The sequence below is a fragment of the Rahnella sp. PD4 genome, assembly GCF_049199325.1.
Lineage (GTDB): Bacteria > Pseudomonadota > Gammaproteobacteria > Enterobacterales > Enterobacteriaceae > Rahnella > Rahnella perminowiae.
Map to the genome: position 1 here is coordinate 173,015 of NZ_JBLZQF010000008.1, position 45,443 is coordinate 218,457.

A 45,443-nucleotide genomic window follows, 5' to 3' on the forward strand; every position below is an offset into this window, starting at 1 on the left:
GCCTCCCTGACCAAACTGATGACCGCGATGGTTACGCTGGATGCGAATCTGCCACTTGATGAAGTGATCAATATCGATATCAGCAATACGCCGGAAATGCGCGGTGTGTTCTCCCGCGTGAAACTGAACAGTGAAATTACCCGTCGTCAGATGATTCAGCTGGCGCTGATGTCCTCGGAAAACCGTGCTGCAGCCAGCCTCGCAGCGCATTATCCCGGGGGTTATTCTGCATTCATTAATGCCATGAATGCGAAAGCGAAATCGCTGGGCATGACCCATACGCATTACGTTGAACCGACAGGTTTGTCACCACGCAATGTTTCCACGGCGCGTGATTTAACGCGACTGCTGCTGGCTTCCCAGCGCTATCCGCTGATCGGTCAGCTGAGTACCACTGCTGAAAAAACGGCTGTTTTCAGCCATCCGGCGTATGCATTGCCGTTTCGTAATACTAACCATCTGATCATGAATCCGTCATGGAATATCCAGCTGACCAAAACCGGTTATACCGATGAAGCGGGGCATTGTCTGGCGATGCGTACCACCATTAACGGCAAGCCCGTGACGCTGGTCGTGATGGATGCCTTCGGTAAATTTACGGCTTTTGCGGATGCTAACCGTCTGCGCACCTGGATGGAAACCGGCAAAGCAGTGCCTGTTCCGCAGATTGCCAGGAACTACCGTAAGCAGAAAGAGCAGCAAAAAACCCAGCCTTCGGTCGAAGAGGCAGATGATTGAAATACCCGTCATACTTCAAGCCGCAGATACGTTGGCTGCGCTCAGGTGCCCGAATTACTGACTTGATGTCAGCTCATCGGGACTCCCTGACTTGCCGCCTTTCTGCGACTCGAATTATTTAGGCTATTAATGAAACTGAAAAAGTCCGGTCATGTGCCGGACTTTTGGTTTGCAGGAACGGAATGTGATGATCAGAAAATCAGTTTAAACACCCCTGTCAGGGTCAGTAAGCCGACGATAAAGATGATGGCGATGATCCAAAGAATAATTTTCATATTTTTTCCTTAACATAACCTTCAGTCGTCATCGGCTATTCTGCTAAGCCAATGATATTCCTTATCAGTATAGCGTCTGGCGGTATTTTTGCTTTCTGACTGCCGTTTTCAGATCAGCGCCGCGCGTAAACCACATTCCGGGCTGGTGAGTGGTTTGCCGGTTTGGGTCAGTTGCGCTGCACCGGTCATTGAAGCCTGAGCCAGCACCACGCAGGCCGCGCCCTGCCTATATTCCGCATCTGCCGCCACCGCGATGGCCTGTAAATATCCGGCCAGATCGCCCTGTTTAAACTTTTCCCATGCGCCTGCCACCAGACGGGTTTTAAGCCGTGCCTGCGGATGTCTTTCTACCTGCGCGAATAACTGCCGCGTTGGCTCCAGGGTCGTTTCGACCGCGCACAGTGCGACCACATTGCCTGCCGTTTGCATGGCCTGTTCCGCCAGCGCCTGATCGACACGTAAAACCGGCACTGTGGTGCTTTTACTGGCAAGTGTCGCAGCAGGCCCCAGCGTTGAACAGGTCAGTAAAACGCGATCGGTATTTTCACTCAATGCCAGCAGTACATCCGCCGTCTGCTGAAGAATTTCCGCCGTCAGCCCGCCCGCCTTTTCGGCTGCGGCCAGTAAATCGGGCCGCGAAACATGCCGGAACTGATGCTGATCCAACCCCAGCGCCCGCGCTGTATTTTCAAATACCGCAATATTGCTGTCCGCTGTGTGTAAGCAGGTAATGCGCATACCCTTCTCCTGATGAGTGTCTGCCTCTACGTTAATGATTTTTTAGCCGCGCCGCAGATGTTTTTGCCAGTAAATATTCATCCGTTAATGCGGGCAGGAAATGCCGGGTTCCCTCTGGACGGGTGATGATTTTCGTCATCCGCACCCGCCTGTTGTCCCTTTAAGTTTGGCCTGTTAACGGAAAGCATAACTGGCTATTTTAATTGGTATTTATTCAGCCAGGCAATGCAACTCAGCCATATATAGATACATAAGTAATGACGTATTTATCGAGAAGGAAATTGATTTGAGGTGGTTATTTATCCAGTGCACACTTCACGCAGATTAAGGATTTCTAAACAGGGAACGCTCATGTAAGGGACAACAACGATGTATCAGCTCAGCACACGGACGCTATCGCCCGTCAATCCGACGCTCTATTTTCCTGGCGCCCCTGTGTGGCCGGAAGAATACAAAGGAAAATCATTCATGGAAAAGCTCATGCAAAACCAGATCAACAATATTGAAAAACAGGGAATCAAAAATGGTGAGGAAATCGCCGGGCTGAATCTGCGTGTGGGGAAGGTGGAACAGCAGGTCAGCCAGCTGACCGTAGTGGTTACAGAAACGAATCTCCGTGTCGGAAAACTGGAATACCAGATGGTCACGCTCACCGATGTCGTGACCGATATCGGTGAGCGTGTCGGAAAAACCGAACAGAGCATCGCCCGTATCGACGGGCACCTCCTGAGAATTGACGACCATCTGGTGCGGATAGATAAACAGTTTGAACAGGTGGATAAACAGTTTGAGCGAGTGGATAAACAGTTTGAACGAGTGGATGAGCGCTTTGACAAAATAGATCAACGTTTTGTGAAGATTGAAGCTTCAATGAGTGCAATGCAGACAATGTTTTATGAACTCATGATCACACAGACCCGATGGATTATTGGCATGATGCTTGTACTGGTTGGCGTGACGTTTACGGCGGCACGCTATATCCACTAAAGGCGATCTGATGCGGTTAATCACCCATTACACTGTATTGGCCGTGCCAGCAAAACTGGCAATAACGACTATAATATAGACAGGCCGCCACCTTCCTTATGCCCTTGTCTGAACGGCATTGCCGAAGGTTTATCACAGCACGCTGCTGGCGGCTTTCGGCGTACAAGGGGGTGTTTCATGGCTAATCATGTCTGGGGGCTGATATCCAATCCAGGTCCCGAACTGCAACAAATCCAGCGTGAGCGGGAAACCGTTTCACATGTGTATTCACACCATGTTCTGTTAATGGCGCTGATCCCGGTAGTCTGCTCTTTCATCGGAACAACACAACTGGGCTGGAACTTCGGTGACGGCGAGACGCTGCGGGTTTCCCTGTTCACGGCGTCTTATATCGCAGTCGTTTTCTATGTTCTGATGCTTGCTGCCGTTGCCCTTATGGGACGGATTATCTATGGAATGGCGCGTCGTTATGATAGCCGGCCGACACTCAACAGCTGTATCGTCTTCGCCGGCTATGTTGCTACCCCGATGTTCCTCAGCGGGATCGTAGCCCTTTACCCGATGGTCTGGTTATGTCTGTTTGTCGGACTCATTGGCCTGTGTTACAGCGGATATCTGTTATATCTCGGCATCCCTAACTTTCTCAATATCGACCGGCGCGAAGGTTTTCTGTTCTCCAGTTCAACGCTGGCAATGGGTGTTCTGGTTTTAGAACTACTTTTGGCTCTGACGGTGATCATGTGGGGCTATGGAACGCAACTATTCTGAGTATTGATGAGATGAGGTTGCATTGCTCCCTCCCCTGCGAAGGGGAGGGAGGTATTAACCCCTTTCGCAGGGGAAGAGATGAAAGTATCAATCCTGCCAGTTTTTTAGCTTACTGGTTTTCCCGATCCCCGGGTTAAAACTGTTGGTCGGGTCGGCCTGTCGGTAGAATTCTTTCAGATGGGGTTTCGCAATATACAAATGGCCGACGTTATGTTCAGCGGGATATTCCGCACCTTTAGCGTCGAGCAGCGCTAACATTTTGTGTTTCAGCGCCTTGCTGTTTGCGCCTTTTTTGACGATGTAATCCTGATGGAACACATGGCACATGAAATGGCCGTAATACAATTTTGCCACCAGCTGACTGTTGATATCTTCCGGCAGTGTTTCAAACCAGTCGCGGTCGTTACGACGCAGCGCGATGTCCAGCGCCAGAATATCTTCCACTTCTTTTTCATGTACTGCGTGATAGCGCACGGCGGCACCAGCGGCGGCGAAGCGGTGCAGGAAAGCTTTTTTGCCTTCGTCGGCAGAACAGATAAAGAAATCACCCTGACCCTCAGTAAAGAAACGTGTCAGAAAGGTTCGGGCCTCGTCAATGCCGGGGCCGGACATTTTCAGCAGTAAGTGATGTTCAAACCGGTCACGGTACTGTTTCATGCGGGGGGGAAGGTGATTAGGTAAAGCTTTGCTCAGGCATTGCATCACACGGTCACTGAAATTTTTGGGCAGGAATGGAACCTTACTGGCGTGCGCATCGAACTTCCCTTTGGCAGTAAACATGTCCGGCATTTTGTCGGTGCCAAGCTTGTCGATCATCATAAATGTATCTTTACCGTAGACTTCGGTGATATCGAAAATATCCCGATGCATATATTCCCCGGCCACCGGAAGATTAACGAAATCACGCAGGATCTGACGACGTAATTCTGTCAACACCGCAGTGTCATTGGTGCCGATGTAAAAAACCTGCTGTTGTGTTTCTGCCGGAAAGGTATCCAGCCGTACGGCGAAAACGGCCAGTTTACCCGCACAACCTGATGCTTCAAATAAACGTCGTTCATCCGCGTTGAAACGCGATGGTGTATCCGCATCAACTTCGCGGACACGAGAAGCATAATCATGATCCGAGGCCAGGCGCTGATCATGCGTGATATCGGTTTCACGGTAATCGCCTCTTTCGAGACGTGTGAGGATTTCTTCCGGCGTTTCGCCAAGGTTAATTCCCAGATGGTTAATCAGTTGCAATTCACCCTGCACATCGATCTGCGCATACAACGCCATTTCGGTATATGCCGGTCCGCGTTTCACCAGCGATCCGCCGGAATTATTACAAATCCCGCCGACCACCGACGCGCCAATGCAGGACGAGCCAATTACCGAGTGCGGTTCGCGGTTGTAGGGTTTGAGGATCTTTTCCAGTTTGTAGAGCGTGCTGCCGGGAAAGCCGATCACCTGATGGCCACCGTCGAGTAACTGGATCTGGTCCAGTTTCAGTGTGCTGAAAATAATAATGTCGCGGTCATAGTCGTCGCCGCTGGGCGTCGAGCCTTCGGTCAGGCCGGTATTGGCGGCCTGCATAATGACAATCTTATCGGCGGCGATACAGGCCTTGAGCAGTTGCCACTGTTGCAGCAGCGTTTGCGGAAAAACCACCGCCAGCGCTTTGCCGCCACCGGAGCGGAACCCTTTACGATAGCGTTCGGTATTGCTATCGCCGGTCAACACGTGGCGGCTGCCTGCAATCTCTTTCAGCGTGGCGATGAGTGACAGATTATCCATTTCATCTTCCTTTTTTAATGTGATGCCATCTAATCATAGGCTTAAATGATACTTATTAAGTTAAATGTCATTCGGGATATGGGTTAGGTAATTTCACTTAATCTGTTGCATTTTTGTCATGCGCTGTCCATTAAATCGTCATTGATGTGTCATAAAACTCGCGCTTAATGAACGCCAGATAACGAAAGCAACCGAGAGACAGCATCATGGCTCAAGCTCAACTTAAGCTGGCACAGGCTGAATATCCTCAGACCGGGCCACAGCATCTGAACAAGGTTCTGGACGTCAAGGGTCTCGTGAAATCCTACAAATCAGGTCAGCGTGTCCTGAATGACATCAATTTTGATCTCCATGCCGGTGAATTCGTGGCGGTAATTGGCCGTTCCGGCGCAGGTAAATCCACTCTGCTGCATGTTCTCAACGGGACTATCCCGCTCACAGAAGGCAGTGTGGTATGCCATTACGAAAATGGCGAACACCAGGAACTGGCAGGGCTGACCGGCAAAGCGTTGCGTCGCTGGCGCTCGTGTTGTGGCATGATTTTCCAGGATTTCTGTCTGGTACCTCGTCTTGATGTTCTGACAAATGTGTTACTGGGGCGTCTCAGTCACACCTCAACGTTCAAATCATTTTTTAATCAGTTCGACGACGAAGACCGTGCCCGTGCCATCTCTTTGCTTGAATGGTTGCACATGTTGCCGCATGCGTTGCAGCGTGCCGAAAACCTTTCCGGTGGCCAGATGCAACGGGTAGCGATTTGTCGTGCGCTGATGCAGAACCCAAAAATTCTGCTGGCTGATGAACCGGTGGCGTCACTGGATCCGAAAAATACCCTGCGCATCATGAATGCGCTGAAAAAAGTCAGCGAAGAGAATATTGCCGTGATGGTCAATCTGCATTCGGTAGAACTGGTGAAAGATTATTGCACCCGCGTTATCGGCATCGCGAAAGGTCAGATTATTTTCGACGGACATCCGGATCAGTTAACTGATGATATTTTGCATCAGTTATACGGTGAAGAGCACGACGCTATAAACAGTTAAATAATAATGTTATTTATTTTTTTGCAGTGCTTATTTCTACTTTCACTCAATCTACACAAGGTCATTATTTCATGAAGAAGTTATTACGTCTGGCAGTCTTCGTAGCAGGTTCTTTTACCGCGATGTACAGCATGGCAGAAGATGCTCCTAAAGAATTAAACTTAGGTATTTTGGGCGGGCAGAATGCCACTCAGCAAATCGGTGATAATCAGTGTGTAAAAGATTTCTTCGATAAAGAATTAAATGTGGATACCAAACTGCGTAATTCATCCGATTATTCAGGTGTTATTCAGGGGTTGTTAGGTAAGAAAGTCGACATGGTATTAAGCATGTCACCTTCATCTTTTGCTTCGGTTTATATTAATAATCCGAAAGCGGTGGATCTGGTGGGCATCGTGATTGACGATACCGACAAATCTCGTGGTTATCACTCCGTTGTTATTGTTAAAGCCGACAGCCCGTATCAGAAATTATCTGACCTGAAAGGCAAATCATTCGGTTTCGCTGACCCGGATTCCACTTCCGGTTACCTGATCCCGAACCAGACATTCAAGAAAGAATTTGGCGGTACCACGGATAATAAATATAACAATTTCTTCTCCAGTGTCACCTTCTCCGGTGGCCATGAGCAGGATATTCTTGGTGTGCTGAACGGTCAGTTTGAAGGTGCCGTAACATGGGCTTCAATGATCGGCGACCGTGAAACCGGTTATACCTCCGGTGCGTTCAACCGAATGATCCGCATGGACCATCCGGATCTGATGAAGAAAATTCGTATTATTTGGGAATCTCCGCTGATCCCAAATGGCCCGATTTTAGTGCGTAGTGATTTGCCACCGGCATTTAAAGCTAAGCTGGTTTCCGCCATTAAGAAACTGGATAAAGATGACCACGCTTGTTTCGTGAAAGCAGTGGGAGGCAAACAGCATATCGGCGAGACGTCTCTGGCAGAATATCAGCAGATTATTGATATGAAGCGTGAGTTAACTAAAGGCAGTCGCTAACCCGTAGCTCCCTCCCCTGCGAAGGGGAGGAATAATGATTATCTGCAAACCGGAAATATTATTTTGAACAAAGATTTCAATCGTTATTACCAGCAGATACGCGGTAAACAAAAGCGGGAGGCACTGGTCTGGTCAGGGTTGATGCTGTTGTTATATCTGTGGTCAGGCAATGTTTCCGAGCTTAATTTAAAAACTATTTTTTTCTCCGCACCCAGCTTCTTTGATTATATTGGACAGACTGTACCGGTATTACACTGGTCATTATTGTTTGCTGACGGCCATACTGAAGGGTCACTGGCGTATTGGGGATACCGTCTCAATATTCAGCTGCCGCTGATTTGGGAAACTATCCAGCTGGCGTTGTCCTCGACGATATTGTCGACGGCGCTGGCTATTGTGTTGGCTTTTCTCGCCGCCGGTAATACAGATTCGCCTAAATGGGTGAAATTCAGCATCCGTACCTTTGTCGCTTTTCTGCGCACAATGCCGGAACTGGCCTGGGCGGTGATGTGTGTGATGGCATTTGGGGTGGGTGCCATTCCTGGCTTTATCGCACTGACGTTACATACCGTCGGCAGCCTGACCAAATTGTTCTACGAATCCATTGAAACCGCATCGGACAAACCGGTGCGTGGTCTCAGAGCATGCGGCGCGGGCCGTTTGCAGCGTATGCGTTTCGCCATGTGGCCGCAGGTGAAACCCATCTTTTTATCCTACAGCTTTATGCGCCTCGAAATTAATTTCCGCCAGTCGACCATCCTCGGGCTGGTCGGGGCGGGCGGTATCGGGCAGGAGCTGATGACGTCAATCAAACTTGATCGTTATGATCAGGTCAGCATGACCTTACTGCTGATTATTCTGGTTGTGTCGGTGATGGATTTTCTTTCAGGTAAATTACGCAAACGCGTTGTGGAGGGCACTTTCTGATGTTAACTGATGCGCTCGAACCTCATGTCGTCAGCAGCATGAAGCAGCAGCACGGGCATTTGTTTGCCGCGCAACGCCGCTATCTGCGTTACCTTGCGATACTGGCTGTTGTTATTACGCTGTACTATGTCTATTTCTTCAGTTACTTCGGCATTCCCTGGAGTGAAGTGGTGCGCGGCAGCCGTGAAATCGGGCGTTATTTCCTGCGAATGTTTGTCTGGCATGACGTTTCCGAATGGCCGTTTATGTATTATTTTTCGCAAATAGCTATCACACTGGCGATTGTATTTTCCGGCACTATCACCGCATCTTTTCTCGCGTTACCGCTTTCATTCCTCGCGGCGCGTAATGTGATGTCTACGCCGGTTCTCAGACCTGTTTCCATGATTATCCGCCGTCTTCTGGATGTTTTACGCGGGCTGGATATGGCGATCTGGGGGCTGATTTTCGTTCGTGCTGTCGGCATGGGACCGCTGGCAGGTGTGCTGGCGATTGTGATGCAGGATTTAGGCTTGCTCGGTAAACTTTATGCCGAAGGGCATGAAGCCGTTGATCGTTCGCCGAGCCGCGGTTTGCGGGCGCTGGGAGCTTCCCCGTTACAAACACACCGCTTCGGGATTTTCACCCAATCCTTCCCGACATTCCTTGCGTTGTCGCTGTATCAGATTGAATCTAATACCCGCTCAGCCGCCGTTCTGGGCTTTGTCGGCGCGGGTGGGATCGGTCTGGTGTATGCGGAAAATATGCGTCTGTGGAACTGGGATGTGGTGATGTTTATCACCCTGATACTGGTAGTGATCGTGATGATCATGGACAAAATTTCCGCCATGCTGCGCGCCAAATACATTCTGGGTGAAGAAATTGATTTGTTCGCACCGGAAGAGCGAAAAATGAAGCCGCCGGTCGAACTTTACCGTCCGTAGGTTAAGAGTACTAAACAGGCGGCGTCTTCAGGGACGCCGCCTTTTATCGTGACTGAACCCCGGGCAGATTACGCGTCGAAGTACCAGTAGCCCTGATTCACCAGATCTGTTAACAGAGCGACAAATTCAGGATCCTGCAGGGCAGCCCCCAGTTCTGCTTTACCGATCAGCGTATAGCGGCACAGCGCATCAGCGGCAGCATACCGGGACGTTTCCAGCGGCTCGCCGTTGACAAAGAAACGTTCGCCGACGTTGAGGACTCGCAGACCACTCAGGCGCACCAGGTTTTCACCCTGCATCAGCGCATCGACAATTTCATGTGATTCGTATGGCGGTTCGGCCGGCGCGATATCCAGTTCATGGCGCGGCGTGGTGGCAAAACGGCCAAACCATTGTTTGAAATCTTCCGGCTGGTTTAACAGCTCAACCATCATCTGGCGTACGCGTTCCAGCTCATACTCTTCCACTTTACCGACGTGGTCACGCAGCGTTAAATCCGGATCGCTGTAATGACTGCCGCCCAGATCGTTTTCCAGCGCGTAGTCAGCAAAGCTGCTGATGAAATCACGGCTGTTAGGGCCACGGAAACCGACGGAATAGTTGAGGGCGGTTTCATGGGTAAAGCCGTCGTGCGGAAAGCCCGGCGGGATATACAGAATATCGCCCGGCTCAAGATCTTCATCAATGATTGGCGTGAACGGATCTACATGCAGTAACGCCGGATGCGGGCAGAACTGACGCATCGGCAAGGCATCACCCACACGCCACCGACGGCTGCCCATGCCCTGAATGATAAAGACGTCATACTGATCGATGTGCGGGCCGACGCCGCCGCCGGGCACAGAATATGAAATCATCAGATCGTCTAAACGCCAGTCCGGCAATACGCGAAAAGGTTTTACCAGTTCAGCCGCAGGCAAATGCCAGTGGTTTACGGCCTGTGCCAGCAATGACCAGCCGGTTTCACCCAGACCGTCAAAATCTTCAAAAGGACCATTGCTTGCCTGCCATTCACCGTTCTTATGGCTCACCAGGCGGCTGTCCACTTCCGGTTCCATCGCCAGGCCAGCAAGTTCATCCGGACTTATCGGATCGACAAAATTCGGGAAGGCTTTTTTAATAACAACAGGTTTTTTTTGCCAGTATTTTTCGAGAAATTCCGGCCAGTTCAGATTGAGTTCATAAGCCATGTGATTTACCAGTGGGAAGACAAACGGGCCTGATTATAGAGAGGGTGCAAGTTACCGCGCTTTGTTGTGGGTCAAGGCTACCCATCATAATTCGAACCGCAGATGCGTTGGCTACGTTCAGTGACCCGAATCACTTACCTGAATAAGCTCATCGGGATCCCTTCACTTGCCGCGTTACCCGGCAAGCCTTGCCCTATTAGGGCCAGCACAAGCGCTGCTCAAAAGCTGAAGCTTTTGTCCTGCAGCCCGAATTATTTTGGGTATAGAACTCTGGTTGAAATATTTATGACTTCGCGGCCAGCACGACCAGTTTCTGGTTCACAAATTCTTTGATACCAAGATCGGAGAGTTCGCGGCCGAATCCGGAGCGTTTCACGCCGCCGAACGGCAGTTCCGCTGCGGTATCTGTAGGTGAGTTGACGTATACCATACCGGTTTCAATCTGGCTGGCCAGCTTACGGGCGCGAGACAAATCGGAGGTGAACAGTGAACCGCCAAGGCCGTAATGTGAGTCGTTGGCCAGTTTCACCAGTTCCTCATCATTTTTCACTACATACACCTGTGCGACCGGGCCAAAGAATTCCTCAAAATAGGCCGGATTATCGCGGGTAATGTGCGTCAGAATCGTTGGTTCAAAGAAGTTGCCCGGATTGTCTGCCACTTTTTTTCCGCCAAAGTGCAGTTTCGCCCCGTGTTTCACAGCATTATCCACTTGTTCACTCAGCGTTTTCACCGCTTCTGCAGAGGACAGCGGCCCCAGCGTGGTGGATGTATCCAGCGGGTCGCCGGTCTTCAGTGCCTTAAAGTGGCCGGTGAATTTTTGAAGGAATTCATCGGCAACTTTTTCATGAATAATGAAACGTTTGGCCGCCGTACATACCTGCCCGGCGTTGGAAACACGAGCCTGCGCACCGGCTTTGGCGGCTTTATCGATATCGGCATCATCGAGTACGGCAAACACGTCATTACCGCCGAGTTCCAGCGTTGATTTCTTCAGCTTAGAGGCCGCCCGTGAAGCCACGATCGCACCGGCTTTTTCCGAACCGGTCAGCGCGACACCCTGAACGCGGTCATCATCAATGATGGCACTGACCTGATCCTGAGAAATAAACAGGTTGGTATAAGCGCCTTTTGGCGCCCCCGCTTCGGTAACCAGTTTCTCAAAGGTTTCCGCACAATGGGGAACGATGCTGGCGTGTTTGACCACCACGCTGTTACCGGAGGCCAGATTCGGTGCCAGTACGCGCATTAACTGGTAGAACGGAAAATTCCACGGCTCGACGGCCAGGATTACCCCAATCGGGTGATGCTCGACCCAGGCTTCGCCGAGATCGGATTTATACGGCACAGGTTTGAGGAACTCTTCTGCATTTTCGGCATAGAATTTCGCAATATCCGCGCAAATCTGCACTTCGCCACGACTCTGACCGATAAGTTTGCCCATTTCTACACTGATCACTTCCGCCAGTTCATCAACGCGGGAAGCCATCAGTTCGGATAATTTATGCAGTACTTTAACGCGTTGCTTAATATCGCCCTGACCCCAGTCAGATTTATATAAAGCATCGGCTGCAGAGAGCGCCTCTTCAACCTGCTGATCGTTATGTGTTGGATATTCTTTGATGAGCTTATTGTTGAACGGATTTATTGTCTGATATGGCATGTGTTGCTCCTTGTTTTGTGGCGTGTCGTCGAAAACAACGGCACGTTGGAATTGAGGTGCGTACGCCTTTTGCGTTCTCAACAGAACATTAAGCATAGTCGAAAAAATGTGACCCCTGTCCCACAGACATCTCATGCAACACAACGGTATGACGCGTTCTGTCCTTTTTCTCACTGGCCTTGCCATACGCCTGCTGTCGCCTGTCTCTAAGAACAATCGCCTTTACGTAACTTTGCGACTGGCAGTAAATGAATTGTTTTCAGCAAGCGATTGATAAATTTACCGCTCACTTTTATGCTGACTTTCCTTCCCTTTCCCGACACTGAGAAATTCATGAAGCTTGATGCGATTCCGTTTTGCACGACTGACTGGAGTGATGTCACGCCAACGCAACATCCTGGTGATACCGGCATGGCGCTGTGGCGTACGCAAAAATTTGGCGATATCCGTGTGCGTATCGTTGAATATTCAGCAGGCTATGTGGCTGATCACTGGTGTAGTAAAGGCCATGTTTTGTTCTGCCTTGAAGGGGAGCTTCATACACGCCTTGAAGATGGACGTACGTTCACCTTATCGCCGGGCATGAGTTATCAGGTAGCGGACAATGCCGAAGCACACCGTTCATCTACACCGGTTGGCGCGAAACTGTTTGTTGTTGATTAGTCGTGTTGGTTTATTGCGTGGTTGTTTATAGAAACATTCGCCGTCTGCTGAGGCAGACGGCAAGGAGCAGCAGGTGAGTAAATTACGGGTTGGTATTATTTTTGGTGGTAAATCGGCAGAGCATGAAGTGTCACTGCAGTCGGCAAAAAATATCGTGGATGCGATTGATAAAGAACGCTTTGATGTGACATTACTGGGTATTGATAAGAAAGGGGAGTGGCACATTAATGACGCCAGTAATTACCTGATCAATGCTGAAAATCCGTCGCTGATTGCCCTGAATCGCTCGAATAACCAGGTTGCGCTGATCCCGGGCCAGACCGAGAATCAGCTAATCGAAACCCACAGCGCCAGCGCATTGTCGCAGGTGGATGTCATCTTCCCGATTGTGCATGGAACGCTGGGGGAAGATGGTTCCCTGCAGGGGCTGCTGCGTATGGCAAATATAGCCTTCGTCGGCTCCGGCGTACTGGGCTCCGCCGTCAGTATGGATAAAGATGTCACCAAGCGTTTGCTGCGTGATGCCGGTCTGGCCGTTGCTCCTTTCGTGTGCCTCACGCGAGTGAATCGTCAGAAAAATACCTTTGCCAGTGTTTCGCAACAACTCGGCCTGCCGCTGTTTATCAAACCGGCAAATCAGGGCTCATCGGTGGGCGTCAGTAAAGTCAGCGATGAAGAGAGCTATCAGCGTGCTCTGGATGAAGCATTCAGCTTCGACCACAAAGTGCTGGTGGAGTCGGCTATCAAAGGTCGTGAAATTGAATGCGCTGTATTAGGTAATGATCACCCGCAGGCCAGCGTGTGCGGCGAAGTGATCCTGCATGACGGATTTTATTCCTACGATACCAAATACATCAACGAAACTGGCGCGTCCATCGCTGTTCCGGCTGATTTACCGCAGGAAACCCATGATCGTATCCGCGCCATCGCCTTGCAGGCATTTCAGGTGCTGGAGTGTCGCGGCATGGCACGTGTGGACGTTTTCCTGACAGAACAGGGTGAAGTCGTCATCAATGAAATTAATACCTTGCCGGGCTTCACCAATATCAGTATGTATCCGAAACTCTGGGCCGCCAGTGGTTTAGGTTACCGTGATCTGATCACGCGCCTGATCGCGCTGGCGATGGAGCAACATCAGCAGAATAATCAGTTGAAAAGCTCGGCTAACTGACCGGCTGGTTTAAGGCAATACGAAGAAGGCAGGGAGGAAATCCCTGCCTTTTGTGTTTACCTTGCTGATTATTCAACCACCAGCTTCACCTGTTTTCCGGCCAGGCTCAGCATCAGAATCAGGGCATCAAGCGTAAATTTATCCGTCTTTTTGTTTACGACGTCAGAAACGCGCGGGCGCGAAACTTGTAAAACTTTTGCAGCATCGCTCTGCCGCAGATTCTGATGGATGATCCAGAGGCCAATTTCCGTCATCAGTTGCTCTTTGAGCGCCAGAGTATGAGCAATTTTACTCTGTGAATCTGCATGTAAAGCCTGGGCTTCGACAGCGCTGAATCCCAAATCGGCGAACACATTTCCGCCTGCTTGCGTGATATGTCGTGATGCGACATCAATATCCTTTTTCATTTTCTCTCCTGTGGCGCTCCCGTACAATTTGGGCATAGCGGCTTTTTATAATGGAAATATCTTTCGGGCTGGTTTGCTGATTCTTTTTCGCAAAGCAGTGCAGGATGTAAATGGCCTCGTCGAATTTAGCGAGATAGACAACCCTAAAAGTACCGGCGCGTACATCGAGTTTGATTTCAACCACGCCAGTACCCCAGTCGCTGACTGACTTCCATTGTGTTGGGGGAAGCCCTTGCTGAATTTGCTCAAGCTCATAGCCCGCTCTTTTTCTGGCGTCTGTGGGAAAATCACGTAAGTCCTTCAACGAACTTCCACGCCAGTCGATATCTTTAATCACCGTCACTTTCCTTGTGTATAAAATTTTATACCTAAATGGGCCTTATGCCAACGTCTTTATACGGCAGCTAAAAGGGGGTGAGATAATTAAGGAGAATTCTTGCGAGATGTGCCGAAAGAAAGCGTTTATACGGTGTTAAAAGGCAGGGAGGAAATCCCTGCCTTTTGTGTTTTCTGATTACGTCCTGTAGCGCCAGAGTAAGATAACAACGCCGGTCAGACTGGCAAGAGAAATGCTATAAAGCGCGCCGGTTGCGCCGATACTTTCTGCCAGTAAACCGGCGGCGCCGGTGGCTAAACCCGCCACCATAACTTGTCCGCGCCAGGCCAGCGCGCTGGCTGTGGCGACCTGTCTGCCCGTAAAATTTTGCAGCACGCCGAAAGTGCCTAATGCGAACACCACATTTGAGGCCAGGTGAGCACTAAAAATTAACGCCAGACTGACTGCCGGCCAGGCTGACAGGGGGGAAAGCAGAAAGTATCCCCCCAGAAATAACATCAGGCATAACAATATTCGTCTGTTACTGGTGCTGAACTGCCGGAGTTTGTCAGCACTGAGCAGCAGCGGGCCGAATAGTTGCCCGAGGCTGCGGGCAAACAGCAAAGGGAGTGCCAGACCGGTGGTTTCTTCAGGGCGAATTTGCTGCACGAGTGCGGGTAATAATGCCATCGCGGGAGAACCGACAGCAGCGAGCGCCGGTAACAGCAAGATGCTTCGTTTTTGCAGCGGAGAGTAATGTTTCCAATGCAATGGCAGGTGTGCAGGAAAATCAGCTGCCATTGTTTGAGCGTCCCTGACCCGAAATTTTTTCCGGGTGGTCAGAAGCAAAATAGCAGATGCGGCAAAACTCAGCGCATCGAGCAGTAAAATGCACAGCGGCGAAACAACATTGAACAGCAAAACCCCGGCGCCGGTGCCAAGCAAAACCTGCGCAGAAAAAATCAGCGTTTCCATTGCCGTCGCCGCCGGTAACTCCTCAGCGCTTAGCCCGCGTTTGAATAGCAAGGTGAGCGCCGGATAACTCATCCCGCTGAATAACGCTTCAGCAGACTGAATGACCAGCAGTGCGGGAATATGATGTGACAGCAGACCGTACAGTGGAAATACCAGTGCCACCATGCCAAATACTTCAGTCAGGATCAAAATTCGCAGCGGCGACATCTTCCTGCACAAACGTTCGCCCCAAACACTTCCGATAAAGCCGGGCAAGGTTGCCAGCATATAAGCGAAAGTCAGCGTGCCGGGGGAGGCATTCCAGCGCAGCAATTGGCCAAATACCATGACCTGCGTCAGGCCATTGCCCAGAGAGGATAAAATAAAGGCACAACCCAGCAACCGCAGCCAGCAATGGCTGCGAAGTGCGCGTACGAGCGCAATCAATAACGAATTCATTTGAAAGATTCTCATCAGAAATAACACAAACCCCGCCTTGCACGCAGGCAACGGGAGAAGAAAAAATGTTAGTGATGAGAATTCGTTACATTGGGAAGCAGAACCTGAAGGCAAAAGAAGAGGAAAATGTAGCACAAGGTCAGGCGGGCGGGGAAGCTTCCGGGAAATTTTCAGTAACACAGACACGAAAAAGGCGGCAAACGCCGCCTCTTCTGCTTACTGCTTTTTATTGCTTATCACAGCTTATTTATACAGTTCAGCTGTGCCGTACAGGTGGTTATCGCCTGAAGCACCGATGATACGGTAAGAGCTGGCACCGGCTTCGCTGGCTTTAGCATTCAGTTTGTTTTGCAGGCTGCTCAGGCTGTTACCGGATGTTGCACTGACAACACCAATCGGTTGCTGACCTGCCGGCGCTGACTGAACTTCTGTTGCAGCCAGAGTGGAGAATGAAGCGGTTGCCAGTGCGATAGCTGCAAGGGTCATTGTTAAGTTTTTCATGATATTTTCCTCATTTCGTATTTTTAAGCTTTGCCAGGCGTTGTCATCAACGTTCATTTAATGTGCAAAGCTCTCGTCTGTCCGATACAACATCTAGCTTATTAATCGTTAACTAAATGCCGTTTTACCCTAAAATGGCAGGTACTTTATGCTTATTTATACAGTTCAGCAGTACCGTACAGGTGGTTATCACCTGAAGCCCCGATGATGCGGTATGAGCTTGCACCCGCTTCATTGGCTTTGGCATTCAGTTTATTCTGCAGGCTTGATAAATCATTGCTTGAAGAAGCACTTACCACACCAATTGCTTGCTGACCTTCTGGTGCAGACTGAACTTCAAACGCAGCCAGAGTCGAGAAAGAAGCAGTAGCAAGTGCGATTGCGGCTAAAGTCATGGCGATATTTTTCATGGTAGTTTTCCTTTTTATCTGTTTATCAGCAGGTGATTATTCGGTCCGACTGTTATTTATTAACAGTTGATAAGTAAATGTTAGACCGGGATCACATTCTGTGCAACTCATTTATTTATTAATCGTTAACTTATTGTGCGGAACAATCTGCTAACAGCACCTTCAGAACTTATTTGTACAGCTCAGCAGTACCGTACAGATGGTTTTCACCAGAAGCCCCGATGATACGGTATGAGGTTGCGCCAGCTTCAGTAGCTTTTGCATTCAGTTTGGACTGCAATGTACTCAGGTTACCGTTTGAAGAGGCGCTGACAGTACCGATAGTTTGCTCACCTGCAGGTGCAGACTGAACTTCAGTTGCCGCTAAGGTAGAGAAAGAAGCCGTAGCCAGTGTCAGTGCAGCGATTGTCATAGCGATATTTTTCATGGTGTTAATTCCTGTTCTTCAGTTTTTATTTGGGGTGCCTTCTTCAGGAACCTCAGTTTTGGGTCAACGTTAGTTATTAGTTAACGTTCGATAATTAAATGATAGGGAGTGTTGGGAGTTTGTGCAAGATGTTTTTTTAATGATCGTTAACTAATCGTGCTGTGATGAATATCACATTAAATGCCTGCATTGTTTTTATTTTGTTAATTTATTGTTTTTAAAATGATTGATGCGAAGGATGGAAAATCCTTTATGCATAATTTTGCTGAATGAATCTTTAATGATCGCTAAGTTAATGGTTGGTTCTGGCCGGATAGGGTGATAAAACAGGGGCGGCTGATAAAAAGATAAGGCGACATTAGCCGCCTTATCATTATTCCTGCCCTGACTCTTTGTCGTCAGGCACCGCGTTCGTTAGTAGTAAATAGAAGCGGGCCGATGGCTTGGGATCGAGGGTGCAGGTGGCTGAGTAGGAGAAGTAGGAATACGGCCCTGTTCGATGTTTTTATTCGTACAGGTGCCCGGGTTACAGAAGTTACTGTCACCGGTCACATTGACCATCCTCACTTCCTGACTCTGTAAAGGCATCATGATAACCTGCTGTGCGGCAACATTGGCAACCGGCACAGCGGTTAATGCCAGAACTGCAAGAAGGATTTTGAAGTTACTCATGATGTTACGTCCTGGATAGTATGCTTAAAAAGCGTTTTTAGCTGCGCAGTTTTGCGGGTTTGAGCGATTTTCTTATCGCTCGATAATTAAATAATAAACTCCGCTGGACTTGTGCGCAACTATTTTTAATAATGATCGTTAAGTTATTTCTATAAAAATTTAATAACCATAATCACAATGGTGATGGAAGGAGGGTGTATGAGCACTGAACAGACGGCTTTGGTCCGGAAAAGTCGCGGGCGCCCAAAACAGTTCGATCGTGGAACTGCTCTGAGCAAGGCCCTGAATTTATTCTGGCGCCATGGTTACGAGGCCACTTCATTAGCCGATTTGGTCGAAGCAACCGGTGCAAAAGCGCCAACTTTGTATGCTGAATTTGGTAACAAAGAAGGGCTTTTCCGCGCAGCCGTTGAACATTATCTGAAAAACTTTTACGAAAAGAGCTCGTGTTTACTGAGCAGAACAGATTTGTCCGTTGAGGATACGGTCGGACGCTATTTGCGTGCCATCGTTGAACTGTTTACCGATTGTGACACGCCAAGTGGCTGCTTTATGATCAGCGCATCATCCGGCATGTCTTCGTCATCGGCGGATATTGCCGAAATGCTGCGTGCGCGCCATCTTTCGCAGGAACGTACTCTGTTTGAATATTTCGAGAAGAAAAAACACAGTGGTGATCTGACAGCGGCAAGCGACTGCGCCCTGCTGGCGAAATACCTGGCCTGCACCATTCAGGGCTTCTCCGTACAGGCCCGTGATGGCGCGAGTGCGGATGAACTGAACCGCCTGATTGATGTGGTTATGAACCTGTGGCCGGAACTGACCAAAGCGACGGCAGTCAGTCAGGCCGAACATTAACCACTGAGTTAAGATAATTGTTGAGAAAGAGAATAGAACGTCAGGTACTGAGTATTTCGGGCCTGGCGTTAGGCGGCATAGACTTTGAGGATCCGCCGGGTGACCCGGGGCTGTTTGGCCCTGAAAGCATCACCTGGCGAATTCACGGAGATTTCTCGTCCATGCTTTGCGGCGGCGTCAGTGCCTTGCTGCTGCAGATGCTTCATCCGCTGGCGCTTGCCGGTGTCTGGGATCATTCCTCATTTCGTGAAGATATGCTCGGGCGGCTTCGTCGCACCAGTCAGTTTATCTCGGGTACGACTTTTGCGCCTCTGGATGATGCCAATGCATTAATCGAAAAAGTAAAATCCATTCATTTGCGGGTCACGGGTACTGATGCTTACGGCACGCCTTATGCGGCCAGCGATCCGGAATTACTGGTCTGGGTGCACGTGGCTGAAGCGTACAGCTTTCTGCAATCACATTTGCGGTATCGCAACCCTTCGCTCAGTCTGGCCGGGCAGAACCTTTATTATCGGGAGTTTTCCCGTGTGGCGAAAAGCCTGGGTGCGGCAGATGTGCCGCAGAGTGTCGATGCGGTAGAACATTATCTGCAGGCGATGCGTCCGCAATTACGCTGCGATGAACGCACGCTTGAAGTGGTGAAATTATTGCAGAATGCACCGGCTCCGAGCCGTCTGGCGAAACCGGTGGGCAGCCTGATGATCCAGGCTGGCATTGAGTTATTGCCCGAATGGGCGGCGACGCAACTGGGTATTTCCCTTTCCCCGCCAAAGCGCCGAAGGATTCGTTTCGCCACCCGCCGTATTGCCGGTGTACTGCGCTGGGCGGTGAGAAACGGCTCATGGCACCGGGCCATGCGCCGTATGGGACGTCTGACCTGAGACCGTTAAAGATGCGGATAAACGCCCGGACCAATGGGCAGGCCCAGCAAATACCACCCCACCAGCATCAGCAGCCACACGACGAAAAACACAACCGGATACGGCAGCACCAGTGAATAATAGGTACCCAGTTTCGCCTCTTTGTTGTACCGCTGGAGAAACCCGAGGAACAGCGGCACAAACGGTGACATGGGCGCGAGCGGGATCACCGACGAATCCGCAACGCGGAATACGATTTGCGCAAACGCCGGATGAAAACCGAGCAGCATAAACATCGGCACGAAAATCGGTGCGAGAATCGACCAGATTGCTGAGCCGCTGGCGATAAACATACACAGCAACGCCGACAGGAAAATCAGGCCGAGGAACGCCGGGATACCGGTCATGCCTAAGTTTTCCAGCACATCGGTCAGCCCGATCGCCATAAATTTCCCCATATTGCTCCAGTTGAAAAATGCCACAAACTGGGAGAGCGGGAACACCATCACGATAAAACCTGCCATGGATTTCATCGGATCCACCAGCAAATCCGGCACATCACTGGCACTGCGGATCTGTTTTGTTACCATGCCGTAAGGCACAGAAATCACGAAGAAGAACAAAATAATCAGCGGTACGATGCCCTGAATAAACGGCGAAGGGATGATACCGCCGGTTTTAGGATTGCGCAGCGGTGCGGCTTCCGGCACCACCAGCAATGCCACCAGTGCGATAAACACCAATGCTGCAATACCGCTCGCCATCAGGCCGCGATTCTGTTCCGGTGTCAGTTTTTTCATCTCTTCGTTACGCTCGCCGTGATACACCGGCAGGCGCGGTTCAACGAATTTATCGGTGAGAATGGCACCCACAATTGTCAGCACAATGACGGAGGCAGCCATAAAGTACCAGTTATCGATGACGCTCACCTGAACCGCCGGATTAATCGCCTTCGCGGCCTCGGTACTGAGCCCCGACAGCAACACATCGGTAGTCACAATCAGCAGATTAGCCGTGAAACCGCAGCCGACGCCGGCGATAGCCGCCAGTAAACCGGCCACCGGATGACGCCCGACCGCGAGGAAAATTAACGCGCCCAACGGCGGCATCACCACCAGTGCGGCATCAGACGAAATATGGCTGAAGAAGGCGATAAAAATCACCATGTAACTGGCGTAACGGGCATTGACTTTGGACGCCATTTTGTACATCAGGCTTTGCAGCAGTCCGACGCGCTCCGCCAGTCCGGCACCAATAACCAGCGCCAGAATCGAGCCGAGCGGGGTAAATCCGCTGAAGTTTTTAATGACGTTCGGCAAAATCCACTGAATGCCTGTCACACTCAGCAGGTTTTTTACGTGGATGACATCACCGTTAGTCGGGTTCACCGCCGTAATATTCAGCCATGAAATTACCGCACTGGCGACCATCAGCACGGCGATCAGATAAACAAATAACAAAAACGGGTTGGGAATTTTATTCCCGACACGTTCCACCCAATGAAGAAATCCTCCCGGACTCCGGCCGGAATCTTGCGCCTGAATACTCATCTGTTAACCCTCTGTCATGTTTGTCTTTTTTATATTTATGCCGCGTATTTGCGCCGGAACGGGGTGCGAATACGCGGTGTACTCATTCGGGATTTATTTCAACGGCGACGGTTTCACGCCAGCCGGGATCGGGCATTGATAGGGACGTCGTGCACGTTGTGCATCACGCTCTTTCTGACAGGCCGCCAGTAAATCCGGCCGGGAGAACAGGTCTATCGCAGTTGATGACATGACTTTTGCCGCCAGGCACATGCCTTTATGGGCAATGGATGTTCGCCCCTGTGACACGATTTGCCAGGTGTGCAGCGGCGATCCCACAGCAAAACACGGGCTGAAGCATTGCGCCGTCGGCACCAGCCAGCTGACATCGCCGACATCCGTTGAGCCGTAGAGGATATTGTCGTTCGGGGCATACGGGGCAACGCGGTCAGTCAGCGGGGAATGGCGCAGGGTGTCGGCGAATTCCACGCCTTCCGCGCCGCTGGTGCGGGAGATATTCAGCAAATTGTTATCGATATCCTGTTCGCTCAGCGTGGCATGAATTGATGCCGCAAACGCCCGCTCTCCGGCGGTGTAATGCGGTGTGCCAAATGCCTGCACGTACTGATACATCGCGCTTTCCAGTGTGCGGTTGGGCACGTAGTTGGAACAGGCTTTATCAAAGCGCATCGACATCTGCGTGCCGGTCATCAGCGCTGCGCCTTTGGCGATATCCACTACGCGGTCAAAAATTGCCTGCGCCTGATCCATTTGCGGTGCGCGCACCAGATACAACACTTCGGCATCGGCCTGCACCACGTTTGGCGAAATTCCCCCCGCGTTGGTGATGGCGTAATGCAGGCGTGCTTCCTGAATAATGTGCTCGCGCAGGAAATTCGAACCGGTGTTCATCAGCGTCAGGGCATCCAGCGCGCTGCGGCCAAGGTGTGGCGCGGCAGCGGCGTGTGAGGACACGCCTTTAAAGCTGAACGACGCCTGAATATTGGCCAGCGTCTGATTGCTGAACATGCCGCTGTAGGTTTCCGGATGCCAGGTCAGTGCGGCATCGACATCATCAAACAGCCCTTCGCGGGCCATAAACGTTTTACCGGAGCCGCCTTCTTCGCCCGGACAACCGTAAAAACGTACCGTACCCGGAATTTTTTCACGTTCCATCCAGGCTTTCACTGCCAGCACACCACCGAGTGCCGCCGTGCCGAGCAGGTTATGACCACAGCCGTGGCCGTTACCGTTTTCCACCTGTGGCTGCGCCACATCGCAACCGGCTTTCTGGCTTAAACCGGCCAGTGCGTCGAATTCGCCGAGCAGGGCGATCACGGGTTTGCCCTGGCCGGAACTGGCGATGAATGCGGTTTCCATGCCGCCGGCACCGCGTTCCACGCTAAAGCCGCTGGCTTCCAGTTTGTCGGCCAGCAATGCTGAGGAGAACGATTCCGCGAAACGGGTCTCCGGATGGTCCCAGATTGCATCACTGATTTCTGCCAGGGCAGGTTGCTGGTTATCAATAAAGTCGTTGATAAAATTGACGATATTTTGTTGTATCGCCATTAAATATCCCCTTTGAATTCAGCGATATTCAGTGCCAGGGCCGCCAGCGTTTTGATGCCCTGAGATATCACTTTCTCATCGAAATCAAACAGCTCATTGTGATGACCAGCGCTCAGATCCGTGCCAAAAATGACATAAGAGGCTTCACCGCCACGGGCTTTGACGCGCTCCATCATGTAAGTGGCATCTTCTGAACCGGCAGCCCCTTCCTGATGGTCAATAATCTGTTCGAACTCGCCGAGTTTTTCTGCCTGACGGTGAATGTAATTTACCCAGGCAGGCGTTGGTGTGCTGCTTTGCGCCGCACCCATCAGTTTGATGTCGAATTTCACCTGATGCATTTCGGCTGCGCCGGAGATAACTTTCAGCGCCTGCTGATAAATAAAATCATTTACTTCATTGGTGGAACCGCGTGTCTCGACTTTCATCATGGCGGTGGACGGCACCACATTGCGCCCGGTGCCCGCCTGCAACACGCCGACATTCACCCGCGAGCTGCCGCCGCTGTGGCGTGGGATAGCATGCAACCCCAGCGTGGCCTGTGCCGCCGCCAGCAGGGCGTTGCGCCCGTCTTCCGGTTTGCCGCCTGCATGCGAAGCCACGCCGGTAAAGTGCACATCGAGCTTGGTTGTCGCCATGAAAGTATCGTTACCGCACACAATGTGATTAGCCGGTACGCCGGTGCCGATATGTACAGCGGTAAAATATTGCACATCGTCCACCACCCCCGCCTCAACCATGGATTTTGCGCCGCGCGTGCCTTCTTCGGCAGGCTGGAAAATCAGCTTGATGGTGCCGCATAACTGATCGCGCACCTGCATCAGCACTTCTGCCAGCCCGAGGCCAATGGTAGTGTGGCCATCGTGACCGCAGGCGTGCATCATGCCGTTATTGGCCGAAGCAAATCCTTCCCGGAACGGGCGGTGTGCCTCGTCCAGGACTTCGCATAAATCCAGCGCGTCCATATCCACACGAAAACCCATCACCGGGCCGGGACGACCGGTTTCCAGCGTCGCGACAATACCGGTGAAACCGCCGGAGAAATGTGGCATCCAGCGGGCAATCGCCCCTTGTTCCAGAGCACGCCGCTCTTGTTCGGCCAGCACAGCGGCGGAAGGCAGCCCCATACGCGAATCCGCGTCAATGACTTCTTTGCCCAGTTGCAGTGAATAACCCAGTTTTTCCAGCCGATCGGCCACCAGCGTGGAGGTACGAAATTCCAGCCAGCCGGATTCGGCGTATTTATGCAGGTCACGGCGTTGCTTTTGCAGGGAAGGAAACAGCTTTTCTACACGTTCAGAAATCTCATTAACCATCACAGACTCTCTTGTTGACACAGACATGCAGGCTTTCCGCGCAGCGGCAGAAAGGAGGAAATCAAAGCGTTGGCAAGTGCAGAGCCGCACGCAGAAAGCGGCGAAAGGCGGCCTTATAAGATTTTTAATGTACATAAAGCGTTCGGGGCATATAAGATGCCAAAATCTTTTTAGTGATAATCAGGGGTTATCAAAGAATCTCATGCCATCACAAATAAAAATGCATCAGTTGCGGGCGTTTGTTGCGGTCGCACGTCAGGGCAGCATTCGTGCCGCCAGCCGGGTGCTGAATCTTTCGCAGCCCGCGCTGACTAAATCGATTAAAGAGCTGGAAGAAAATCTGGGGACGAAATTATTTGTCCGCCGCCGTCAGGGCGTGACGCTAACTGATTGTGGTGACGCGTTTTTTAAACACGCCAGCCTGATTCTGGAAGAGCTGAGGGTGGCGCAGGAAGACATCACGCAGCGTCTCGGCGGCACCAGCGGCAGGGTAAATATCGGCGTGGGTGCCAGTATTGCCCGCACCATCATGCCGGAAGTGATTGAGCGTTTTCACCGCGAATTTCCCGATGTGAAGGTACGGATAGCCGAGGGACAACTGGTGTCGATGATCCCGGAGCTGCGACAGGGCGAGCTGGATTTCACCGTGAATACCTATTATCACGGCCCTTTTGATAACGAACTGTTATATGAAAAACTTATGGATAAAGAGTATCGGGTGGTCGCAAGACGCGGCCATCCGATGCAGAACGCCCGCTCGATGCAGGCGCTTTTACATTGCGACTGGACGATGCCGACGCCACGCGGAAGTTATTATAAATTGCTCAGCGAAATGTTCAGCGAAATGGATACCGAACCCAATATCAGCGTGATTTGTGAAACCTTTATGTCGTGCACCAGCCTGATCGCCAAAACCGATTTTCTCAGCATATTGTCCGTTGATGCGATTAATGATCCGGTGATCGGTCAGAGCCTGATCGCGCTGGATCTCGATCTGTCACTGCCGAAAGCCACGTTCTATCTTATTCAGCGACGTGATACCACACTCACACCGATGGCCGCGCACCTGGCGCATCTGTTTCGGATGTATTGCCGCTGATGTCGATATTTCGACAAAAAAGCACCTGTTTTAATGATTTATCGGGCTTTTTTGGGAATATTGCCCGTTATCGGGCTGGCTTATCCGCTTTACACTGAACCTCACAGGAAATAATAAACTTCCTATATTGTTGAGGTCATATGCGCCAGTCCGACATTGTTGCTGAAGTCAGTAACGACAAACAAACCCTGACCGCGCTGGTCGAGCAGGACAACCGCGTGGTGTATTTCTATATTTTCGCCCGCGAAGATTTGCGTGACCGCTTTCCGAAAATGCGCGCCTGCTGGGTTCGCAATCTGGTGCCCGCACCGGCGAACGATGATACCGACGCGATGGAGCAGGGGATTGCCCCGATGCTGGCGGCGCAATATTGCCGCAATCTGGAAGGCGAAGCACCGCTGGATCCGGCCCAAATCCAGATCCTGTGGAATGAAAGCGATGACGGCGCGGCATTGTGGTATCAGGGATTGTTGCTGGCAGTGATCCCCGGCTGGAGTTTGTATATCGATCATTCGGTGTGTTATTCCGCCGGTTGCATTAAACAGAATCCGCTGACCTTCCCGCTGGGTTCAGCCTCGACCAATACGCAATGTGAGCTGGCGGAAAAAACCCGTCTGTTCTGGCGCGACTGGCAAAATGAATTCAGCAATCCGTGGCCGAAAATCCAGCGCAAGCTGCTGGAATCCTACGAAGCCCGCTTTGGCCCTTCACTGAAATATTATCTGATTAACCAGGGGCACTGGCCACCGATGGCGATTTCCCAGCATGAAGATGAAGAAAATTATTACTTCTTCACGGTTGGCATGAGTATCCGTCCGATGCCGCAAGTCGATATTATTTTCAATGATGAGGCTGAAAAACACCGCCGTATTGAGCTGGCTTTTTCGGTCGGCAAAGAATATGTGACAGAAGAAAATGCCGTGCAGATGGCCAGTGCCTTATCCGGTTATGCGCAGATCCCCTGGACGACGCTCAGCTGGCTGGGTGAAGGTCACACCCTGATGTCACCGATGGCACCGCTCGGTTTTGAAGGACACGTCATTTCCTCGGCGTTATGCGGTCCGGCAGACAAAATGCGCCTGCCGGAAATCTATGGTGATCCGGTGAATCAGTTTTGGGTCAGCCCGGTGTTCACCAGTGAACTGGCGTTTGCACAGGCCAAACCGAATGGCGGTTTTGAGCTGGTGTCCGCGATGATCGAAAACGATATCGGGTATGTGTTTGCGCCGAGAAGCGCGGTGGTTTGATGACACTCTCTCAGTTTTCTAACCGAGAGGAGTAAGAATACCGATCTGCGCCCTCCCCCTTCGCAGGGGGAGAAGCAAGAAAATCCTTTCCTTCGCGGGGGGAGGAACAAGGCAAAAACCTAAACTGGTTTAACTTCCTGCTGAAAATCCTCAGCATCCACATCATATCCCGACGGTTCCCAGCGTACCGCTGTCAGCACGATTAAGCCCGCCAGTGGCGCTAACGCGATCACCCAGAACACGCCGGTGCCGAGTGCTGCGGAAAGTACCGGGAACAGGAACAGCGAGACCGTCGAGCTGCCGCGCATCAGCGTCTGGTTGAAGCCGACACCCATGCCGCGCAGTGATGTCGGGTAGCTCAGTGACGCAAAGGTCATGGTGTGCGATCCCGGGCCGAAGCCCTGACCGAACAGGAACAGTGCCAGCATGGCGATGGAAATTGCTGCTTCACCGCCATCTGCCGGGCGACCGACCAGTGCCAGGCCGATCATCGCGACCAACTGACAGGCGTAACCGGCATAGGTCATTTTCCATGCACCAAATTTCGAGACATACCGCACCGCAATCAGGCCGCCGACGAAGGCGAAGCACAGGTTCAGGCCGAGCGAGAACAGGATAGTGCTGATCATCGATTGTTGCAGGAAGCTGGATAAGATAACCGGTAGCCCGAAAGCCACCGCATTATAGGCAAAGGATGAAGCCACTGCCGTCACGGTCGCCAGCACAGTGCGGCGCAGATAAATACCCTGCAACAGCGTACCGTAGTTACGCCATGCGGCTTTGCGCACTTTCACCTGCGGTGCTTTGTCCGCATCTTCAGCCACGACTGCGTGAATGTTGTAAGACTTACGCAGGATCGCCGCAGCGCTTTGCAGGTCACCCTGATTGGCAGCCCAGACCGGCGATTCATTCATATAGCGGTGACGGATAGCGATAATCAGAATCGCAGGCACCGCGCCGAAACCGAGGATCAGACGCCACAACCAGTCGGTATGCGTCGCGGGCAGCACCGCGTAAAGCAGCAGCACCAGCAGATAGGAGACGCTGATCGCCGCGTACCACGTCGGACACCACATTGCCACGCGCGAGGCTTTATTGCCGCGGCCCTGCAGTTTTGAAAACTCCGCCAGAAATGCCATCGCCACCGGTAAATCGATGCCGACCCCGAGACCCATCACAAAGCGTGATCCGCCGAGAACCCACTCATTGGGTGCAAAGGCACAGGCCAGAGCGGCAATGACGAAGAAGAACATATCGGCCATAAAGACGCGGTAACGGCCGATTTTGTCGGTCAGATAGCCGCCGAAGAGTGCGCCCACAATCGCCCCGAAAGTAATCGCCGAGGCCACAAAGCCTGCGCCGGAAGGTGTCAGGCCGAACTGGCGGGTGATATCTTTCATCCCGAAGGCCAGCGCACCGAGGTCGTAAGCGTCGAGGAAAACGCCGCCCAGTGCGATAGCAATCACGATGCGCGCGTCGCTGATTTTCGCTGCGCCGCGGTTCACTAACTGAGTAATATCGGCAGCGGAACGAATCACCACCGGCTGGTCAGTCGCCGTGTCGGCTGCGCTGTAATCCCCTGAAGAGGCGGTCTGTGAGGCCGCAATTAAGTCAGACATTGTTGTGTTTACGCTTTTTGACAAAAAAGCCAGCATAGAGGCGAGGTGATACCGGTCACAAGTCCTGATTAAGCATTGCATGAAAACAAATGGCTATAACTTAAAACCCAATGATCTAAGCGTATGTCAGCCAGTATAAAATCGTGCTGGTCACGTTACCGCCACCGGCCAGACCCGCCGGCACGTCGCCTCAGCGATTTCACGGATAAGCTTCGTACATTTCGGCATTTTACCCGGCTATCACCGCCTGCTTTTATAGATCACCATCCATTCCCCTGCGCAAAATTGGACTATTCTTGTTAGCAGCTTGTTTTCACGAACGAAAGTTTTCACCGATGAAAGCAGATTGAATGACGGAGCAGTCGCCGGGCGACAAAACCAACATAACCCGATAAGAGGATAGAACATGACTGTAACAACTGGGCGAGTACGGGGATTTTCAGTGGCAGCACTGGCGCTGGTATCTGCATTAAGTTTCAGCGCACAGGCCGCTGATGATGCTGTGCGTGTCGGTTCAAAAATTGATACCGAAGGTTCGCTGCTCGGTAACATAATTATCCAGGTGCTGGAAGCGAACGGCATCCACACCACCAACAAATTGCAACTGGGAACGACGAAAGTGGTGCGCGGCGCTATCACCGCCGGTGAAATCGATATCTATCCTGAATACACCGGTAACGGCGCGTTCTTCTTCTCTGATGATAAAGACCCCGCGTGGAAAAATGCGCAGGCTGGTTTCGATAAGGTTAAAAAGCTGGATTACGATCAAAACAAAATTGTCTGGCTGAGCCCGTCTCCGGCCAATAACACCTGGACTATCGCTGTGCGTCAGGATGTGGCGAGTGCGCACAACCTGAAATCTCTCGGTGATTTAGGCAAATACATCAGCAGCGGCGGCGATTTTAAACTGGCGGCCTCGGCAGAATTTATTGAGCGTCCGGATGCCTTACCGGCCTTTGAAAATGCCTACGGTTTCAAACTCAGTCAGGCACAGTTGCTCTCCCTGGCGGGTGGCGATACGGCGGTGACCATCAAAGCGGCGGCGGAACAAACCTCCGGTGTGAATGCGGCGATGGCCTATGGTACGGATGGCCCGGTGGCGGCACTTGGCCTGCAAACGCTGGAAGATCCGAAAGGTGTGCAACCGATTTACGCACCAGCGCCTGTCATCCGCGAGGCGGCGCTGAAAGCGCATCCGAATATTCCTGATTTGCTCAAACCCGTTTTTGCCTCCCTTGATACTAAAACGTTGCAGGGCCTGAACGCGAAAATCGCCGTTGACGGACAGGATGCGAAAAAAGTGGCTGCGAAGTATTTGCAGGAAAAAGGTTTCGTTAAAAAATAACCGGGCAGTGACGCCCTGAGCACGATCTTCGGATCGTGCTCTTTGATATCAGGTAATGCTTTGACTTATCACTCACCCGTCAAAAACCGCGTCCTGCTGACGTTGGTTTTGCTGCTGTTGCTGGCCGGTTTCGGCCTGGCTTTCGTCAGCCATGCGCCTAACCGGCTGGTGTCCGGTAAAGGCATTTCGCTGGCGAGCCTGTTGCAGGGCTATTCTGCGTTACTTCTGCTGCCTGCCGCGTTGCTGCTGATTTGTGCCTTTCTCACACTGTATGGCCGTCATCATTTACTGGTGATGATGCTGGCAGAAATTCTGCTGACCGCCCTGGTGTGGCTGGCAGGGCACAGCGCATTACAACTGTCTGGCGGCAATGAAGACAGTATCGCACGCACTTCGCTGGGCGGCGGTTTCTGGGCCGGCGCAGCGCTTTGTCTGCTGATCGCGTCCGATGCTATTTCCCGTTTTACCCGTAATCACAGCCTGCGTATTTTGCTCAATGTGCAGATGATTGTGCCCGTGATTTTGCTGCTGGCGTACGGCCAGCTCGCTGAGCTTTCGTTGCTCAAAGAATACGATAACCGCTCCGATGTGTTTAACGACGCACTGTGGCAGCATCTGGGCATTTTGTCTGGCACGCTGGTGCCTGCGGTGTTGATTGGATTGCCGGTCGGTTTGCTCTGTCACCGCCAGCCCCGCTGGCGCGGGCCGGTATTGTCGGTACTGAACATTATTCAGACCGTGCCATCGATTGCACTGTTTGGTTTGCTGCTCGCGCCGCTGGCGGGGCTGGCAAAAGCGCTGCCGTGGCTGGCGGAGCACGGTATCAGCGGTATCGGGCTGGCACCGGCGATTATCGCGCTGGTGCTGTATTCGTTGTTGCCGCTGGTACGTGGTGTGATTGCCGGTCTTGAGTCAGTGCCGGAAGCGGTGACTGAATCCGCGCGCGGCATGGGCATGAACCGCGCACAGGTCTTTCTTCGTGTGCAGATGCCGATCGCCTTGCCGGTGATCCTGACCGGTATCCGCATTGTGGCAGTGCAAACCGTGGGTATGGCAATGGTTGCGGCGCTGATCGGCGCGGGCGGACTGGGTGCCATCATGTTCCAGGGGTTGCTCAGCAGCGCACTGGATCTGGTATTACTCGGGGTGATCCCGGCGGTACTGATGGCCGTGGTCGTCGACAGTATATTTAAATTCGCAGTTTCAATTCTGGAAACCACACGCAGATGATCCATTTCAAGCAGGTTAGCAAACACTTTGCCGGAAAAGCGGTCGTGCGCGATCTCACGCTGGAAATGGCCAAAGGCGAATTCACCGTGCTGATCGGCACCTCCGGTTCCGGGAAATCCACCACACTCAAAATGATCAACCGGCTGGTGGAGCATGATCGCGGGGAGATTTTGTTTGCCGGAGAACCGATAGAAAAATTCCGGGCGCAGGATTTACGCCGCCGGATGGGGTACGCCATCCAGTCCATCGGACTGTTTCCGCACTGGACGGTGGAAGAAAACATCGCCACTGTGCCGCAGTTGCTGAAATGGCCGAAAGCGAAAATCCGTGACCGTGTGACCGAACTGCTCGAACTGCTCAGTCTTGACCCGAAACAGTTCCGTCAGCGGTATCCGCACCAGCTTTCCGGCGGCCAGCAGCAGCGCGTTGGTGTGGCGCGGGCGCTGGCGTCTGACCCGGAAGTGTTGCTGATGGATGAACCCTTCGGCGCGCTCGATCCGGTGACCCGTGCTACGTTGCAGGAAGAAGTGGCTCGTATCCATAAAATCACTCACCGCACCATCGTGCTGGTGACACACGATATCGATGAAGCGCTGGCGCTGGGTGACCGCATCGTACTGCTCAATGACGGGCAGGTGGTGCAGCAGGGCACGCCGCTGGAACTGCTGACGCAACCGGCGACGTCATTTGTGCGCGATTTCTTCGGTGGCAGCGACATGGGGATCCGTTTGTTGTCGCTGTGCGAAGTTGGCTCACTGACGCGACGCGGCGAGCCGTATTCCGGCAGCCAGCCTCCGCTGACCGAAAATATGAACCTGAGTCAGGCGCTGTCAGCCTTTGTCGCACAGCAGGTTCAGCAATTGCCGGTGGTTGATGAGCAGGGGCAGCCGCTGGGCGTGCTGCATTTTGCAGATCTGACGGCACCCAGGAGCGGCGCATGAAACAGACAGTAGTGCGGATTATCACCGATCCTTTACTCTGGCTTTTCGCGCTGTTACTGGCGCTGATTTTCGGCATGACGTCGCTCGGCGGCCTGTTCCACTGGATGTTCCCGGCACTCAGCAGGCCGGTGTATCAGCAGGAAAGTTTCGCCGCGCTGGTACAGGCGCATCTGTTGCTGGTGGGGATTTCCAGTCTGATCGCGGTGGTGATTGGCGTGGCGGCAGGCGTCGGTGTGACGCGTCCGGCAGGCAAAGAATTCCGCTCTCTGGTGGAAACGCTGGTGGCCATGGGGCAGACCTTTCCGCCGGTTGCGGTGCTGGCCGTGGCGGTGCCGGTGATGGGGTTTAGCGAAAAACCGGCGATTATTGCGCTGGTGCTTTACGGGTTGTTGCCGGTTTTACAGGGGACGATTGCCGGTATTGAATCGGTCCCGGCATCGGCGCGCGAGATTGCGCAGGGCGTGGGGATGAGCCGCTGGCAGATGCTGCGAAAAGTGGAAATTCCGCTGGCGGCACCGGTGATTATTTCAGGGATCCGCACGTCCGTGATTATCAATATCGGGACGGCGGCAATAGCCTCGTCGGTCGGTACCTTGAGCCTCGGCTCGCCGATTATCATCGGCCTGAGCGGTTTTAATACCGCTTATGTATTGCAGGGCGCGGTGATTGTCGCACTGCTGGCGATTTGTGTGGATATGCTATTTGAACGCTGGAGTCAATGGTTACAACGCTGGCAGCAACGGTCAGTGGGCAAATCAGTTCGCTGATGCCGGCGCTGGTGCAGGCACTACTGAAGGGGCGTCGCTGTCGCTGACCGGTTTAGCGTCGTCCTGAATCACCACCGCATAACCGGCAACCATCACGCCACCAATTGCGCCGATTGCCATCAGACCAAACAGCGCGATAAATAATTTTTTGCCAAGCGAGTTCATGTAAGTACCTCAGGATTTTGAACGGGGAATTATAAATCGTTTCCTCACCCCTGCAACAGACTATTCATGCTGTGATTACTTTTAGGGGGGATGCCATTGCATTTTTCGTCATATACAGAAACTTTTTAACAACATTTTGACGCGATCGCACAGATTTCCTTGCCGTTATTCGCGCCAATAGCGTTAACTGTCTGCCTTCGTTATCACGCTAATAAGTTATTCCTATGACTGGTTCTGCTACCCGTTCTCTGCTGCCACTGATCGCTGCACTTTTTGCACTGTATTTTATCTGGGGTTCTACCTATTTCGTCATCCGCGTGGGCGTAGAAAGCTGGCCACCGCTGATGATGGCCGGGCTGCGTTTCTTCCTCGCCGGGTGCATTCTTTTTAGCTTTCTGTTGTTACGCGGGCATAAAGTGCCGGCGCTTAAACAGTGGATGGCCGCCGGTGCGGTGGGAGTTTTGCTGCTCTCGGTCGGTAACGGGCTGGTGACGGTGGCTGAACATATGCAGGTGCCGTCAGGCATTGCTGCGGTAATGGTCGCGACCGTGCCGCTGTTTACATTGTGCTTCAGTCGTCTGTGGGGTATGCCCAACAGCCGCCTCGAGTGGACCGGTGTCGCGATAGGCCTGTTCGGGATCGTGCTGCTCAATACCGGCAGCAATCTGGTAGGCAACCCGTGGGGGGCGGCGCTGATCCTGCTTGCCTCGTTAAGCTGGGCATTCGGTTCGGTGTGGAGTTCGCGTCTGCCGTTACCAAAAGGCTTAATGGCCGGTGCCGCAGAAATGATTATTGCAGGCGTGGTGCTGCTGGTAGCCAGCCGGTTCAGCGGTGAGCATCTGACGGCAGTCCCCGGGACGAGCGGTTTTCTGGCGCTCGGTTATCTGGTGGTGTTTGGCTCGATGATTGCCATCAGCGCCTATATGTTTTTGCTGAAAACCGTCCGACCTGCCGTGGCCACCAGTTATGCCTATGTGAACCCGATTGTGGCTGTTCTGCTGGGCATCGGCTTCGGCGGCGAATCCCTCTCACCGGTCGAATGGGTGGCGTTAGGTGTTATTCTCTGCGCGGTATTGCTGGTGACGCTGGGAAAATTCGTGTTCGGGCGCAGGAAGACTGAGATTAAAGAAGTGAAGGTTTAATTCTCCCCTTTGCAGGGGAGGGAGCCGATCGAGCTTACCTCACTGCTTCTCAAAGAAGATCGTCACCCGCGCGACTTCTACGCCGAATTTTTTCAGCGCGGTGACGTTAAACAGATGCTGCTGATCCTGCTGGTAAATCCAGTCATCGAACGTCAGACGATAGGTGCTGCCGCCTGATTTCACATCCATCACATATTTCCAGTTAAAGGCATTGCCGGCGGATTGCCCGGTGGCGGTGCCGATAATGTCGCCTGCCGTACCGGTATAACTGCCGTCCGCCAGTTTGCGGATACGCCAGATGCGGGTCTGTTTCTCACCATCGTCATACACAAAATTTTCATGCAACGTCAGCGTATCACCCGCAACGTCACCGTGGATTCTCGCCGTGAAACGCCGGGTTTGTTTGTTACTGTGATCCTGCACCATGCCGTAGGCGATGCTGTCACCGGCGAACCAGGTGAAAATATCCAGTTTCGGTTGCGCCTGTGCGTAATCCTGAATATTGGCTTTGCAGCCGGTGAGTAACAGCATACCGCCGACGACCAGCGTGACAAAAATCTTGCGCAGAACAGTCATAAAACCTCCATAAGATGCCATTAATCGGGCGCGGATGCGCCGGTCAGCTTACTGCGTAAATCAGGATACTGCGTGGCAGGCGAGAGCCAGATTGCCAGAAAGGCATCGCGGAATGCCGGGCTGAAAGGCCGTCCCACCGGCGTACTCAGCACGCTGTTGGCGGGCTGGCTGTAAAACTGGCCGCCTTTTTCAGTCGCGACAAACACGATTTCACTGCCGTTACTGACATCCGGCCAGGTGTTTTGCACCGCGTCCGGCCAGCCATTTTTTTGTGCCTCTGCCAGTATGCCCAGAGCCTGCCATTGTTCTTCGGTGGCTTTGGTCAGTTCCTGATGATCAATGCTGCGCAGATATTCAATCACCAGCGCCTGCGGCCATTTTCCGGTCTGATATTTACCGTCAGGTGTCAGCAGTTGCGAATGATAAACCTCAAAAGGCCCCCAGCTCAGGGTGGCGCGTCCGACCTGTTGCCATGCCCCCCATGGTGTGGCAGCCAGGGCAGAGAAAGACATCATCAGCGAAAGTGCTGCCAGCAATAGGCGTGTCATCGGGTTTTCCGTCCTGTGTTATGGCTGAGCAGTACCGGCAGGCTGATCAGCGGTAAGAATATCGCCCAGCCTGTTGCCAGCAGCAGCCAGACATAAACGGGTGTAGCGAGAAGTTGCATGGCACCGAGTTGCATTCCCAGGTAATAGGCCAGCGGGCCACTGACCGCGCCGAGGGGTATCAGCCAGTACCACGTCAGCCGTAAATTGCTGAGTAACCACAGCCACCAGGCGCTGAAGCCCAGCCATAACGCCATCATCCACGGTGGGACGGCGGAAGAACCCGTAAATTCAAACAGCCCCAAAATGCACCACAGCGAATCCATTATGATGCCCAGCGTGCAGGCAACGGCGACCCATAACCGGCGTTTTGCTGGCGTAAACGCCAGCATCAGAAAACTGCTTAACAGCAGGAAGAGGATAAAGCGCCCGCGCCCCCACACGGCCAATGTCCACCAGACGTCAAAGCCCAGTGTCAGCAGCCAGAAGCACAAAGATTTCATCCGCGTCGCTCGGCAACAAGCTGAACGGTGCTGATGGTGCGGGCACGGAAACCTGCCTCGCAGTAGCACAGATAGAACAGCCACAGGCGGCGGAAATATTCGTCCTGCACTCCGTCTGTCTGCGTGCTCCAGTAGCGCTGAACCCGTTCCCGCCATTCATGAAGCGTACGGGCGTAATCGGAACCGATATCGAACAGATCACGCACCACCAGACTGGTGCAGCGGGTCATCGCGTCATTCATGGCAGTAATGGAAGGCAAAAAGCCACCGGGGAAAACATAACGCTGAATAAAATCGACATTACGGCTGTAGGCGGCATAACGCTGGTCTGCAATAGTAATTGCCTGAATGGCCATCCGCCCATGAGGTTTGAGCAGCGCGTTACAGCGTTTGAAAAAGGTGGAAAGATACTGCTTGCCGACCGCTTCGATCATCTCTATCGACACCAGTTTGTCGAACTGACCCCGCAATGAACGATAATCTTCAAACAGCACCGTCACGCGGTCACTCAGCCCGGCCTGTTCGATCCGTTCACAGGCAAAGCGATATTGTTCGCGGGAAATGGTGGTCGTGGTCACCTGACAGCCGTATTCCCGCGCGGCAAATTCGGCCATGGCGCCCCAGCCGGTGCCGATCTCCAATAAATGATCGCCCGCTTTCAATTGCAGCTGTTCACATAAACGGCGCATCTTGGCTTCCTGCGCCTGTTCCAGGGTCATCTGCGGTTCCTGATACCAGGCCGATGAATAAAGCATCTTCTCATCAAGAAAACCCTGGTAAAAATCGTTGCCCAGGTCGTAATGGGCTGAAATATTTTTACGCGCCTGTGACAGACTGTTACGGCGGAAAAAATGAACGATTTTTTTGGCTGGCGTACTCAGCCAGCTGAGGCGTGCTTCGAGTTTGTCGACCAGCCTGAGGTTCTCGGCCAGCAGTTGCAGAACAACGGTCAGATTGGGCGTTGTCCAGTCGCCATCAATAAAGCTTTCACCGGCGGCGACGCTGCCACCCAGCAGTACACGACGGTAGGCACGCAGGTGCCGGATGTCGATTTCACCCTGTAATACCGCAGTCGGATCGCCAAATAATATTGCCTCCTCGCCGGGTTCCCGCAGGGTCAGGCCGGCACCCTTAAGCTGCTTTAGTACACCAAGAATCAATGCGCGTGCCGCCTTGCTGCGCCTGTTATTCGCCCTGTCACGGGCGAGCTGCATTTCAGGTTGACTCATGGTCAGTCCTTATCAACGGGAGGATGAGAATAAACGGGGGCCCGTTTCAGCCACAGTTTCAGCGCCTGCCAGTAAATGGTCAGTGCGGTTTTTGCGGTCATAAGAGGCAGTCGCCACAATTGCTGACGCAACGCCGTGCGGGTCAGCGGACGGGCTGTCAGTGAAAGGGTTGCATCGAATTCCCGTGTCTGGCGGTGATTTTCGATAGTGATATGCAACTGCTTTCCCGGCGGTGTCAGCCGCCAGTGATAGAACATGTCCATCGGATTAAAAGGCGACACATGAAAGGCTTTCGGCACCGGTTGCGAACCGTCAGGGAGGACGGCATAGGTGTGGCGCTCGTTCCAGGGTGTATTACGCACCTCGGCCAGCATCCAGCGCAAAACACCCTGCTGATCATAGAGATAGTAAAAATTCACCGGATTAAAATAGCAGCCGAAATAGCATAACTGACACAACAACATCACCCGTCCGTCCGGGCGTTCGCCGGTCAGTGCTTCAATTCGCGCCTGCGCTTTGATTTTGATATCACCGCCGCCGAGATAATCTTTGCGGCGAAAACTGGCGGCGGAAAACCGTTCGAGCTGAATACCTTTTGCAGGTAACTGATCCAGTTCATCCAGGTCAATCAGCGGCATGAAAATATCGTAGTCGAAACGGTGTTCAACCGGCGTAAACCGGCGATGGCGCACCGTGCCGACATACAACTGGCTGTTCATGACGCTTCCTGTTTTTCATGCTCATTGTGTAACCGGCCACTGAAAAGTTGCAGGTTGAGTTTCTCCGCTACGTCACGCGCGCTGTTAACGCCGTCTTCATGAAAGCCGTTGTACCAGTAGGCCCCGCAGAACCAGGTGCGGTTGTGACCATTGATCCGGTAGCGTTCCTGCTGCGCGTGATGACTGGCGAGATTGAGAACAGGATGCATGTAGGTGGTACGGAACAGAACCTTGTTTTCATCAATCGGTGTCAGCGGGTTGAGTGACACACAAAAAGTCTGCGGTGCGTTCAGTCCCTGCAAAATATTCATGTTATAGGTCACACTGGCACGGCGATGGTGTGCTGCATTACTGTCGCGCATATCTGCGCGGTCCGTCAGATGCAGTGAATTGGGCAACTGATAATTCCAGCTCGCCCAGGCGCGTTTTTCCCGTGGCAGGAGATGTGTATCGGTATGCAAAATGACGTCATTGCTCTGATAAGGCAGGGCGCTGAGAATGCTCTGCTCATCTGCGCTGGCGTTATCACCCAGAATCGCCAGTGCCTGATCGGAGTGACAGGCAAAAACAATCTGATCAAAATGCGCCTCGCCGTACGGCGAGTGCAGCGTCACGCCGGCAGGCGTGCGTATGACGTTACTGACCGGCGCATGCGTGAGCAGCCTGACGTTGGCCGGAAGTTTTTCCTGCATCCGGCGGATATATTCCCGCGACCCGCCGGGTACCACCATCCACTGCGGGCGGTTGCTGACGTCCAGCAGCCCGTGATTATCGAAAAAGCGCAGGAACATCGACAGCGGGAATTCCGCCATATCGCTCAGCGAAGAAGACCAGATGGCCGCCCCCATCGGCAGCACATAATGCAGGGCGAAAAACGGCGTGAAACCGTTTTGATCAAGCAAATCAGCCAGCGTATCTTCGTCATTGTGCGGGTTCAGCAGGCGTGCTTTGCACAGTTTGTTAAACCGCAGGATCTCAAGGATAAACCGCCAGAATTGCGGCCTGAACAGATTGCGGCGCTGGGCAAACAGGCTGTTCAGCGAGTGGCCGTTGTATTCAAGTTTGTTAACCGGATTGCGTACGGAAAAACTCATTTCCGTCGGCTGGCCTTCAATGCCCAGTTCTTTGAGCAGGGCAATAAAATGCGGGTACGTCCGCGAGTTATAGACGATAAAACCGGTGTCGATGGCGTATTCTTTTCCGTCGGAAATCACATCCCGCGTGGCAGTATGTCCGCCTAACGTTTCCGCGGCTTCAAAGACGGTAATCTCGCAGTCTGGCTGACTTTTTGCCAGCAACCACGCACAGCTCAGCCCTGAGATCCCACTGCCCACAATCGCGACTTTTGTTGTCATTTTATTTCACCATTTTCCGGCATAACCTTTGTTGCAGACTAACGGGCAGCAACGAAGCTACCTTGAGTAAACGAACAAAAAGCGGGGGGAAAGCAATTTCATTGTCACCGCGCGCCAGTTTTTTACGGATATGCTTTGAGGCTTGCGTGACGCTTACCATCATCGGCATCGGGAAATCATTGCGCGATGTCAGCGGCGTTTCGACAAACCCCGGCTGGATCAGGGAAATGTGAATCTGACGTTTCGCCAGATCAACCGCCAGAGAACGGGCAAAAAAGGCCAGCGCGGCTTTGGATGCTCCATAAGCTTCACTGCGTGCAAATGGCAGCAACCAGGCGACGGAACCCACCAGTGCCACCCGACTGCCGGGTGCTAAGCCGGGCAGCAGGGCATCAAGGCAATTGACCGGACCGGTAAAATTGGTGTTCATCACCCGCATGACTTTTTCGGCATCGACGACGCCATTGTCGAGATATTCGCAGGTGCCGGCGCAAAGAATCGCTAAATCGACCTGCCGGCCCTGCAGGGCCTCACGGGTTGCGTGTAAATCAGTGATATCAAAACGTAGCGGGATGATGAGCGGGCTGGCTGCGGCGACCGCCATCAGCTTTTCCTCATCGCGCCCACAGGCAATGACTTCCCAGCCTCCGGCGGCATAATCCTGCGCCAGTTGTTTTCCGATACCTGAACTGGCACCGGTAATCAGCACGCGGCGCATTATTTCAACCTGGCTTTGACAGCGCGTACGGCACTGCCGAGCACCGGAACGTGTTCATACAACATTGCACCGAGATCGTAATAATCGCGCTGATAGATAATGCGGTTTTCATTCATACGCAGATGGGTTGCGCCGTTAAGGAACATCTCCTGACCCTTTTTCAGTGCCGGATGCGAAAATCCCATCTGCCAGAACAGTGAGGCTTCATCGCCCTGAACCAGCGGAGGCTGGATCTCAAAACGGCAGTAATTCACTTTTTTAAGCAGTTGCGCAAAATAGTGTTCCAGCGCATCAACGCCTTCGTAATGCGATACCGGATCGATAAACACTACCTGCGGATGATAAATGCGTGAAAGCTGCGGCAGGCGGCTGGTGTCGAGATAGCTGTAAAACTCGCACAGCTGCGCAAGAACATCGGCGGATAGGGTGGTCTCAGGAAAATGTTTAATCATTATTTTTTCCTTGCTGAGGGACTGGCACGATATGAAGACCGGCATGACGGTCATCCTCATGCAGGTGCTCGCCGGACTCATCTTCCACTACGTCTGTTTCTTCTGCCCCCAGCAACACGGCGGTACTGCCCAGCAGGACTATCGACAAACCCTGTTCCACCCAGTTCAACAACCGCTGGCGCTGAACCTGTGTCAGACGGCCTTCAGACCACAACAGAATTTGTGAACCGCTCAGGTTTTCCAGGTAAGGTTCGCTGAGCTGAACCGGCAATATCTCGATCTGCAATCCTGCCTCGCAACGCACAATGGCTTCGAGCCACAACTCGGTGCTGTCCACCTGACCCCAGCCGACCAGGGTGGCCAGCGGGCCGGGACGTTTACGCGCCGCGTTCATGCTCATCACCGAATGTTCAATGATCAGGCCATCGAGCTGGCTGCGTAACATCAGCAGTCGTGAATCGCCGGAACTCAGACGCGCACGAAGCGGACGAAGCACATTATTCACGAATGCCGCCGCCGGATATTCACGGCCACACTCCATCATCAGCTGACGAACTTTCTGCGGGCGGCCGTCCTGTAAGGCGGTGAGCAACTGATGTTCTGACTGTGACCAGCCGCCGGGTAGCGCATCCACTTTGCCTTCCAGCAGCGATTTCACCTGTCCGACCGGAATGCCGCGATTGATCCACCCCAGGATGGTGCGGATGGTATCCAGATCATCATCATTAAAAAGACGATGACCGCCTTCCGTGCGTTGCGGCTTCAGCAGGCCGTAACGCCGCTGCCAGGCACGCAGCGTAACCGGGTTGATACCACAAATTCGAGCGACTTCGCCGATGCTATACAGAGACATAATTCAATCCAAAATATTCATACCACTTATAAGCTAACTCTAGCGCCAGATTTCAAACTTGTACAACTTTATTATTTTTGTACAACTTGTCTCATTCTTTTGGGTTACAGGTTTTTAACTTGCAATATTCTCACATCAGAGATATTTTCCCTTTATTGAGATTTTACGGCAGAACAACAAATGGACGCAGGGCAGGAGAGTCATGACCGCCGGCTGGCGGAACGGCTGACAGCATTGCGCGTCAGTCAGGGCTGGTCACTCGAACAACTGGCGCAGCTGACCGGCATCAGCCGCGCAACGCTTTCACGCGTAGAACGGGCAGAAACCAGCCCGACCGCCTCGTTACTTGGTAAACTGAGTGCAGCTTACGGGCTGACGATGTCCCGTTTGCTGATGGCGCTGGAAGATAATCCGCCGGAGCTTATCCGCGCCTCACAACAACCGGTCTGGCATGACCGGCAAACCGGCTTCGAGCGTCGTTCCGTCTCCGCGCCGGCACCGGGATTTCGCGCCGAACTCATTACCGGCGTGCTGAAAGCGGGCGCGACTATCTCGTATGATTCGCCGCCGGTAGAGGGCCTCGAACAGCACATCTGGCTGCTGGAAGGCGTACTGGAATTCACGCTCGATAGCCGCAGCTACCGGCTGGAAGCGGGCGACTGCCTGCGTTTTCATCTCCACGGCGCGTCTTCTTTTCACGTTCCCGGCCCGGCTGATGCACGTTACGCCATTGTTATTTCACGTCCTTAATGTCTGATGAGAAAGGTTGGTTCCGATGCAACATAATCATGAAGTGGTGATCAGTGAAGTGCAGGGGGGGGTATTGCCGGTGGACGATCTGGATGCGCTGGCCGAAACCCTGATGCAGTCCGTGGCGCGGGGTGCCAGCATCGGTTTTATTCTGCCGTTCGGTTTTGTGCAGGCGCAGGCGTTCTGGCAAAAGTTATTACCGGCTTTTGCGCGGGGAGAAAAACGTCTGCTGGTGGCGCGTCTGGCGGGCAAAATCATCGGCACGGTGCAGCTGGTGGTTGATCAGCCCGCCAACGGCGCGCACCGTGGTGACGTGGTTAAACTGATGGTTCATCCTGATGGCCGCCGCAAAGGTGTTGCGCGCCGACTGATGACAGCGGTTGAAGCGCTGGCGCGTGAGGAGGGTAAAACGCTGCTGGTGCTGGATACGGTGACGGGCAGCCCGGCGCAAACGCTGTATGAAAATCTGGGCTTTACCCTGAGCGGAACGATCCCGCACTATGCGATGTCGACGGCGGGGATGCTGGAGTCCACCAGTGTGATGTATAAAGTGCTGATGTGAAATGTTTTAAAGTCAAAACCGTGGGCGTCGGCCCACACCGACTTGGGGGGCGGCCTATCGCCGCCGCCCCCCAAGACCCCCCGGGCTCTTTCACTGCACGCTCCGCTCGCTGACTATGTTTCATAAGCCGCAGTGATAGCCGCAAAATCCCGCCGCTGCGCGGTTCCCTCCCATCGGGTTACAACCCGCGCAAAAAGATGCGCGGTTTTCCACCTCTCGTCCGGCGGTATTTTGGAACCGGCCTCAGGCTCTTAATTCACAACCTGACTGATTTTGAAATCTAAAAACTGTCTGCCCTTGAATTTAAGATGCTGCGGGCGTTTCAGAAAGCTTGCTGAATGAGAGGTTGCAGACCTAAGGCTGCAATCCCGAAATGAAGGTACCGCGCAGCGGCAAGATTTCCAGCCTGTCGCGGTGGTTGCTGAAACATAGTGACTAGCGATAGCGCGCAGTGTAAGAGCCCGGGATTCTCAAGGGGTGCGGCGACAGGCGCCCCTTGAGGCCAGTTTGGGTGGCAACCCAAGGTGTTGACCTTAAGGGCCAGCTTGGGTGCCGGACCCAAAAAATCACCGTTTCTGAATATACGTCAGCGCCAGCGCCACTGCCAGCACCAGCCCTTTGATGATATCCATCGCATAATAGGGTACTGACAACATGACCAGCCCGTTCGACAGCACGCCCAGGATCACCGCACCAAGCAGTGTGCCGAGCGCATTAGGTTTACCGGAACCTGCCAGCGAAAAACCGATATACGCGGCGGCAACGGCGTCCATCAGATAGCCGCCACCGGCGTTGACCTGCGAGGAGCCGATGCGCGAAGCCAGCAAAATCCCGCCTGCACCGGCAAGTACCGATGACATGACATACGCGATAACCCGATAACGGGCGGTGCGGATCCCCGCCAGGCGTGCCGCCAGCGGGTTGCCGCCGATGGCGTACATGCGGCGTCCATGTTTGGTCAGCGACATAAACAGTTGTACCGCAAGGGTGACGACGGCCATCACGATCACGATCACCGGCACCTGGCCGAGCAGGCTGAACACCGCAGGCACTGTGCCTTCGGCCATATCACCGCTTGGCAATAACATGTTTTCAGTGATGGAACCGCCATAGCTGTAGGTCATTGCCGCACCCTGGATCACGAACAGACTGGCGAGCGTCGCCAGCATGTCAGGAATTTTCAGGATGACGATCAGAAAGGCATTGAACAGTCCGACCAGCGTACACAACGCCAGCGTGATAAGTATCGCTTCGGTGGTGCCGAAACCATGCCAGACGAACATTGAAATCACCAGCGCATTGGCGAGCGACGCCGTTGAGCCGACTGATAAATCGAAGCCGCCGACCGCAAGGGAAATCGATACGCCGATGGCAATGACTGTCACGATAGCAATTGAACGCAGAATGTTGATGATGTTCGACGGTTCGAGGAAATTATCTGACGCCAGACCAAACGCGGCGATCAGCAATACCACGGTCAGCAACATGCCCCATTTATACAAAAACTCGAACAGTTGATGACGCCACGGCTGGCGGGCATCGGGCACATTTTCTTTACTCACCACGGCTTTGTTCACGCGGGTATTCCTCCGGTTGAATAGACTAATAACGTTTCTTCGTCGATGTCTGCGGCGTTCAGTTCGGCGACGATACGGCCGTCCCATAACACCAGAATGCGGTCGCACAAACCGACCAGTTCGGCGAACTCACCGGACGCATAAATAATGCCTTTTCCCTGTTGCGCCAGGCCGTCGATCAACCTGAACACATCCGTTTTGGCCTTGATGTCTACGCCTTTGGTCGGTTCGTCGAAGATCAGCACCTGACTCTCACTGCGCAGCCATTTTCCGATGGCGACCTTTTGCTGGTTGCCACCGGAAAGCCGTGCCAGCTTTTGCATTGGCCCGGAGGCGCGAATGCCTAAGCGGCCGATAATGTCTTTCGCCCACGACAGCGACTGACGCGTACTGAAAATACTCCAGCGCGAAAACGTATCGTCAGCGGTCACACTCAGGTTCATCGGGATATCTTCGTCAATGAAAATCCCTTCCTTGCGCCGTTCTTCCGGCACTAACGCCAGTCCCTGTTCCACGGACAGGTGCGGCTCCTTTGGCTTCCACGGTTTGCCATTCAGCTCACCACTGTCGATCTGGCTCGGCGTCGCGCCGAACAGCGCTTTGCAAAGTTCGGTTTTTCCGGCCCCGGCCAGCCCGGCGATCCCGAGTATTTCTCCCCGATGCAGACGCAGTGAAATATCGCGCAGTTTGTCTTTATCGTGCATCCCGCGGATGCTTAGCAGGGTTTCACCGCTGTGAGGCGGGCGGCGGGGCGGATAAATATCGTCAAGCTGATGACCAATCATTTTCTCGATAATGTGTTCATTGCTCAGACCGTTCATGCTGTCATCGCTGACCAGACGCCCGTCGCGCAGCACCGTCATGCGGTCGCAGATGTCGCGCAGCTCATGGATGCGGTGTGAGATAAATACGATCGCCATTCCGGCCGCTTTCAGCTTGCGCACCAGCGCGAACAGTCGCGCACTTTCCGCCTGATCCAGCGGCGCAGTCGGTTCATCGAGGATCAGAAAACGGCATTTATGCGATAACGCACGCGCCAGCAGAATCAGTTGCTTCTCAGCCAGCGTGCAGCTTTCGATCCGCGCCCGCAGGCTGATGTTCAGCCCGAGTTGTTCGGTCAGCAACTGCGCCTGATGGTATAGCTGCGACCAGTTGTGCAAATGGCCCGGCTCCGAAAGCCGGTCCAGCATAATGTTTTCAGCGACGTTGAGCGTTGGCACCAGAGCAACATCGACTTCCTGCTGTACCAGATGGATCCCGTGCTGGCGGGCATGATGCGGCAGGCGGATATTGACTGCTTCGCCGTCAATGTTTATCTGCCCGGTGTAATGATCATGCGTACCGGAAAGCACGGCCATCAGCGTCGATTTTCCCGCGCCATTCGCCCCGACCAATGCATGTACGGAGCCGCCTTCCAGTGTGAAATCCACCTGGCGCAGGGCAGGGAAACCGGCAAATGAAATCGAGATATTACGCATCTCAAGAAGGGAGGAAGTCACTGGGCGTTGGGCCTTATTAATAGACGGATGGGTATTTAGACGTTTAGCCGTCTAAGACTCGCAGTAGCAGAGTTTTAACATATCGGGGAATTTAAGCAACAAAATAAAAGTGATAACTAAGAGCGAAAAGATCTAAAGTCTTCAGCGGAAACTTGATCGACTCCCTCACCTGCGAAGGGGAGGGTTGGGGTATTAAAGACAAATCAGCGGGTCAAGTTACCGGACAGGCATTGGCGTTAATACTTAACACTCCCTCCCGGCCTCCCCCTTCGCTGAACTGAACCCCGAATGTTGGACTTTTTAAACCTTCATTCGGAGTTCATATGAAATACAATTTTCAAATCAAACTTATGGCCGTCAGGCATTACCTTGATGGTCGTGACGGCTACAAACTCACTGC

At 52.8% G+C, this 45,443-nt stretch carries 46 protein-coding genes and 1 pseudogene (1 of these 47 cut by a window edge); 20 read left to right on the plus strand and 27 right to left on the minus strand.

What is annotated here, in order from left to right:
* Window positions 1–738, plus strand: the 3' portion of a protein-coding gene (gene pbpG / locus ACOZIO_RS19230) for a D-alanyl-D-alanine endopeptidase (protein WP_421595591.1). The gene continues 201 nt to the left of window position 1, outside the view; only the last 738 of its 939 coding nucleotides appear in the window; its start codon lies beyond the left edge, outside the window; its stop codon occupies window positions 736–738.
* A gap of 383 nt (window positions 739–1,121) precedes the next feature.
* Here the strand turns inward: pbpG and ACOZIO_RS19235 are convergent, their stop codons facing one another.
* Window positions 1,122–1,751: an aspartate/glutamate racemase family protein gene (locus ACOZIO_RS19235; protein WP_421595592.1), complete on the minus strand. Its 630-nt coding sequence runs from the start codon at window positions 1,749–1,751 to the stop codon at window positions 1,122–1,124.
* Between the two features lie 369 nt (window positions 1,752–2,120).
* On the opposite strand from ACOZIO_RS19235, the gene ACOZIO_RS19240 reads away from it, so the two are divergent.
* Both ACOZIO_RS19240 and ACOZIO_RS19245 read left to right on the plus strand, forming a co-directional pair.
* The gene (locus tag ACOZIO_RS19240; protein WP_129990550.1) at window positions 2,121–2,738 is read left to right on the plus strand and encodes a hypothetical protein; all 618 of its coding nucleotides are present in this window, start codon (window positions 2,121–2,123) and stop codon (window positions 2,736–2,738) included.
* 177 nt (window positions 2,739–2,915) lie between these two features.
* On the plus strand, window positions 2,916–3,506 hold the full coding sequence (locus ACOZIO_RS19245) for a Yip1 family protein (protein ID WP_129951942.1): 591 nt from the start codon (window positions 2,916–2,918) through the stop codon (window positions 3,504–3,506).
* Between the two features lie 87 nt (window positions 3,507–3,593).
* Here ACOZIO_RS19245 and dld read toward each other — a convergent pair whose 3' ends face one another.
* Window positions 3,594–5,285 carry a D-lactate dehydrogenase gene (gene dld, locus ACOZIO_RS19250; protein WP_421595593.1) on the minus strand — a complete coding sequence of 564 codons (1,692 nt, stop codon included), beginning with the start codon at window positions 5,283–5,285 and terminating at the stop codon, window positions 3,594–3,596.
* A 206-nt stretch (window positions 5,286–5,491) separates the two neighbouring features.
* On the opposite strand from dld, the gene phnC reads away from it, so the two are divergent.
* The 4 genes from phnC (at window position 5,492) to phnE (ACOZIO_RS19270) (ending at window position 9,182) form a co-directional block, all read left to right on the plus strand.
* Window positions 5,492–6,328 (plus strand): phosphonate ABC transporter ATP-binding protein, encoded by an 837-nt coding sequence (phnC, locus tag ACOZIO_RS19255; RefSeq protein WP_129951939.1) that lies wholly within the window; start codon window positions 5,492–5,494, stop codon window positions 6,326–6,328.
* Window positions 6,329–6,399: 71 nt separating this feature from the next.
* Complete coding sequence (phnD, locus tag ACOZIO_RS19260) at window positions 6,400–7,332, plus strand: phosphonate ABC transporter substrate-binding protein (RefSeq protein WP_129951937.1); 933 nt, start codon at window positions 6,400–6,402, stop codon at window positions 7,330–7,332.
* A gap of 63 nt (window positions 7,333–7,395) precedes the next feature.
* On the plus strand, window positions 7,396–8,259 hold the full coding sequence (gene phnE / locus ACOZIO_RS19265) for a phosphonate ABC transporter, permease protein PhnE (protein WP_129990546.1): 864 nt from the start codon (window positions 7,396–7,398) through the stop codon (window positions 8,257–8,259).
* Window positions 8,259–9,182 carry a phosphonate ABC transporter, permease protein PhnE gene (gene phnE / locus ACOZIO_RS19270; protein WP_129951933.1) on the plus strand — a complete coding sequence of 308 codons (924 nt, stop codon included), beginning with the start codon at window positions 8,259–8,261 and terminating at the stop codon, window positions 9,180–9,182. Before phnE (ACOZIO_RS19265) ends, phnE (ACOZIO_RS19270) begins: the two co-directional genes overlap by 1 nt.
* Before the next feature lie 68 nt (window positions 9,183–9,250).
* Here phnE (ACOZIO_RS19270) and ACOZIO_RS19275 read toward each other — a convergent pair whose 3' ends face one another.
* Window positions 9,251–10,372, minus strand: coding sequence for a cupin domain-containing protein (locus ACOZIO_RS19275; protein WP_129951931.1), 1,122 nt, complete (start codon window positions 10,370–10,372; stop codon window positions 9,251–9,253).
* Window positions 10,373–10,655: 283 nt separating this feature from the next.
* The gene (locus ACOZIO_RS19280; protein ID WP_421595594.1) at window positions 10,656–12,035 is read right to left on the minus strand and encodes an NAD-dependent succinate-semialdehyde dehydrogenase; all 1,380 of its coding nucleotides are present in this window, start codon (window positions 12,033–12,035) and stop codon (window positions 10,656–10,658) included.
* A gap of 333 nt (window positions 12,036–12,368) precedes the next feature.
* On the opposite strand from ACOZIO_RS19280, the gene ACOZIO_RS19285 reads away from it, so the two are divergent.
* A complete protein-coding gene (locus ACOZIO_RS19285; protein ID WP_129951928.1) occupies window positions 12,369–12,698 on the plus strand; it encodes a DHCW motif cupin fold protein in 330 nt (109 codons plus the stop codon).
* A gap of 73 nt (window positions 12,699–12,771) precedes the next feature.
* The gene (gene ddlA / locus ACOZIO_RS19290) at window positions 12,772–13,869 is read left to right on the plus strand and encodes a D-alanine--D-alanine ligase (protein ID WP_129951926.1); all 1,098 of its coding nucleotides are present in this window, start codon (window positions 12,772–12,774) and stop codon (window positions 13,867–13,869) included.
* A 68-nt stretch (window positions 13,870–13,937) separates the two neighbouring features.
* Here the strand turns inward: ddlA and ACOZIO_RS19295 are convergent, their stop codons facing one another.
* From ACOZIO_RS19295 to ACOZIO_RS19325, 7 genes are all read right to left on the minus strand, one after another.
* Window positions 13,938–14,276 carry a helix-turn-helix domain-containing protein gene (locus tag ACOZIO_RS19295; protein WP_129990543.1) on the minus strand — a complete coding sequence of 113 codons (339 nt, stop codon included), beginning with the start codon at window positions 14,274–14,276 and terminating at the stop codon, window positions 13,938–13,940.
* Complete coding sequence (locus tag ACOZIO_RS19300) at window positions 14,260–14,613, minus strand: type II toxin-antitoxin system RelE/ParE family toxin (RefSeq protein WP_129951924.1); 354 nt, start codon at window positions 14,611–14,613, stop codon at window positions 14,260–14,262. The genes ACOZIO_RS19295 and ACOZIO_RS19300 overlap by 17 nt, the downstream gene beginning before the upstream one ends.
* Window positions 14,614–14,790: 177 nt before the next feature.
* Window positions 14,791–16,005, minus strand: a complete 1,215-nt coding sequence (locus ACOZIO_RS19305; protein ID WP_421595595.1) for an MFS transporter — start codon at window positions 16,003–16,005, stop codon at window positions 14,791–14,793.
* A gap of 243 nt (window positions 16,006–16,248) precedes the next feature.
* The gene (gene bhsA, locus ACOZIO_RS19310; RefSeq protein WP_129951921.1) at window positions 16,249–16,506 is read right to left on the minus strand and encodes a multiple stress resistance protein BhsA; all 258 of its coding nucleotides are present in this window, start codon (window positions 16,504–16,506) and stop codon (window positions 16,249–16,251) included.
* A gap of 152 nt (window positions 16,507–16,658) precedes the next feature.
* A complete protein-coding gene (bhsA, locus tag ACOZIO_RS19315) occupies window positions 16,659–16,916 on the minus strand; it encodes a multiple stress resistance protein BhsA (RefSeq protein WP_421595596.1) in 258 nt (85 codons plus the stop codon).
* Window positions 16,917–17,085: 169 nt separating this feature from the next.
* A complete protein-coding gene (gene bhsA, locus ACOZIO_RS19320) occupies window positions 17,086–17,343 on the minus strand; it encodes a multiple stress resistance protein BhsA (RefSeq protein WP_129951918.1) in 258 nt (85 codons plus the stop codon).
* Window positions 17,344–17,757: 414 nt separating this feature from the next.
* The gene (locus ACOZIO_RS19325; protein WP_217220045.1) at window positions 17,758–18,015 is read right to left on the minus strand and encodes a hypothetical protein; all 258 of its coding nucleotides are present in this window, start codon (window positions 18,013–18,015) and stop codon (window positions 17,758–17,760) included.
* A gap of 198 nt (window positions 18,016–18,213) precedes the next feature.
* Between ACOZIO_RS19325 and ACOZIO_RS19330 the strand changes: the two genes are divergently transcribed.
* Both ACOZIO_RS19330 and ACOZIO_RS19335 read left to right on the plus strand, forming a co-directional pair.
* Window positions 18,214–18,873 (plus strand): TetR/AcrR family transcriptional regulator, encoded by a 660-nt coding sequence (locus tag ACOZIO_RS19330; protein WP_421595597.1) that lies wholly within the window; start codon window positions 18,214–18,216, stop codon window positions 18,871–18,873.
* Window positions 18,874–18,890: 17 nt separating this feature from the next.
* A complete protein-coding gene (locus ACOZIO_RS19335) occupies window positions 18,891–19,757 on the plus strand; it encodes an oxygenase MpaB family protein (protein ID WP_129951913.1) in 867 nt (288 codons plus the stop codon).
* 5 nt (window positions 19,758–19,762) lie between these two features.
* Here the strand turns inward: ACOZIO_RS19335 and abgT are convergent, their stop codons facing one another.
* The 3 genes from abgT to ACOZIO_RS19350 all read right to left on the minus strand — a co-directional run bounded on the left by abgT (window position 19,763) and on the right by ACOZIO_RS19350 (window position 24,150).
* Window positions 19,763–21,286 carry a p-aminobenzoyl-glutamate transporter gene (abgT, locus tag ACOZIO_RS19340; RefSeq protein ID WP_129951912.1) on the minus strand — a complete coding sequence of 508 codons (1,524 nt, stop codon included), beginning with the start codon at window positions 21,284–21,286 and terminating at the stop codon, window positions 19,763–19,765.
* Between the two features lie 93 nt (window positions 21,287–21,379).
* Window positions 21,380–22,834, minus strand: coding sequence for a M20 family metallopeptidase (locus ACOZIO_RS19345; protein ID WP_421595598.1), 1,455 nt, complete (start codon window positions 22,832–22,834; stop codon window positions 21,380–21,382).
* Window positions 22,834–24,150 (minus strand): M20 family metallo-hydrolase, encoded by a 1,317-nt coding sequence (locus ACOZIO_RS19350; protein ID WP_129952146.1) that lies wholly within the window; start codon window positions 24,148–24,150, stop codon window positions 22,834–22,836. The genes ACOZIO_RS19345 and ACOZIO_RS19350 overlap by 1 nt, the downstream gene beginning before the upstream one ends.
* Before the next feature lie 202 nt (window positions 24,151–24,352).
* On the opposite strand from ACOZIO_RS19350, the gene ACOZIO_RS19355 reads away from it, so the two are divergent.
* Both ACOZIO_RS19355 and ACOZIO_RS19360 read left to right on the plus strand, forming a co-directional pair.
* Window positions 24,353–25,249 carry a LysR family transcriptional regulator gene (locus ACOZIO_RS19355; RefSeq protein WP_129951910.1) on the plus strand — a complete coding sequence of 299 codons (897 nt, stop codon included), beginning with the start codon at window positions 24,353–24,355 and terminating at the stop codon, window positions 25,247–25,249.
* Window positions 25,250–25,389: 140 nt separating this feature from the next.
* A complete protein-coding gene (locus ACOZIO_RS19360) occupies window positions 25,390–26,496 on the plus strand; it encodes a suppressor of fused domain protein (protein ID WP_129951909.1) in 1,107 nt (368 codons plus the stop codon).
* 119 nt (window positions 26,497–26,615) lie between these two features.
* Here the strand turns inward: ACOZIO_RS19360 and ACOZIO_RS19365 are convergent, their stop codons facing one another.
* Window positions 26,616–28,115, minus strand: coding sequence for an MFS transporter (locus tag ACOZIO_RS19365; RefSeq protein ID WP_129951908.1), 1,500 nt, complete (start codon window positions 28,113–28,115; stop codon window positions 26,616–26,618).
* Window positions 28,116–28,521: 406 nt separating this feature from the next.
* On the opposite strand from ACOZIO_RS19365, the gene osmF reads away from it, so the two are divergent.
* From osmF to ACOZIO_RS19385, 4 genes are read left to right on the plus strand one after another with little or no spacing between them, the layout of a single operon-like run.
* Entirely contained in the window at window positions 28,522–29,460 is a 939-nt protein-coding gene (osmF, locus tag ACOZIO_RS19370; protein ID WP_129951907.1) for a glycine betaine ABC transporter substrate-binding protein OsmF, read from the plus strand.
* A 60-nt stretch (window positions 29,461–29,520) separates the two neighbouring features.
* A complete protein-coding gene (locus tag ACOZIO_RS19375) occupies window positions 29,521–30,690 on the plus strand; it encodes an ABC transporter permease (RefSeq protein ID WP_421595599.1) in 1,170 nt (389 codons plus the stop codon).
* Entirely contained in the window at window positions 30,687–31,631 is a 945-nt protein-coding gene (locus tag ACOZIO_RS19380) for an ABC transporter ATP-binding protein (RefSeq protein WP_129951905.1), read from the plus strand. Before ACOZIO_RS19375 ends, ACOZIO_RS19380 begins: the two co-directional genes overlap by 4 nt.
* Window positions 31,628–32,398 carry an ABC transporter permease gene (locus ACOZIO_RS19385; RefSeq protein ID WP_129951904.1) on the plus strand — a complete coding sequence of 257 codons (771 nt, stop codon included), beginning with the start codon at window positions 31,628–31,630 and terminating at the stop codon, window positions 32,396–32,398. Before ACOZIO_RS19380 ends, ACOZIO_RS19385 begins: the two co-directional genes overlap by 4 nt.
* A gap of 63 nt (window positions 32,399–32,461) precedes the next feature.
* Here ACOZIO_RS19385 and ACOZIO_RS19390 read toward each other — a convergent pair.
* A pseudogene (locus tag ACOZIO_RS19390) lies at window positions 32,462–32,563 on the minus strand (hypothetical protein); the annotation flags it as partial.
* A 224-nt stretch (window positions 32,564–32,787) separates the two neighbouring features.
* Between ACOZIO_RS19390 and yedA the strand changes: the two are divergent.
* A complete protein-coding gene (gene yedA / locus ACOZIO_RS19395; RefSeq protein WP_235173160.1) occupies window positions 32,788–33,705 on the plus strand; it encodes a drug/metabolite exporter YedA in 918 nt (305 codons plus the stop codon).
* Window positions 33,706–33,744: 39 nt separating this feature from the next.
* Here yedA and ACOZIO_RS19400 read toward each other — a convergent pair whose 3' ends face one another.
* Genes ACOZIO_RS19400 through ACOZIO_RS19440 form a run of 9 tightly spaced genes read right to left on the minus strand, consistent with a single transcriptional unit; the run spans window position 33,745 to window position 40,655 of the window.
* The gene (locus tag ACOZIO_RS19400; RefSeq protein ID WP_129951902.1) at window positions 33,745–34,281 is read right to left on the minus strand and encodes a DUF3833 domain-containing protein; all 537 of its coding nucleotides are present in this window, start codon (window positions 34,279–34,281) and stop codon (window positions 33,745–33,747) included.
* 20 nt (window positions 34,282–34,301) lie between these two features.
* Window positions 34,302–34,829 carry a hypothetical protein gene (locus ACOZIO_RS19405; RefSeq protein WP_129951901.1) on the minus strand — a complete coding sequence of 176 codons (528 nt, stop codon included), beginning with the start codon at window positions 34,827–34,829 and terminating at the stop codon, window positions 34,302–34,304.
* On the minus strand, window positions 34,826–35,329 hold the full coding sequence (locus tag ACOZIO_RS19410; RefSeq protein ID WP_421595600.1) for a DUF2878 domain-containing protein: 504 nt from the start codon (window positions 35,327–35,329) through the stop codon (window positions 34,826–34,828). Before ACOZIO_RS19410 ends, ACOZIO_RS19405 begins: the two co-directional genes overlap by 4 nt.
* Complete coding sequence (locus tag ACOZIO_RS19415; protein ID WP_129951899.1) at window positions 35,326–36,558, minus strand: SAM-dependent methyltransferase; 1,233 nt, start codon at window positions 36,556–36,558, stop codon at window positions 35,326–35,328. Before ACOZIO_RS19415 ends, ACOZIO_RS19410 begins: the two co-directional genes overlap by 4 nt.
* Before the next feature lie 2 nt (window positions 36,559–36,560).
* Window positions 36,561–37,277 carry a DUF1365 domain-containing protein gene (locus ACOZIO_RS19420; RefSeq protein WP_421595601.1) on the minus strand — a complete coding sequence of 239 codons (717 nt, stop codon included), beginning with the start codon at window positions 37,275–37,277 and terminating at the stop codon, window positions 36,561–36,563.
* Window positions 37,274–38,632 (minus strand): NAD(P)/FAD-dependent oxidoreductase, encoded by a 1,359-nt coding sequence (locus tag ACOZIO_RS19425; RefSeq protein ID WP_129951897.1) that lies wholly within the window; start codon window positions 38,630–38,632, stop codon window positions 37,274–37,276. The genes ACOZIO_RS19420 and ACOZIO_RS19425 overlap by 4 nt, the downstream gene beginning before the upstream one ends.
* A 1-nt stretch (window position 38,633) precedes the next feature.
* Window positions 38,634–39,350, minus strand: coding sequence for an SDR family NAD(P)-dependent oxidoreductase (locus ACOZIO_RS19430; RefSeq protein WP_129951896.1), 717 nt, complete (start codon window positions 39,348–39,350; stop codon window positions 38,634–38,636).
* On the minus strand, window positions 39,350–39,802 hold the full coding sequence (locus ACOZIO_RS19435; RefSeq protein ID WP_421595602.1) for a nuclear transport factor 2 family protein: 453 nt from the start codon (window positions 39,800–39,802) through the stop codon (window positions 39,350–39,352). Before ACOZIO_RS19435 ends, ACOZIO_RS19430 begins: the two co-directional genes overlap by 1 nt.
* Window positions 39,795–40,655, minus strand: a complete 861-nt coding sequence (locus tag ACOZIO_RS19440; protein WP_129951894.1) for a MerR family transcriptional regulator — start codon at window positions 40,653–40,655, stop codon at window positions 39,795–39,797. The genes ACOZIO_RS19435 and ACOZIO_RS19440 overlap by 8 nt, the downstream gene beginning before the upstream one ends.
* A gap of 180 nt (window positions 40,656–40,835) precedes the next feature.
* On the opposite strand from ACOZIO_RS19440, the gene ACOZIO_RS19445 reads away from it, so the two are divergent.
* A complete protein-coding gene (locus ACOZIO_RS19445; protein WP_129951893.1) occupies window positions 40,836–41,405 on the plus strand; it encodes a helix-turn-helix domain-containing protein in 570 nt (189 codons plus the stop codon).
* Between the two features lie 25 nt (window positions 41,406–41,430).
* Window positions 41,431–41,967 (plus strand): GNAT family N-acetyltransferase, encoded by a 537-nt coding sequence (locus tag ACOZIO_RS19450; protein WP_217139278.1) that lies wholly within the window; start codon window positions 41,431–41,433, stop codon window positions 41,965–41,967.
* A gap of 566 nt (window positions 41,968–42,533) precedes the next feature.
* On the opposite strand, the gene ACOZIO_RS19455 is transcribed toward ACOZIO_RS19450, so the two are convergent.
* Window positions 42,534–43,529 carry an ABC transporter permease gene (locus tag ACOZIO_RS19455; RefSeq protein WP_129952144.1) on the minus strand — a complete coding sequence of 332 codons (996 nt, stop codon included), beginning with the start codon at window positions 43,527–43,529 and terminating at the stop codon, window positions 42,534–42,536.
* An 11-nt stretch (window positions 43,530–43,540) separates the two neighbouring features.
* Window positions 43,541–45,022 (minus strand): sugar ABC transporter ATP-binding protein, encoded by a 1,482-nt coding sequence (locus tag ACOZIO_RS19460; RefSeq protein ID WP_129952145.1) that lies wholly within the window; start codon window positions 45,020–45,022, stop codon window positions 43,541–43,543.
* Between the last annotated feature and the right edge of the window lie 421 nt (window positions 45,023–45,443).

What these genes read in the sequence shown, in the direction of transcription:
- phnD (WP_129951937.1), top strand. Translation starts at nt 6,400, where the DNA reads ATGAAGAAGTTATTACGTCTGGCAGTCTTCGTAGCAGGTTCTTTTACC.
- ACOZIO_RS19245 (WP_129951942.1), top strand. Translation starts at nt 2,916, where the DNA reads ATGGCTAATCATGTCTGGGGGCTGATATCCAATCCAGGTCCCGAACTG.
- ACOZIO_RS19430 (WP_129951896.1), bottom strand. Translation starts at nt 39,350, where the DNA reads ATGCGCCGCGTGCTGATTACCGGTGCCAGTTCAGGTATCGGAAAACAA.
- bhsA (WP_129951921.1), bottom strand. Translation starts at nt 16,506, where the DNA reads ATGAAAAACTTAACAATGACCCTTGCAGCTATCGCACTGGCAACCGCT.
- ACOZIO_RS19360 (WP_129951909.1), top strand. Translation starts at nt 25,390, where the DNA reads ATGCGCCAGTCCGACATTGTTGCTGAAGTCAGTAACGACAAACAAACC.
- ACOZIO_RS19420 (WP_421595601.1), bottom strand. Translation starts at nt 37,277, where the DNA reads ATGAACAGCCAGTTGTATGTCGGCACGGTGCGCCATCGCCGGTTTACG.
- abgT (WP_129951912.1), bottom strand. Translation starts at nt 21,286, where the DNA reads ATGAGTATTCAGGCGCAAGATTCCGGCCGGAGTCCGGGAGGATTTCTT.
- ACOZIO_RS19460 (WP_129952145.1), bottom strand. Translation starts at nt 45,022, where the DNA reads ATGCGTAATATCTCGATTTCATTTGCCGGTTTCCCTGCCCTGCGCCAG.
- ACOZIO_RS19450 (WP_217139278.1), top strand. Translation starts at nt 41,431, where the DNA reads ATGCAACATAATCATGAAGTGGTGATCAGTGAAGTGCAGGGGGGGGTA.
- ACOZIO_RS19365 (WP_129951908.1), bottom strand. Translation starts at nt 28,115, where the DNA reads ATGTCTGACTTAATTGCGGCCTCACAGACCGCCTCTTCAGGGGATTAC.
- ACOZIO_RS19440 (WP_129951894.1), bottom strand. Translation starts at nt 40,655, where the DNA reads ATGTCTCTGTATAGCATCGGCGAAGTCGCTCGAATTTGTGGTATCAAC.
- ACOZIO_RS19405 (WP_129951901.1), bottom strand. Translation starts at nt 34,829, where the DNA reads ATGACACGCCTATTGCTGGCAGCACTTTCGCTGATGATGTCTTTCTCT.
- ACOZIO_RS19325 (WP_217220045.1), bottom strand. Translation starts at nt 18,015, where the DNA reads ATGAGTAACTTCAAAATCCTTCTTGCAGTTCTGGCATTAACCGCTGTG.
- ACOZIO_RS19415 (WP_129951899.1), bottom strand. Translation starts at nt 36,558, where the DNA reads ATGAGTCAACCTGAAATGCAGCTCGCCCGTGACAGGGCGAATAACAGG.
- ACOZIO_RS19275 (WP_129951931.1), bottom strand. Translation starts at nt 10,372, where the DNA reads ATGGCTTATGAACTCAATCTGAACTGGCCGGAATTTCTCGAAAAATAC.
- ACOZIO_RS19425 (WP_129951897.1), bottom strand. Translation starts at nt 38,632, where the DNA reads ATGACAACAAAAGTCGCGATTGTGGGCAGTGGGATCTCAGGGCTGAGC.
- phnE (WP_129951933.1), top strand. Translation starts at nt 8,259, where the DNA reads ATGTTAACTGATGCGCTCGAACCTCATGTCGTCAGCAGCATGAAGCAG.
- ACOZIO_RS19280 (WP_421595594.1), bottom strand. Translation starts at nt 12,035, where the DNA reads ATGCCATATCAGACAATAAATCCGTTCAACAATAAGCTCATCAAAGAA.
- ACOZIO_RS19410 (WP_421595600.1), bottom strand. Translation starts at nt 35,329, where the DNA reads ATGAAATCTTTGTGCTTCTGGCTGCTGACACTGGGCTTTGACGTCTGG.
- ACOZIO_RS19345 (WP_421595598.1), bottom strand. Translation starts at nt 22,834, where the DNA reads ATGGCGATACAACAAAATATCGTCAATTTTATCAACGACTTTATTGAT.
- dld (WP_421595593.1), bottom strand. Translation starts at nt 5,285, where the DNA reads ATGGATAATCTGTCACTCATCGCCACGCTGAAAGAGATTGCAGGCAGC.
- ACOZIO_RS19400 (WP_129951902.1), bottom strand. Translation starts at nt 34,281, where the DNA reads ATGACTGTTCTGCGCAAGATTTTTGTCACGCTGGTCGTCGGCGGTATG.
- yedA (WP_235173160.1), top strand. Translation starts at nt 32,788, where the DNA reads ATGACTGGTTCTGCTACCCGTTCTCTGCTGCCACTGATCGCTGCACTT.
- ACOZIO_RS19285 (WP_129951928.1), top strand. Translation starts at nt 12,369, where the DNA reads ATGAAGCTTGATGCGATTCCGTTTTGCACGACTGACTGGAGTGATGTC.
- osmF (WP_129951907.1), top strand. Translation starts at nt 28,522, where the DNA reads ATGACTGTAACAACTGGGCGAGTACGGGGATTTTCAGTGGCAGCACTG.
- ACOZIO_RS19355 (WP_129951910.1), top strand. Translation starts at nt 24,353, where the DNA reads ATGCCATCACAAATAAAAATGCATCAGTTGCGGGCGTTTGTTGCGGTC.
- bhsA (WP_129951918.1), bottom strand. Translation starts at nt 17,343, where the DNA reads ATGAAAAATATCGCTATGACAATCGCTGCACTGACACTGGCTACGGCT.
- ACOZIO_RS19235 (WP_421595592.1), bottom strand. Translation starts at nt 1,751, where the DNA reads ATGCGCATTACCTGCTTACACACAGCGGACAGCAATATTGCGGTATTT.
- phnC (WP_129951939.1), top strand. Translation starts at nt 5,492, where the DNA reads ATGGCTCAAGCTCAACTTAAGCTGGCACAGGCTGAATATCCTCAGACC.
- ACOZIO_RS19385 (WP_129951904.1), top strand. Translation starts at nt 31,628, where the DNA reads ATGAAACAGACAGTAGTGCGGATTATCACCGATCCTTTACTCTGGCTT.
- ACOZIO_RS19350 (WP_129952146.1), bottom strand. Translation starts at nt 24,150, where the DNA reads ATGGTTAATGAGATTTCTGAACGTGTAGAAAAGCTGTTTCCTTCCCTG.
- ACOZIO_RS19435 (WP_421595602.1), bottom strand. Translation starts at nt 39,802, where the DNA reads ATGATTAAACATTTTCCTGAGACCACCCTATCCGCCGATGTTCTTGCG.
- ACOZIO_RS19380 (WP_129951905.1), top strand. Translation starts at nt 30,687, where the DNA reads ATGATCCATTTCAAGCAGGTTAGCAAACACTTTGCCGGAAAAGCGGTC.
- bhsA (WP_421595596.1), bottom strand. Translation starts at nt 16,916, where the DNA reads ATGAAAAATATCGCCATGACTTTAGCCGCAATCGCACTTGCTACTGCT.
- ACOZIO_RS19295 (WP_129990543.1), bottom strand. Translation starts at nt 14,276, where the DNA reads ATGAAAAAGGATATTGATGTCGCATCACGACATATCACGCAAGCAGGC.
- ACOZIO_RS19330 (WP_421595597.1), top strand. Translation starts at nt 18,214, where the DNA reads ATGAGCACTGAACAGACGGCTTTGGTCCGGAAAAGTCGCGGGCGCCCA.
- ACOZIO_RS19240 (WP_129990550.1), top strand. Translation starts at nt 2,121, where the DNA reads ATGTATCAGCTCAGCACACGGACGCTATCGCCCGTCAATCCGACGCTC.
- ACOZIO_RS19445 (WP_129951893.1), top strand. Translation starts at nt 40,836, where the DNA reads ATGGACGCAGGGCAGGAGAGTCATGACCGCCGGCTGGCGGAACGGCTG.
- ACOZIO_RS19305 (WP_421595595.1), bottom strand. Translation starts at nt 16,005, where the DNA reads ATGAATTCGTTATTGATTGCGCTCGTACGCGCACTTCGCAGCCATTGC.